General features: G+C 73.7%; 52 protein-coding genes and 1 pseudogene (1 of these 53 cut by a window edge). 18 read left to right on the plus strand and 35 right to left on the minus strand.

Annotated elements, in window-relative coordinates:
- Positions 1–125: 125 nt before the first annotated feature.
- From ACFYZF_RS05705 to rimP, 14 genes are all read right to left on the minus strand, one after another.
- Complete coding sequence (locus ACFYZF_RS05705; RefSeq protein WP_387016382.1) at positions 126–2,531, minus strand: polyribonucleotide nucleotidyltransferase; 2,406 nt, start codon at positions 2,529–2,531, stop codon at positions 126–128.
- Between the two features lie 233 nt (positions 2,532–2,764).
- Positions 2,765–3,034: a 30S ribosomal protein S15 gene (gene rpsO / locus ACFYZF_RS05710; protein ID WP_007075299.1), complete on the minus strand. Its 270-nt coding sequence runs from the start codon at positions 3,032–3,034 to the stop codon at positions 2,765–2,767.
- A 204-nt stretch (positions 3,035–3,238) separates the two neighbouring features.
- Positions 3,239–4,168: a bifunctional riboflavin kinase/FAD synthetase gene (locus ACFYZF_RS05715; RefSeq protein WP_387016384.1), complete on the minus strand. Its 930-nt coding sequence runs from the start codon at positions 4,166–4,168 to the stop codon at positions 3,239–3,241.
- A 59-nt stretch (positions 4,169–4,227) separates the two neighbouring features.
- Entirely contained in the window at positions 4,228–5,112 is an 885-nt protein-coding gene (gene truB / locus ACFYZF_RS05720; protein WP_387016386.1) for a tRNA pseudouridine(55) synthase TruB, read from the minus strand.
- Positions 5,113–5,215: 103 nt separating this feature from the next.
- Positions 5,216–6,544, minus strand: a complete 1,329-nt coding sequence (locus ACFYZF_RS05725; protein ID WP_387016388.1) for an MATE family efflux transporter — start codon at positions 6,542–6,544, stop codon at positions 5,216–5,218.
- A gap of 705 nt (positions 6,545–7,249) precedes the next feature.
- Positions 7,250–7,459 (minus strand): DUF6186 family protein, encoded by a 210-nt coding sequence (locus ACFYZF_RS05730; RefSeq protein WP_387017102.1) that lies wholly within the window; start codon positions 7,457–7,459, stop codon positions 7,250–7,252.
- Complete coding sequence (locus tag ACFYZF_RS05735; protein ID WP_387016390.1) at positions 7,459–7,866, minus strand: hypothetical protein; 408 nt, start codon at positions 7,864–7,866, stop codon at positions 7,459–7,461. The genes ACFYZF_RS05730 and ACFYZF_RS05735 overlap by 1 nt, the downstream gene beginning before the upstream one ends.
- Before the next feature lie 64 nt (positions 7,867–7,930).
- Positions 7,931–8,962, minus strand: coding sequence for a bifunctional oligoribonuclease/PAP phosphatase NrnA (locus ACFYZF_RS05740; RefSeq protein WP_387017104.1), 1,032 nt, complete (start codon positions 8,960–8,962; stop codon positions 7,931–7,933).
- A 26-nt stretch (positions 8,963–8,988) separates the two neighbouring features.
- Positions 8,989–9,480, minus strand: coding sequence for a 30S ribosome-binding factor RbfA (rbfA, locus tag ACFYZF_RS05745; RefSeq protein ID WP_387016392.1), 492 nt, complete (start codon positions 9,478–9,480; stop codon positions 8,989–8,991).
- Between the two features lie 138 nt (positions 9,481–9,618).
- Entirely contained in the window at positions 9,619–9,915 is a 297-nt protein-coding gene (locus tag ACFYZF_RS05750) for a DUF503 domain-containing protein (RefSeq protein WP_387016393.1), read from the minus strand.
- A 90-nt stretch (positions 9,916–10,005) separates the two neighbouring features.
- Complete coding sequence (gene infB, locus ACFYZF_RS05755; protein WP_387016395.1) at positions 10,006–13,053, minus strand: translation initiation factor IF-2; 3,048 nt, start codon at positions 13,051–13,053, stop codon at positions 10,006–10,008.
- Between the two features lie 93 nt (positions 13,054–13,146).
- Positions 13,147–13,479 (minus strand): YlxR family protein, encoded by a 333-nt coding sequence (locus ACFYZF_RS05760; RefSeq protein ID WP_387016397.1) that lies wholly within the window; start codon positions 13,477–13,479, stop codon positions 13,147–13,149.
- A gap of 16 nt (positions 13,480–13,495) precedes the next feature.
- The gene (gene nusA / locus ACFYZF_RS05765; RefSeq protein ID WP_387016398.1) at positions 13,496–14,539 is read right to left on the minus strand and encodes a transcription termination factor NusA; all 1,044 of its coding nucleotides are present in this window, start codon (positions 14,537–14,539) and stop codon (positions 13,496–13,498) included.
- Entirely contained in the window at positions 14,536–15,219 is a 684-nt protein-coding gene (gene rimP / locus ACFYZF_RS05770) for a ribosome maturation factor RimP (protein ID WP_387016400.1), read from the minus strand. Before rimP ends, nusA begins: the two co-directional genes overlap by 4 nt.
- 227 nt (positions 15,220–15,446) lie before the next feature.
- Between rimP and ACFYZF_RS05775 the strand changes: the two genes are divergently transcribed.
- The 7 genes from ACFYZF_RS05775 to ACFYZF_RS05805 all read left to right on the plus strand — a co-directional run bounded on the left by ACFYZF_RS05775 (position 15,447) and on the right by ACFYZF_RS05805 (position 22,011).
- Positions 15,447–15,905, plus strand: a complete 459-nt coding sequence (locus ACFYZF_RS05775) for a hypothetical protein (protein ID WP_387017105.1) — start codon at positions 15,447–15,449, stop codon at positions 15,903–15,905.
- Positions 15,902–16,351: a ferritin-like domain-containing protein gene (locus ACFYZF_RS05780; protein ID WP_387016401.1), complete on the plus strand. Its 450-nt coding sequence runs from the start codon at positions 15,902–15,904 to the stop codon at positions 16,349–16,351. The genes ACFYZF_RS05775 and ACFYZF_RS05780 overlap by 4 nt, the downstream gene beginning before the upstream one ends.
- A 90-nt stretch (positions 16,352–16,441) precedes the next feature.
- Positions 16,442–17,041: a PadR family transcriptional regulator gene (locus ACFYZF_RS05785; RefSeq protein WP_387016403.1), complete on the plus strand. Its 600-nt coding sequence runs from the start codon at positions 16,442–16,444 to the stop codon at positions 17,039–17,041.
- Positions 17,038–17,805: an ABC transporter ATP-binding protein gene (locus ACFYZF_RS05790; RefSeq protein WP_387016405.1), complete on the plus strand. Its 768-nt coding sequence runs from the start codon at positions 17,038–17,040 to the stop codon at positions 17,803–17,805. Before ACFYZF_RS05785 ends, ACFYZF_RS05790 begins: the two co-directional genes overlap by 4 nt.
- The gene (locus tag ACFYZF_RS05795; protein WP_387016407.1) at positions 17,802–20,627 is read left to right on the plus strand and encodes an FtsX-like permease family protein; all 2,826 of its coding nucleotides are present in this window, start codon (positions 17,802–17,804) and stop codon (positions 20,625–20,627) included. The genes ACFYZF_RS05790 and ACFYZF_RS05795 overlap by 4 nt, the downstream gene beginning before the upstream one ends.
- A gap of 100 nt (positions 20,628–20,727) precedes the next feature.
- Positions 20,728–21,225 carry a nitroreductase family deazaflavin-dependent oxidoreductase gene (locus ACFYZF_RS05800; protein WP_387016409.1) on the plus strand — a complete coding sequence of 166 codons (498 nt, stop codon included), beginning with the start codon at positions 20,728–20,730 and terminating at the stop codon, positions 21,223–21,225.
- Between the two features lie 75 nt (positions 21,226–21,300).
- On the plus strand, positions 21,301–22,011 hold the full coding sequence (locus tag ACFYZF_RS05805; protein WP_387016410.1) for a nucleotidyltransferase domain-containing protein: 711 nt from the start codon (positions 21,301–21,303) through the stop codon (positions 22,009–22,011).
- A 39-nt stretch (positions 22,012–22,050) separates the two neighbouring features.
- Here the strand turns inward: ACFYZF_RS05805 and ACFYZF_RS05810 are convergent, their stop codons facing one another.
- Together ACFYZF_RS05810 and map are read right to left on the minus strand one after the other, a co-directional pair.
- Positions 22,051–22,764, minus strand: a complete 714-nt coding sequence (locus tag ACFYZF_RS05810; RefSeq protein WP_387016411.1) for a VIT1/CCC1 transporter family protein — start codon at positions 22,762–22,764, stop codon at positions 22,051–22,053.
- Positions 22,761–23,618, minus strand: coding sequence for a type I methionyl aminopeptidase (map, locus tag ACFYZF_RS05815; protein ID WP_387016412.1), 858 nt, complete (start codon positions 23,616–23,618; stop codon positions 22,761–22,763). The genes ACFYZF_RS05810 and map overlap by 4 nt, the downstream gene beginning before the upstream one ends.
- 128 nt (positions 23,619–23,746) lie before the next feature.
- Between map and ACFYZF_RS05820 the strand changes: the two genes are divergently transcribed.
- Entirely contained in the window at positions 23,747–24,061 is a 315-nt protein-coding gene (locus ACFYZF_RS05820; RefSeq protein WP_387016414.1) for an STAS domain-containing protein, read from the plus strand.
- 41 nt (positions 24,062–24,102) lie between these two features.
- Here the strand turns inward: ACFYZF_RS05820 and ACFYZF_RS05825 are convergent, their stop codons facing one another.
- The 6 genes from ACFYZF_RS05825 to ACFYZF_RS05850 all read right to left on the minus strand — a co-directional run bounded on the left by ACFYZF_RS05825 (position 24,103) and on the right by ACFYZF_RS05850 (position 32,977).
- Positions 24,103–27,780 (minus strand): SpoIIE family protein phosphatase, encoded by a 3,678-nt coding sequence (locus ACFYZF_RS05825; RefSeq protein ID WP_387016415.1) that lies wholly within the window; start codon positions 27,778–27,780, stop codon positions 24,103–24,105.
- A gap of 246 nt (positions 27,781–28,026) precedes the next feature.
- Complete coding sequence (locus ACFYZF_RS05830) at positions 28,027–28,578, minus strand: pyridoxamine 5'-phosphate oxidase family protein (protein WP_387016417.1); 552 nt, start codon at positions 28,576–28,578, stop codon at positions 28,027–28,029.
- Between the two features lie 105 nt (positions 28,579–28,683).
- Positions 28,684–29,451, minus strand: coding sequence for a 3-oxoacyl-ACP reductase (locus ACFYZF_RS05835; RefSeq protein ID WP_387016418.1), 768 nt, complete (start codon positions 29,449–29,451; stop codon positions 28,684–28,686).
- Positions 29,452–29,455: 4 nt separating this feature from the next.
- Positions 29,456–30,802: an aldehyde dehydrogenase family protein gene (locus ACFYZF_RS05840; RefSeq protein WP_387017107.1), complete on the minus strand. Its 1,347-nt coding sequence runs from the start codon at positions 30,800–30,802 to the stop codon at positions 29,456–29,458.
- A gap of 241 nt (positions 30,803–31,043) precedes the next feature.
- Positions 31,044–32,408, minus strand: coding sequence for a glutamine synthetase family protein (locus ACFYZF_RS05845; RefSeq protein ID WP_387016420.1), 1,365 nt, complete (start codon positions 32,406–32,408; stop codon positions 31,044–31,046).
- Positions 32,409–32,494: 86 nt separating this feature from the next.
- Positions 32,495–32,977 (minus strand): MarR family winged helix-turn-helix transcriptional regulator, encoded by a 483-nt coding sequence (locus ACFYZF_RS05850; RefSeq protein WP_387016422.1) that lies wholly within the window; start codon positions 32,975–32,977, stop codon positions 32,495–32,497.
- Positions 32,978–33,069: 92 nt separating this feature from the next.
- Between ACFYZF_RS05850 and ACFYZF_RS05855 the strand changes: the two genes are divergently transcribed.
- Positions 33,070–33,939 (plus strand): haloalkane dehalogenase, encoded by an 870-nt coding sequence (locus ACFYZF_RS05855; protein ID WP_387016424.1) that lies wholly within the window; start codon positions 33,070–33,072, stop codon positions 33,937–33,939.
- Here the strand turns inward: ACFYZF_RS05855 and ACFYZF_RS05860 are convergent.
- The 3 genes and pseudogenes from ACFYZF_RS05860 to ACFYZF_RS05870 all read right to left on the minus strand — a co-directional run.
- Positions 33,939–34,214 (minus strand): annotated as a pseudogene (locus ACFYZF_RS05860) (hypothetical protein); the annotation flags it as partial. The gene ACFYZF_RS05855 and the pseudogene ACFYZF_RS05860 overlap by 1 nt on opposite strands.
- Positions 34,207–34,479 (minus strand): hypothetical protein, encoded by a 273-nt coding sequence (locus ACFYZF_RS05865; protein ID WP_387016426.1) that lies wholly within the window; start codon positions 34,477–34,479, stop codon positions 34,207–34,209. The gene ACFYZF_RS05865 and the pseudogene ACFYZF_RS05860, both read right to left, overlap by 8 nt.
- The gene (locus ACFYZF_RS05870) at positions 34,476–34,733 is read right to left on the minus strand and encodes a hypothetical protein (protein ID WP_387016427.1); all 258 of its coding nucleotides are present in this window, start codon (positions 34,731–34,733) and stop codon (positions 34,476–34,478) included. Before ACFYZF_RS05870 ends, ACFYZF_RS05865 begins: the two co-directional genes overlap by 4 nt.
- Before the next feature lie 411 nt (positions 34,734–35,144).
- On the opposite strand from ACFYZF_RS05870, the gene ACFYZF_RS05875 reads away from it, so the two are divergent.
- The 3 genes from ACFYZF_RS05875 (at position 35,145) to ACFYZF_RS05885 (ending at position 36,878) form a co-directional block, all read left to right on the plus strand.
- On the plus strand, positions 35,145–35,942 hold the full coding sequence (locus ACFYZF_RS05875; RefSeq protein WP_387016429.1) for a helix-turn-helix transcriptional regulator: 798 nt from the start codon (positions 35,145–35,147) through the stop codon (positions 35,940–35,942).
- Positions 35,933–36,133, plus strand: a complete 201-nt coding sequence (locus tag ACFYZF_RS05880) for a DUF397 domain-containing protein (protein WP_387016431.1) — start codon at positions 35,933–35,935, stop codon at positions 36,131–36,133. Before ACFYZF_RS05875 ends, ACFYZF_RS05880 begins: the two co-directional genes overlap by 10 nt.
- A 157-nt stretch (positions 36,134–36,290) precedes the next feature.
- The gene (locus tag ACFYZF_RS05885; RefSeq protein WP_387016433.1) at positions 36,291–36,878 is read left to right on the plus strand and encodes an AAA family ATPase; all 588 of its coding nucleotides are present in this window, start codon (positions 36,291–36,293) and stop codon (positions 36,876–36,878) included.
- A 144-nt stretch (positions 36,879–37,022) separates the two neighbouring features.
- Here ACFYZF_RS05885 and ACFYZF_RS05890 read toward each other — a convergent pair whose 3' ends face one another.
- A complete protein-coding gene (locus ACFYZF_RS05890) occupies positions 37,023–38,150 on the minus strand; it encodes an FAD-dependent oxidoreductase (protein WP_387016434.1) in 1,128 nt (375 codons plus the stop codon).
- 119 nt (positions 38,151–38,269) lie between these two features.
- On the opposite strand from ACFYZF_RS05890, the gene ACFYZF_RS05895 reads away from it, so the two are divergent.
- On the plus strand, positions 38,270–38,869 hold the full coding sequence (locus ACFYZF_RS05895; RefSeq protein ID WP_387016436.1) for a TetR/AcrR family transcriptional regulator: 600 nt from the start codon (positions 38,270–38,272) through the stop codon (positions 38,867–38,869).
- A gap of 241 nt (positions 38,870–39,110) precedes the next feature.
- Here ACFYZF_RS05895 and ACFYZF_RS05900 read toward each other — a convergent pair whose 3' ends face one another.
- The 4 genes from ACFYZF_RS05900 to pcaF form a co-directional block, all read right to left on the minus strand.
- Positions 39,111–39,611, minus strand: coding sequence for a DUF456 domain-containing protein (locus tag ACFYZF_RS05900; RefSeq protein WP_387016437.1), 501 nt, complete (start codon positions 39,609–39,611; stop codon positions 39,111–39,113).
- Positions 39,608–41,785, minus strand: a complete 2,178-nt coding sequence (locus tag ACFYZF_RS05905; protein ID WP_387016439.1) for a putative bifunctional diguanylate cyclase/phosphodiesterase — start codon at positions 41,783–41,785, stop codon at positions 39,608–39,610. Before ACFYZF_RS05905 ends, ACFYZF_RS05900 begins: the two co-directional genes overlap by 4 nt.
- A 6-nt stretch (positions 41,786–41,791) precedes the next feature.
- The gene (locus ACFYZF_RS05910; RefSeq protein ID WP_387016441.1) at positions 41,792–42,604 is read right to left on the minus strand and encodes an SAM-dependent methyltransferase; all 813 of its coding nucleotides are present in this window, start codon (positions 42,602–42,604) and stop codon (positions 41,792–41,794) included.
- A 162-nt stretch (positions 42,605–42,766) separates the two neighbouring features.
- The gene (pcaF, locus tag ACFYZF_RS05915; RefSeq protein WP_387016443.1) at positions 42,767–43,972 is read right to left on the minus strand and encodes a 3-oxoadipyl-CoA thiolase; all 1,206 of its coding nucleotides are present in this window, start codon (positions 43,970–43,972) and stop codon (positions 42,767–42,769) included.
- Positions 43,973–44,086: 114 nt separating this feature from the next.
- Between pcaF and ACFYZF_RS05920 the strand changes: the two genes are divergently transcribed.
- The 4 genes from ACFYZF_RS05920 to ACFYZF_RS05935 all read left to right on the plus strand — a co-directional run bounded on the left by ACFYZF_RS05920 (position 44,087) and on the right by ACFYZF_RS05935 (position 48,523).
- Positions 44,087–45,052 (plus strand): glutathione S-transferase family protein, encoded by a 966-nt coding sequence (locus ACFYZF_RS05920; protein WP_387016445.1) that lies wholly within the window; start codon positions 44,087–44,089, stop codon positions 45,050–45,052.
- Between the two features lie 130 nt (positions 45,053–45,182).
- Positions 45,183–45,725, plus strand: a complete 543-nt coding sequence (locus ACFYZF_RS05925; protein WP_387016447.1) for a DUF998 domain-containing protein — start codon at positions 45,183–45,185, stop codon at positions 45,723–45,725.
- 329 nt (positions 45,726–46,054) lie between these two features.
- Positions 46,055–47,347, plus strand: coding sequence for a dicarboxylate/amino acid:cation symporter (locus tag ACFYZF_RS05930; RefSeq protein ID WP_387017109.1), 1,293 nt, complete (start codon positions 46,055–46,057; stop codon positions 47,345–47,347).
- A 108-nt stretch (positions 47,348–47,455) separates the two neighbouring features.
- A complete protein-coding gene (locus ACFYZF_RS05935; RefSeq protein WP_387016449.1) occupies positions 47,456–48,523 on the plus strand; it encodes an NADH:flavin oxidoreductase/NADH oxidase in 1,068 nt (355 codons plus the stop codon).
- Positions 48,524–48,619: 96 nt separating this feature from the next.
- Here ACFYZF_RS05935 and ACFYZF_RS05940 read toward each other — a convergent pair whose 3' ends face one another.
- The gene (locus tag ACFYZF_RS05940) at positions 48,620–52,189 is read right to left on the minus strand and encodes an ATP-binding cassette domain-containing protein (RefSeq protein WP_387016450.1); all 3,570 of its coding nucleotides are present in this window, start codon (positions 52,187–52,189) and stop codon (positions 48,620–48,622) included.
- 193 nt (positions 52,190–52,382) lie between these two features.
- A complete protein-coding gene (locus ACFYZF_RS05945) occupies positions 52,383–53,222 on the minus strand; it encodes a GNAT family N-acetyltransferase (RefSeq protein WP_387016452.1) in 840 nt (279 codons plus the stop codon).
- Positions 53,223–53,407: 185 nt separating this feature from the next.
- Between ACFYZF_RS05945 and ACFYZF_RS05950 the strand changes: the two genes are divergently transcribed.
- Positions 53,408–54,010: a PadR family transcriptional regulator gene (locus ACFYZF_RS05950; protein ID WP_387016454.1), complete on the plus strand. Its 603-nt coding sequence runs from the start codon at positions 53,408–53,410 to the stop codon at positions 54,008–54,010.
- Positions 54,011–54,181: 171 nt separating this feature from the next.
- On the opposite strand, the gene ispG is transcribed toward ACFYZF_RS05950, so the two are convergent.
- The 3 genes in view from ispG to dxr are tightly spaced (at most 9 nt apart) and all read right to left on the minus strand, a layout consistent with a single transcriptional unit that may run on beyond the window.
- Positions 54,182–55,354 carry a flavodoxin-dependent (E)-4-hydroxy-3-methylbut-2-enyl-diphosphate synthase gene (ispG, locus tag ACFYZF_RS05955; RefSeq protein WP_387016456.1) on the minus strand — a complete coding sequence of 391 codons (1,173 nt, stop codon included), beginning with the start codon at positions 55,352–55,354 and terminating at the stop codon, positions 54,182–54,184.
- Positions 55,355–55,363: 9 nt separating this feature from the next.
- Positions 55,364–56,614 carry a M50 family metallopeptidase gene (locus tag ACFYZF_RS05960; RefSeq protein ID WP_387016458.1) on the minus strand — a complete coding sequence of 417 codons (1,251 nt, stop codon included), beginning with the start codon at positions 56,612–56,614 and terminating at the stop codon, positions 55,364–55,366.
- On the minus strand, positions 56,614–56,811 hold the final stretch of the coding sequence (gene dxr, locus ACFYZF_RS05965; RefSeq protein WP_387016460.1) for a 1-deoxy-D-xylulose-5-phosphate reductoisomerase. Its footprint extends 1,014 nt past the window's final position; the window shows 198 of its 1,212 coding nt (coding positions 1,015–1,212); the start codon falls outside the window, past its right edge; its stop codon occupies positions 56,614–56,616. The genes ACFYZF_RS05960 and dxr overlap by 1 nt, the downstream gene beginning before the upstream one ends.

The following is a 56,811-nucleotide window of genomic DNA, read 5'->3' on the forward strand; positions in this document are numbered from 1 at the left end:
ACCCCACCCGGGGGGCGGCGCCCCCCCCCCCCCCCCGCCCCGCGCCGGGGGGGGGGGGGGGGGGGGGGGGGGGGCCACCCCCCGGGGGGGGGGGGCCCGCCCCCCCCCCCCCCCCCGGACCGTGATCAGCTGTGCCGGGTCCGGCGGCGCGGACGCTCGCCGCCCTCGCCACCCTCGCCGCCGCCTTCGCCGCCCTCGCCGCCGCCCGGGGCGCGCTCGCCGCCGCCCGGGCCACGACCGCCCCGGTCGCCGCCACGCTCGCGGTCACCGCGGTCACGCGGGCCCCGGTCGCCGCCGCGGCTGGCCGGACGCTCGCCGCCGGCGACCTCGCCGGTGGCGGCCGGTGCCTCGGTGCCCTCCGGGCGGACCTTGTCGAGGTAGATCTTGCCGCGGGCGTCGATGTCCGCGATCTCCACCTCGACCCTGTCGCCGACGTTGAGGAAGTCCTCGACCCGCTCGACCCGCTTGCCGTCGCCCACCTTGGAGATGTGCAGCAGGCCGTCGCGGCCCGGCAGCAGCGAGACGAACGCGCCGAACGCGGCGGTCTTGACCACCGTGCCGAGGAACCGCTCCCCCGCCTTCGGCAGGGTCGGGTTGGCGATGCCGTTGATCCGGTCCACCGCCGCCTGGGCCGACGGGCCGTTGGTCGCGCCGACGTAGATGGTGCCGTCGTCCTCGATGGAGATCTCGGCGCCGGTCTCGTCCTGGATGGCGTTGATGGTCTGGCCCTTCGGGCCGATCACCATGCCGATCTTGTCGACCGGGATCTTCACGGTGGTGACCCGCGGGGCGTACTCCGACATCTCGGCCGGCCCCTCGATGGCCCGCTGCATCACGCCGAGGATGGTCTGCCGGGCCTCGTTCGCCTGCTGGAGCGCGGCGGCCAGCACATCCGACGGGATGCCGTTGAGCTTGGTGTCGAGCTGGAGCGCGGTGACGAACTCCGGCGTACCGGCGACCTTGAAGTCCATGTCGCCGAACGCGTCCTCGGCGCCGAGGATGTCGGTCAGCGTCACGTACCGGGTCTTGCCGTCCACCTCGTCCGAGATGAGGCCCATGGCGATGCCGGCGACCGGCGCCTTCAGCGGCACACCGGCCGACAGCAGGCCCAGCGTCGAGGCGCAGACCGAGCCCATCGAGGTGGAACCGTTGGAGCTGAGCGCCTCGGAGACCTGCCGGATGGCGTAGGGGAACTCCTCGCGCGACGGCAGCACCGGGATCAGGGCCCGCTCGGCGAGCGCGCCGTGGCCGATCTCGCGCCGCTTCGGCGAGCCGACCCGGCCGGTCTCACCGGTCGAGTACGGCGGGAAGTTGTAGTTGTGCATGTAGCGCTTGCGGTTCTCCGGCGAGAGGGTGTCCACCATCTGCTCCATGCGCAGCATGTTCAGGGTGGTCACGCCCAGGATCTGGGTCTCGCCCCGCTCGAACAGCGCCGAGCCGTGCACCCGGGGCAGCACGCCGACCTCGGCGGTCAGCGCGCGGATGTCGCGCGGGCCGCGGCCGTCGATGCGGACCTGCTCGCGGAGCACCCGGTTGCGCACCTCGGACTTGGTCAACGACCGGAAGGCAGCGGACAGCTCCTTCTCCCGGCCCTCGAAGCGACCGCCCAGCTCCTCGGCGACCTTGGCCTTGACCCGGTCCAGGGCCTCCTCGCGGTCGGCCTTGCCGGCGATCTTCAGGGCCTCGGCGACCTCGGCGCGGGCCAGGTCGGCCACCGCGTCGTACACGTCGGCCTGGTAGTCCAGGAAGACCGGGAACTCGGCGACCGGCTTGGCGGCCACCTCGGCCAGCTCGCTCTGGGCGCGGCACAGCTCGCGGATGGCCGGCTTGGCGGCCTCGAGGCCGCTGGCGACGATCTCCTCGGTCGGGGCGGTGGCACCGCCCGCGATCAGGGCCACGGCGTTCGGGGTGGCCTCGGCCTCGACCATCATGATCGCGACGTCGCCGTCTTCGAGGGTGCGGCCGGCCACGACCATGTCGAAGGTGGCCCTGGCCAGCTCCTCCAGGGTCGGGAAGGCGACCCACTGGCCGTCGATGTGCGCGACCCGGGTCGCCCCGATCGGGCCGGAGAACGGCAGGCCGGAGAGCTTGGTCGACATCGACGCGGCGTTGATCGCGACCACGTCGTACGGGTGCTGCGGGTCGAGCGCGAGGATGGTCTCGACGACCTGGACCTCGTTGCGCAGGCCCTTGACGAACGACGGGCGCAGCGGCCGGTCGATCAGCCGGCAGGTGAGGATCGCGTCCTCGCTGGGGCGACCCTCGCGGCGGAAGAACGAGCCGGGGATCCGACCCGCGGCGTACATCCGCTCCTCGACGTCGACGGTCAGCGGGAAGAAGTCGAACTGCTCCTTCGGCTGCTTGCCGGCGGTGGTGGCGGACAGGACGACCGTCTCGCCGAGCTGGGCGACGACGGAGCCGGCGGCCTGGCGGGCCAGCCGGCCGGTGGAGAAGGTGATCTCACGGGTGCCGAAGGACCCGTTGTCGATCACGGCTGTGCGGGATTCGGTGCCGAGGTTTTGCCCGGTCATGGTTCGGTGGTGCTCCTTCGCATCGGGGGGCCCACGACGCGGGGAGCTGCTCAGACGGCCGGTCTTCGATCGAAGCGCCCGGGGTGCCGGCGAGCTGCCGGGGCTCCCGGGGGCCACTACCGGAGACCGGTACGCTGACCGGCTCCCTGTCGGGTGGTCGCGCGGCCCCTGTTTTTCGTCAGGTGGTGGACGCCGATCGGGGGAGCGACCCGCTGGGTCGCTCCCCCGTCACGTCAACGGCGCAGGCCGAGCCGCTCGATGAGCGAGCGGTAACGGCTGATGTCCTTCTTCTGGACGTAGTTGAGCAGCCGGCGGCGACGGCCGACCAGCAGCAGCAGCCCACGACGGCTGTGGTGGTCGTGCTTGTGCACCTTCAGGTGCTCGGTGAGCTCGGCGATCCGCTTCGTGAGGACCGCGACCTGCACCTCCGGCGAACCGGTGTCACCCTCGGCGGTCGCGTACTCCGCGCGGATCTTGGCCTTGGCTTCCTGGTCGAGCGCCATGTTCTCCCTGTTTCGATGGGTTGATCACTAGATGTCCGTCGTGTCGGTCGGTGGACCGGAGACGGACCGGCACCTCGCACCCGCGGCGTCGTGCAGGCACGCGAGGCCCCACGTCGGTCAGTCGACGTCCCGGCCAGACTACCAGCCCTCGGCGGAACCGCCCGTCAAGGGCGTCCGACGTGGCGGCCCGGGGTGGCGGCCGGCTCAGCCGAGGGCGCGGCGGGTGCGCTCGACGTCCTCGGCGATCTGGGCGATCAGCGGCTCGACCGCGTCGTAGCGCACCTGACCGCGCAGGTGGGTGACGAAGTCCAGGGCCAGCCGCTCGCCGTACAGGTCCCCGGAGAAGTCCAGCGCGTACGCCTCGACCCGCCGCTCCAGGCCAGAGAACGTCGGGTTGGTGCCGACCGAGACGGCTGCGGCCAGCCACTTCCGGTGCCCCCGGCGGACCAGCCGGGCGGCGTAGACGCCGTCGGCGGGCACCGCCGCGTACCGGTGGCAGAGCAGGTTGGCGGTGGGGAAGCCCAGCTCCCGGCCACGCTGGTCGCCCCGGACCACCACCCCCTCGACCCGGTGCGGACGGCCCAGCGCCACGGCCGCCGCGCCGACGTCACCGGCGTCAACGCAGGCCCGGATGTAGGTCGAGGAGAACACGGTGCTGTCCTCGGCGACCAGCGGCGCCCCCTCGACCGAGAAACCGAAGGCCCGCCCGAGGCGCTCCAGCAGCGCCACGTCGCCGGCCGCCTTGTGCCCGAACCTGAAGTTCTCCCCCACCACCACCAGGGCGGCGTGCAGGTGCTGGACCAGGATGTCGTGCACGAACGCCTCGGCCGGCACCCGGGAGAACTCCGGGGTGAACGGCACCACGCAGAGCGCGTCGACGCCGAGCGCCTCGATCAGCTCGGCCTTGCGGGCGGGCTCGGTGAGCACCGCCGGGTGGGAACCGGGGCGCACCACCTCGGCCGGGTGCGGGTCGAAGGTCACCACCACCGACTGCACGCCCAGCTCCCGCGCCCGGGCCACGGCGTGCCCGATGGTCGCCTGATGCCCCTTGTGCACGCCGTCGAAGACGCCGATGGTGACGACCGAACGGCCCCAGCCGCCGGGCGCCGCGTCGTACCCCCGCCACCGCTGCATGACGATCCTCCCCTGCCTTCCGCGACCGGCCGCGCCGGCGGGCCGTACCCCGCCCACCGTCAGGCCGGGGCGAGCACGATCTCCGCGCGGGCCCGGCCGTCCCGCTCGCTGACGATAGCGATCAGGCCGCCCTCGGGGCCGAAGACGGCGTACGGCCCGGCGAGGCCGACCGGGTCGAGCGGGCCGCCGTGGGAGAGCACCTTCGCCTCGTCGGCGGTGGCCACCCGGCGCGGGAAGAACCGGTCGGCCGCGGCGTCGAGCGGCAGGTTCACCACCTCGGGCGCGCACTGCTCCAGCTCGTCGAGGGTCGCCGCCTCGGCCAGCGCGAAGCCGCCGACCGCGGTGCGGCGCAGCGCGGTCAGGTGGCCGCCGACCGAGAGCGCCAGGCCCGCGTCCCGGGCCAGCGCCCGGATGTACGTCCCGGACGAGCAGGTCACATCGATGTCCACGTCCACCACGTCGGGGGTGTCCCGGCGGATGGCCAGCACGTCGAGGCGGCTCACGGTGACCCGGCGGGCGGGCAGCTCGACGCTCTCCCCCTCGCGCACCCGCTTGTACGCCCGCTGGCCGTCGATCTTGATGGCGCTGACCGCGCTCGGCACCTGGTCGATCTCGCCGGTCAGCGCCGCGAACGCCGACCGGATCGCCTCGTCGGTGACCGTCCCGGCCGGGGTGGTGGCCAGCACGTCGCCCTCGGCGTCGTCGGTGACGGTGGCCTGCCCGAGCCGGACGGTGGCCGCGTAGCTCTTGCCGGCGCCGATGACGTACGTCAGCAGCCGGGTGGCCCGGCCGACCCCGATCACCAGCACGCCGGTGGCCATCGGGTCGAGCGTGCCACCGTGCCCGACCCGGCGGGTCCGGGCCAGCCGGCGGATCCGCGCCACCACGTCGTGCGACGTCATGCCGCCGGGCTTGTCGACCACGATCAGACCGTCTGCGCTCACGAGCGCCAAGCCTGCCAGACGGGCGCACGAGCCCTGTCGCCGGCACGACGCCGCCGGGCCCGGTGGGGAATGGCGGGCGGGCGACGGCGAGGACTGCTGAGCGTCAGCGGACGGCGCCGACCACGGCCCAGCCGCCGGAGCGCAGCCGCAGCAGCAGGGCCGCCAGCCGGAGCAGCACGAACAGGAACAGTCCGGCCCAGATGCCGCCGAGGCCCAGGTCGAACGCGTACGCCAGCCAGATCGCCGGCAGGAAGCCGCCGAACGCCGCGACGATCGTGAGGTTGCGCAGGTAGCGGACGTCACCCGCGCCGATCAGCACCCCGTCGAGGGCGAACACCACGCCGCCGACCGGCTGCAACGCCACCAGCCAGGGCCAGGCGACCATGGCCTGGTCGCGTACCTGCTCGTCGGAGCTGAACAGCCCCGGCACGACGCCGGACCCGACGGCGATGAGCACCGCGAACGCCACGCCGCAGCCGGCGCCGAGCAGCGCGACCCGCCGGGCCAGGGCGCGGGCGCCGGCGTCGTCGCCGGCCCCGAGCGCCGCGCCGATCAGCGCCTGCGCGGCGATCGCGAGGGCGTCGAGCACCAGGGCGGTGAAGAACCACAGTTGTACGGCGATCTGATGCGCGCCGACCGCAGCCGCCCCGAACCGGGCCGCGACGGCGGTGGCGGACAGGAAGCTGGCCTGGAAGGCGACGCCCCGGACCAGCAGGTCCCGGCTGAGCACGAGCTGCTGGCGGATCACCCCCGGGCGGGGGCGCAGGGCCACCCGTTCGTTCACCAACGCGGCGGCGAACAACCCGCCGGAGATGGTCTGGGCCACCACGTTGGCCACCGCCGAGCCGGTGAGCCCCCACCCGACGGGGTAGACCAGCAGCGGGCAGAGCAGCGCGGAGAGCAGGTTGGGCCCGAGCACGAACCACAGCGGCCGACGGGTGTCCTGCACGCCACGCAGCCAGCCGTTGCCCGCTGCGGCGAGCAGCAGCCCGGGGGCGCCGAGCGCCGCGACCCGCAGCCACCGCCCGGCCGCGTCGGCGACCTCGCCGGGCCCGGCGAGTGCGTCGACCAGCGGGCCGGCGCCGAACTGCATGACGAGCGCGACCAGCACCCCGACCCCGAGGGCCAACCAGGACGCCTGGACGCCCTCAGCCACGGCGGCGGCCCGGTCGCCGGAGCCGAACCGGCGGGCGGCCCGCCCGGTGATCCCGTACGCCAGCACGGTGCCCAGCCAGGCGATCAGGGTCATCACGGTGCCGGCGACGGCCAGCGCGGCGAGCGGCAGCCGGCCGAGGTGCCCGACCACGGCCGTGTCGACCAGGACGTAGAGCGGCTCGGCGGCGAGCACCACGAGGGCCGGCAGGGCCAGGGTGGCGATCCGTCGCGGCGACGCGACGGCGGATGGGGCGGGGGCGGAGGCGGGCTGAGTCATCGCCGCCGATCCTGGCACGGCGGGGTAAGGATCACAACCCGCGCTATTCCTTACCCTCCCTCGATGGCGAGACCTCCCGCCACCCGGCGGAGGATCCCCTCACGCGTGCCACCCCGACCCCCCGGGCACCCGACCGCGCCACGCCTCACCGAGCAGCCCCACGAACGCGCACTTTCCGAGAAAGAGTGGCCTCGTGAGCGGCCTGAGGCCCTCTTTCCCGGAAAGTGCACCGGCGTGGGCCCGGGGTGGGTGGAGTGGGGTGGGTGGGGTGGGTGGGGTGGCATCAGCGGCGGGTGGGGTGGGTCACTGGCGGGTGTCCATCGACGTCTGGAGAGCGCGGCGGGCCTGCTCGCGCGCCTCGTCGGTGTTCTCGGTCTTGGGCTTGGGCTTGTTCGACATGATTCGGTCCTTCCAGGGTGCGGGCCACGGCGACGCGGTGGCCCTGCGGCCGGTCGTGCTGGCGCCCGACGGGCGGTCCGGGATCACCGGAGTGGCCGGTCTGGGCGTGCGCCCGGGTCGGTCTGACCCTGGGGGGAGGCGACGCCGGGTGCGGCGCCACCACCGTTGACCAGCATCGCGAGACACGACACCGGTCGATTCCCAAGTTATCGTTCAGGTCCACATACTGCCCACTCTTCCCGCCATCTGGACAGGTGGAAATCCCGCGAGCGCCACGGGAGGGCCACGGACCGAGGCTGGCGACCCTCAGCGGGCCAGGAAGTGCCAGCCGAGCCACCACCAGAAACCGAACAGGCCGATCCGGCCGACCGGCACCGGCCCCACCTCGTAGCGCATCACGTAGGCGCAGACGTCGGCCAGCGACGGGATCCGGGAGCCCGGGCGGCGGGCGGCCCACTCGACGGCGGCGAAGAGCACCAGGGCGGTGACGAAGCCGCCGATGGCGAGTACCCGCATCATCGCCGCACCAGCCCCCAGAACGCGGCGAGCCAGGCGAACCAGGCCGCCGAGCGGGCCAGTTCGTCCTCCAGCAACGGGTCGGCCAGCCGGGAGAAGGTGGGAAACTCGTCACCGGCGTGCAGGACGAAGGTGGCGCCCTCGAAGACGCCGAACACGGCCACCGGGAGCAGCCACCAGACCGTGCCCATGCCGAGCCGGCGGGGCGCCGGCCGCCGGGACACCCGGGCACCCAGGCCCAGCCAGATCAACGCGCCCCCGGTGCCGAGCGTGTAGAGGTTCGCCGAGGCGGAGAACGAGGGCAGTTGCCCGCCGACGAGGGAGAGGCAGATCAGCACCGGAACGGAGACCACGGGACGGTCCCAGACCCGGGGCTCCGTGACGATGAGCTCGCGCGGGTGATCCATCCCGCAATTCTCCCCGCCGCGACGGAGCGCGGGAAGACCAACACCCCCCGGAGTCGTCCCTGATCTACGCCTCGATCAACGCCTTGTCCAGCTCGGTGCGGATGCCGGCCATCACGTCCTCGGCGGTGCCGCGACCGGTGAAGCCGGCCGCGAGGCGGTGGCCACCGCCGCCGAGGGCGACCGCGACGTGGCTCACGTCCACCGCGCCCTTGCTGCGCATCGACACCGCCCACTCCGCCGCGCGGACCTGCTTGACCACGCAGCTCACGTCGGCCTCAGCGGTGCACCGCACCGAGTCGATCAGGGCCTCCAGCACGTACGGTCGCTGGTCGTGCCGGGCCAGGTCGTCGAGCGTGGCGTACGTCCAGACGAGGCCGTGGCCACCGGCAGCCGCCGGCTCCAGGCGGGCCCGGCAGAGCACCTCGCCGAACAGCCGCACCGCGCCGAAGGGCCGGGTGTCGAAGACCCGGCGGGAGATGTCACCGGGCCGGATGCCGGTGGCCAGCAACCGGGCCGCCAGCTCGTGCACCGCCGGCGTGGTCGCCTCGAACCGGAACGACCCGGTGTCGGTGGTCAACGCGACGTAGAGGCATTCGGCGATCGCGGCGTCCAGGGTCGCCCCGAGCCGGGTCAGCAGTTCCTCGGCCACCACCGAGGTGGCCGCCGCCCGGGGATCGACCAGGTTGATCCCGCCGAACCTGGTGTTGGAGGCGTGGTGGTCGAGCACCAGCGCGGCCCCGGCGGTCTCCAGCCGGTCGACCAGCCCGCCGAGCCGCGACTCGCTCGCCGCGTCGAAGCAGACGACCAGCTCCGGCGCCGGGTCCGCGTCGACCTCCGGGACCAGCAGATCCAGCCCCGGCAGGGCACGGAACGGCTCGGGCACCTCCGGCGGGCCGGGGAAGGTCGCCTGCAACCGGCGTACGCCGAGCTGACGCAGCCCCAGACCGAAGCCGAGCATGCTGCCCAGCGCGTCCCCGTCGGGGTTGACGTGGCAGATCAGCAGGACCCGGGCGTCGTCCGGCAGGCGACGCACCGCCGCGACGGCGGCGGCCCAGTCGGCCTCGGCCGGGCCGGACCCGGCGGCGGGCCCGGCCACGGCCGGGGCGGTGTCGGCGGGCCCTGTCACGGCCGGTCCGCGCCGCGGGGGGTGTGCTCGTCGTCGGCCCCCTCGTCGGCGGAATCCCCGTCCTCGTCCTCCTCGTCCACCCGGTACGGCTGGGCCTCGCCCGCGTACCGGGCGCCGGCGGCGAGTCGCTGCACCTCGGCGTCGGCGGTGCGGGCCTGGACCAGCAGGTCGTCGATCTGCTTGACCTGGTCCTGCACGTTGTCGAGGACGAAGGTCAGCGACGGCGAGTGGCGCAGCCCGAGAGCCTTGCCGACCGTGCTGCGCAGCATCCCCTTGGCGCTCTCCAGCGCCGCCGCCGTGCTGGACTGCTCCGCCGTGTCGCCGAGGACGGTGTAGAAGACCGTCGCTTCGCGCAGATCGGCGGTGATCCGGGCGTCTGTGATAGTGATCATGCCGAGCCGGGGGTCCTTGATCTGGCTCCGCACCACCGACGCGACCAGTTCGCGAACCCGCTCCGCGTGCCGGCGTACCTTGGCCGGATCCGTCATCTTGCCCACCTCCACGGCGTCCCGCTCCCGGTCGGTCCAGGGGCGCGGTACGCCGCCGGATCCGACCAGCCAACAATTCGAACACTACCTTCGCCGCCGGGTCGACCGCCGGGCACGGGCATCACCGCCCGACGCCGGTCAGTCGTCGCCGTCGCCGTACAGGTGGCGACGCACCGACAGCAGCTCGATCTCGGGACGGCCCGCGACCAGGCGCTCGCACGAGTCGAGCACCTCGCGCACGTGCGCGCCCTCCGCGGCCACCACGGCCACGGCTATCTCCGCCCGACCGTGCAGGTCGAGCGATCCCACCTCGGCGGCCGACACCTCGAAGCGGCGCAGCGCCGCCACGATCGGCCGAACATATGATCTCTTGGCTTTGAGCGACCGGGAGTCGCCCGGCAGCAGCAGGTCGAAGACCGCGGTTCCGGTGAACATCGCCCCGGACGATACCCGCAGTGACCCCCACATGATCAAGGGGTTTACGCCGTTGCCGGCGTAAACCCCTTGATCAATGTGTCGAACGGGTCAGGCGCGCGGCTTCTCCCGCATCTCGAAGGTCTCGATGATGTCGCCGACCTGGACGTTGTTGTACCCGGCCAGGGTCAGACCACACTCGAAGCCCTCGCGGACCTCCGTCGCGTCATCCTTGAACCGCTTGAGCGAGCTGATGGTGAGGCTGTCCGCCACCACCTGCCCGTCCCGAAGCAGCCGCGCCTTGGCGTTGCGGCGCAGGATCCCGGATCGGACGATACAGCCGGAGATGTTGCCGACCTTGGACGAGCGGAAGACGTCGCGGATCTCCGCGCTGCCCAGCTCGACCTCCTCGTACTCCGGCTTGAGCAGCCCCTTGAGCGCGGCGTCGATCTCCTCGATGGCCTGGTAGATGACCGTGTAGTACCGGATCTCCACGCCCTCGCGGTCGGCGATCTCGCGGACCTTGTTGGCGGCCCGCACGTTGAAGCCGATGATCGTGACCGCCTCGGACGAGGCGCTCGCGAGCATGACGTCGCTCTCGGTGATCGCACCCACGCCCCGGTGGATGATCCTGAGCTGGACCTCCTCCGGGATGTCCAGGTTGAACAGGGCGTCCTCGAGGGCCTCCACGGAACCGGAGACATCGCCCTTGAGCACCAGGTTGAGCGAGGTCTTCTCGCCCTCCTTGAGCTGCTCCATGAGCGTCTCGAGGGTGGCCCGGCCACGGGAGTTGGCGAAGGACGCCGCCCGCCGCCGTGCCTGCCGCTGCTCGGCGATCTGACGCACCGTGCGGTCGTCCGCGGCGGCGAGGAAGGTGTCGCCCGCCCCGGGGACCGCGGTGAGACCGAGCACCAGCACCGGACGGGCCGGACCCGCCTCGGCGACCTGGTTGCCGTTCTCGTCGAGCATCGCCCGGACCCGGCCGTGCGCCCCGCCGGCGACGATGGAGTCGCCCGCCCGCAGGGTGCCCTTCTGCACCAGCACCGTCGCCACCGCACCGCGGCCCTTGTCCAGGTGCGCCTCGATGGCCACACCCTGCGCCGGCCCGTCGATCGGAGCGGTCAGCTCCAGCGACGCGTCGGCGGTGAGCAGGACGGCCTCGAGGAGTTCCTCGATGCCGATGCCCGGCTTCGCGGCCACGTTGACGAACATCGTCTCGCCGCCGTACTCCTCGGCGACCAGTCCGTACTCGGTCAGCTGCTGGCGGACCTTGTCCGGGTTGGCGTCCGGCTTGTCGATCTTGTTGACCGCGACCACGATCGGCACGTCCGCCGCCTTGGCGTGGTTCAACGCCTCGATCGTCTGCGGCATCACGCCGTCGTCGGCCGCGACCACCAGCACCACGATGTCGGTGACCTGGGCGCCACGGGCACGCATGGCGGTGAACGCCTCGTGGCCCGGGGTGTCGATGAAGGTCACCGCCCGGTCGATCCCCTCGTGCGGGACGTGGACCTGGTAGGCACCGATGTGCTGGGTGATGCCACCCGCCTCGCCGGCCACGACGTTCGCCTTGCGGATCGCGTCGAGCAGCTTGGTCTTACCGTGGTCGACGTGGCCCATGACGGTCACGACCGGCGCACGGCTGACCAGGCGGTCCTCCGCGACCTCGGCGTCGAGGTCGATGTTGAACTGCGCGAGCAGCTCGCGGTCCTCGTCCTCCGGGCTGACGATCTGCACGTCGAAGCCGAGGTGCTCACCCAGCAACAGCAGGGTCTCGTCGGAGCACGACTGGGTCGCCGTGACCATCTCGCCCAGGTTGAACATCTCCTGGACCAGCGAACCCGGGTTGGCGTTGATCCTGTCGGCGAAGTCCGACAGCGAGGCGCCACGGGAGAGCCTGACGGCCTGACCCTGACCCCGGGGAGCACCCGAGCTCATGGTCGGGGCCGACAGGTTGTCGAACTCCTGTCTGCGCTGCTTCTTGGACTTGCGGCCACGGGTCGGCCTACCGCCCGGACGCCCGAAGGCACCCGCGGCGCCGCCGCCACGGCCACGGCCGCCACCACCTGGACGACCGCCGCCACCGGCCGGTGCACCCGGGCGGAAACCGCCGCCGGGAGCACCGCCGCCGCCACCGGGACCGCCACGGTAGCCGCCGCCACCGGCACCGGCACCGCCGCCACCGCCGGGACCGCCGCGGAAGCCACCGCCGCCGCCACCACCGGGACCGCCGCGGAAGCCGCCGCCACCGGCGCCGCCGCCGGGACGACCCGCGCCACCGCCGCCACCGGGACGACCCGCGCCGGGGCCGCCACCTGGACGACCGGGGCGCTGGCTCGGCATGGAGGCCGGGCTGGGCCGGGGCGGCATGGAGGCCGGACTCGGCCGGGGCGGCATCCCCGCCGGGCTCGGGCGGGGACCGCCACCACCGGCGGCCGGGGGCCGCTGCTGACCGCCCTGGATACCGAACGGGTTGTTACCAGCGCTGCGCGCCGGCGGACGACCGCCCGGACGGGCACCCGGGCCCGGGGCCGGGGCCGGGGCCGGGGCACCGGGGCGACCGGCGGCCGGGGAACCCGGCCGGGGCGGCATCGCACCCGGACCCGTGCCCGGACCCGTGTTCGGGCGCGGGCCGGGACGGGGACCACCCTCGGTGGGTGGCTCCCGACGGACGTTCTCTCGCTGCTGCTGCCGGGCGGCCTGGGCGGCCTTGACCGCGGCCTCCTGCTCGGCCTTCAGCGCGGCGGCACGCACCTCGGCGGCCGCCACCTCGATGTCGTGGGCACTCGCCGGCTTGGCGACCGGGGCCACCGGCTGCGACAGGCCGGGAACTGGCCCCTTGGGCTTCGGGCCGGGGGTCGGCGGACCGGGCCGCCGCGGCGGCATCGGCTTCGCCGCGACCCGGGGGGCACCCGGGGACGGGGACGGGGACGGAGTCGGGGTCGGCGTCGCACTCGGGGCCGCCGCCGGAGGGGCGGACGGCGCCGGCGAACCGGCGGAGGCGACGAATGCGTTACGCAGCCGCCGGGCGACGGGCGCCTCGACGGTGCTGGACGCGGACTTCACGAACTCGCCCATTTCCTTCAACTTGGCGAGAACGGTCTTGCTTTCGACCCCGAGCTCCTTAGCAAGCTCGTGTACGCGGGCCTTACCTGCCACTGCACTCCTCACTCCGAGGTCGTGCGGGCAGCACCCGCAACAACCTCACTCGTGCACTTGAAGCCTGGTCATCTCAGGGACTTCATCGTGTGCTCATGTCGGTCGTCCTACCTTGCTAGCGACCCTCGCCCGGTCGGGATGACCTGACGTAGTGGTTGGCGCATCGAGATGCTCGGCCAGCTCACCGTGATCGACGACCCCGGTGACCCGCAGCGCACGCCCGAAGGCACGCCGCCGCACCGCCAGCGCGAAGCAAGCCGGATCCGGGTGCATGTTCGCTCCCCGACCCGGCAGCCTGCGAGCCGGATCGGGGCGGAGGCTGTGACCAGCCTCGTTGCCGACCGCGACCATTCGCAGCAATTCGTTGGCCGGCACACGTCGCCGGCAACCCACACAGGTGCGCTCCGGCAGCGCGTGTCGTACCACCGGAAGAAGTCTACCCCTAGCTGCCCGAGATCGCTCCGCCCGGCTCCCTGACGTGATCAGCCCCGCCCCGCGCGGGCGTGGTGGCCTGCTCCGCATCCGACCGGATGTCGATTCGCCAACCGGTCATCCGGGCAGCAAGTCGGGCGTTCTGCCCCTCCCGGCCGATCGCCAGCGAGAGCTGGAAGTCCGGCACGGTCACCCGGGCGGTACGGGTGGCCAGGTCGACCACCTCGACCCGCAGCGCCTTGGCCGGCGACAGCGCGTTGCCGACGAAGGTGGCGGGGTCGTCCGACCAGTCGATGATGTCGATCTTCTCACCGTGCAGCTCGCTCATCACCGCGCGAACACGCTGGCCCATCGGGCCGATGCAGGCGCCCTTGGCGTTCACGCCCGGCGTGGTGGAACGCACCGCGATCTTCGTACGGTAGCCGGCCTCGCGGGCGATGGCGCCGATCTCCACGGTGCCGTCGGCGATCTCCGGAACCTCCAGCGCGAACAGCTTCTTCACCAGCGCCGGGTGGGACCGGGAGAGGGTGATCTGCGGGCCGCGCATCCCCTTGGCGACGTGCACCACGACGCAGCGGATCCGCTCGCCGTGCGTGTACCGCTCGCCGGGGACCTGCTCGGACTGCGGCAGCACGCCCTCCAGCTTGCCGAGGTCGACGCTCACGATGCCCTTCTCGGACCGCGCCTCGTGCGCCTGCACCACGCCGGTGACCAGGTCACCGTCGCGGCCGACGTACTCGCCGAAGTGCACCTCGTCGGTGGCCTCCCGCAACCGCTGGAGGATCACCTGCTTGGCGGTCATGGCCGCGATCCGGCCGAAGTCGTGCGGGGTGTCGTCCCACTCCCGCACCACACTGCCGTCCTCGTCCGTCTCCTGGGCGTAGACCAGGGCCCCGCCGGACTTCCGGTCGATCTCCACCCGGGCGTGCGATTCGGCCCCGTCGGTGTGCCGGTAGGCGGTCAGCAGCGCGGTCTCGATCGCCGCGAGGATCGTGTCGAACGGGATCTCCCGCTCGCGCTCGAGTGCGCGCAGCGCCGCGAGGTCGATGTTCACCTCTCCTCGTCCTCCACATCATCTTCGTCGTCGATGTCGTCAATGTCCTCGATGTCGCCGAGCTCGTCGTCGCCCACCTCGTCGAGGCGGTTGAACTCGACCTGAACCCGGCCGGGGCCGAGCTCGGCGTGGCGGAACTCCGCGTGGCCCGAATCGGTCTCCAGCACCACGCGCTCGTCGTCGGCCTCGACCACCCGGCCGGTGACCTGGCGGTCGCCGCCGGACTGCTCGGGCACCGCGCCCCGGGCGGTCACCTTCACCAGTCGGCCGACGTTACGCCGCCAGTGCCGGGGCAGGGTGAGCGGACGGTCCACCCCGGGGGAGCTGACCTCCAGCTGGTACTCGCCGGCCAGGATGTCGCCGCCGGCCTCCTCGGCCGCGTCGAGCGCGGCGGAGACGGCCCGGGAGACGTCCGCCACCGCGTCCAGGCTGATCCCGCCGTCGGCGTCCACGATCACCCGCACCACGTGCCGGCGGCCGGCCGGGGAAACGGAGAGGTCCTCCAGGTCGCACCCGGCCTCGTTGACGACCGGCTCGATCACCGCGCGCAACCGGGCTCGCCGGGCCGCGAGGTCGCCCCGGGGAGGGCTGCCGACGCGGTCACCGCTCCGGGGGCCGTCGGCGCGCCGGGGTCTCCCCGTCGGCCCCGTCGGCCTGGTGGCACGGCCACGCTGCGTCATCTGGCGCACCCTCTCGTGATCGACGGTGCCCGGTCGGGCACCATGCCGGCGCACCACCGGAGCGGAGCCCCGGTGGTGCGCAGAGCGTAACGCGCCCGCCGCGCGGCGGGCCGGGCGGCGCACCGACGCCGGTCGCCCACCTCCGTGCTCGAATGGTGTTGACTTGCCCGGTGGCGAAGGGCAGAACGACACGGCACGACCCGACACAGGGACATTCCCGGCGAAAGCTGCTGCGGGTCGGCGCGCTGCTGGCACTCGGTGGCACCACCGCACCGCTGACCGGCTGTGACCTTTTCGACGGCGACGAGCCGGACCCGGCCCCCGACCCGCTCGAACCCCTCGCCGCCGAGGCACGCGAGCTGGCCGCCCGGCACCGCGCCGCGCTGGCCGCCGACCCCGGCCTGGCCAAGAGGCTCACCCCGATCGCCGAGGCACACGAGGCACACGCCGCCGAGCTGGCGAAGCTGTTCGGCCGCCCGGCGTCCGCGTCCCCGGGCACACCGTCGACCGGGGCCAGCGCCAGCGCCGGCAGCGGCCGGACGGCCACGCTGGCCGGCCTGCGTCAGGCGGAGCAGAACGGGCGCGAGTCGGCCGCGAAGCTCTGCGCCGGGGCGCCGGCCGAGCGGGCCGCGCTGCTCGGCTCGATCGCCGCCGCCCGGGCCACCCACGTGGAGGCGCTGAGGTGACCCGTCGACAGACACCGTCCGGGCCGGCGCAGGCGCTGGCCGACGCGCTCGCCGCCGAGTACGCCGCGGTCTACGCGTACGCGCCGATCGGGGTCCGGCTCACCGACGCCGCCCGCACGGCCGCCCGCCGGGCCGAGGGGGCGCACCGGGACCGGCGCGACGCGCTGGTGCTCCAGCTCAGCGCGGCCGGCGACCCGGTCCCCGCCGACAAGGCCGGGTACGCGCTGCCCTTCCCGGTCACCGACGCGGCCAGCGCGCTGCGGCTGGCGGTCGAGGTGGAGGAGCGCACCGCCGCGTTCTGGCGGGCGGCGCTGCCGCACACCACCGGGGCGGACCGCAACCGGGCCCTCGCGGCGCTGACCGACTGCGCGGTGCGGGCCACCCGCTGGCGGCGTACCGCGGGGGTGACTCCGGTCACCGTCGCGTTCCCCGGTCGGCCCGACTGACCGGCCCCGGACCGGTTCGCCGCTCGCCGGGCAGCCGCCGCCCACCGCCCCCGGTTGCGGGTGACATACCAGGTATGCATACTCCGGACCATGTCCATCCGTCACGGCCTGCTCGCGCTGCTCGAACGCGGCCAGATGTACGGCTACCAACTCCGGGCCGCGTTCGAGGAATCGACCGGCTCGACGTGGCCGCTGAACATCGGGCAGGTCTACACCACCCTGTCCCGGCTGGAACGGGACGGTCTGGTGCGCCCGCTGCCGGAACACGAGGGCGGGCAGCGGCCGTACGAGATCACCGACGCCGGGCGGGCGGACCTGGCGCTGTGGTTCGCGACCCCGCTCAGCCGGGCCGACCGCCCCCGCGACGAGCTGGCCATCAAGCTGGCCCTCGCGCTGACCACCCCGGGCGTGGACGTGCGATCGGTGGTGCAGACCCAACGCACCGCCACCATGCGGACCTTGCAGGAGTTGACCCGGTTGAAGTACGCCAGCGACCGCCCCGAGGATCTGCCCTGGCGGCTGGTGCTGGACGCGATGGTGTTCCAGGCCGAGGCGGAGGTCCGCTGGCTGGACCACTGCGAGACGAGCCTCGTGCGGTACCGGCCGGCACCTCGGCCCGACGGCCGGGCGGGGGAGGTCGGTCGGCCGACGGGCACGGCTGGTCGGGACAGCGAGGAGGCACGGCGGTGAGCGGACCGGACGACGCGCCGGGGACCGGCCCCACCGCGCCCGGAGCGGCGGTGCTCGACCTGCGCGACGTCCACCGCACCCACGGCAGCGGCGAGGCCACCGTGCACGCCCTGCGCGGGGTCACCCTCACCGTCGGCCCCGGCGAGTTGGTCGCGGTGATGGGGCCCTCCGGCTCCGGCAAGTCCACCCTGCTCGCCCTGGCCGGCGGGCTCGACGGGCCGACCTCGGGCGAGATCCTCGTCGAGGGGCAGCCGCTGGGCGCGCTCGACCGCCGCGCGCTGGCCCGGGTGCGCCGCCGGCGGATCGGGTACATCTTCCAGAACCTCAACCTGCTGGGCAGCCTCACCGCCGCCGAGAACGTCGCGCTCCCCCTCGAACTGGACGGCGTCGGCGTACGCCAGGCGCGGCGGGCTGCCCGGGTCGCGCTCGACGAGGTGGGGCTGACCGAGCTGGGCGGGCGCTTCCCGGACCAGTTGTCCGGCGGGCAGCAGCAGCGGGTGGCCATCGCCCGGGCGCTGGTCGGCGAGCGACGGCTCGTCCTCGCCGACGAGCCGACCGGCGCGCTCGACTCGCAGACCGGCGAGGCGGTGCTGCGCCTGCTGCGCCGCCGGGTCGACGCGGGCGCCGCCGCCGTGCTGGTCACCCACGAGGCCCGGCACGCCGCCTGGGCCGACCGGGTGGTGTTCCTGCGCGACGGGGTCATGGTGGACTCGACGGCGCCGCTGGGCGGCGTCGAGCAACTCCTGGCCGGCAGCGGTCGGTGAGCCGGAAGCGGGCGGCCGTCGTCCCGTCGCGGCGGGACCGACGCCCGGCCGACGTGCCGCCGCCGGCCCCGGCGGGCGAGATCGACGGCGGTGCCCGGCAGCGGCGGATCGTGGCGGCGCTGCGCTCCTGGCGGGCCGCGCTGCGCATCGCGCGGCGGGAAGCCGGGCGGGCCCGGGGTCGCAACGCGCTGGTGCTCGCGATGATCGCCCTGCCCGTGCTGGCGCTGGCCTTCGCCGCCGTCAGCTACGACATGTCCCGGCTGACCCGGGCCGAGCGGATCGACCGTCAGCTCGGCACCGCCGACGCGGAGTTGTTCTGGCTGGCGGACGGCCCGCTGGTGCAGGACGCCTGGGGCGACACCGGCTATCCCCGCGAGGGCGTCCGGCACCGGAACCGGCCGGTCACCGCCGCCGAACTGACCGCCCAACTCCCGGCCGGCAGCAGGGTCGGCGAGGTGCGGTGGTGGGCGACGTTCGAGGCGCGTGTCGGCAACCGTCGCGTGTCGTTCGACGGCCGGCAGCTCGACCTCACCGACCCGCTGCTGCGCGGTCAGGCCCGGCAGCTCGCCGGCCGCCCGCCGACGGCCGCCGACGAGATCGGGCTGAACCGGGCGGCGCTGCGCCGGCTGCACGTCCGGCCCGGCGACAGGGTCACCCCGGCCGACGGCTCGGGCGACCGGACCGTGGTCGGGGTGGTGGAGTTCCCCGACAGACTGGGCCCCATGGTGACCCTGCCACCGACGGCCCCCATGCCGGTCGAGTCGCAGGCCGAGACGAGGTGGCTCGCCGACCTGCCGGACGGCGTCGACCCCGGACTGACCGACCGGCTCAACACGCGCGGGATCACGGTGGTCGCCCGCACCCCGGCGCCCCACCCCGGCGTCGACGCCGGGATGCTCAACGCATCGGTGAGCGCCGAGGACGCCAGCAACGCGGTGCTGATCGGCGGCCTCGGCCTGCTGGAGGTCGTGCTCCTGGTGGGGCCGGCGTTCGCCGTCGGGGTGCGCCGCCGACGCCGGGATCTCGCCCTGGTCGCCGTGGCCGGCGGGGACGCCGCCCACCTGCGCCGCATCGTGCTGGCCGACGGGGTGGTGCTGGGCTGCGCCGGGGCCGCCGCCGGGCTGGCACTGGGCGTCGTCGCCGCGATCGCCGCCCGGCCCCTGACGGAGGAGTACGTCTTCCAGGCGCGCTTCGGGGCGTACCGCGTCTTTCCGGCCGCGCTGGTGGCGATCGCCGCGGTCGCGGTGCTGGCCGGGGTGCTCGCGGCGCTGGCCCCGGCCTGGACCGCCGCCCGCCAGGACGTGGTGGCCGGGCTGGCGGGGCGGCGCACCTCGCCCCCGCACCGGCGGCGCTGGCCGCTGCTCGGGGCGGCGCTGACCGCCGGCGGCGCGGCGGTGGCCGCGCTGGGTGCCGCCCGCAGCGTCACGCCGGTGCTCTTCGCCGGCCTGGTCCTCGGCGAGCTGGGGCTGGTCTTCGCCACCCCGACGCTGGTCGGGTTGCTCGCCCGGGCCGGCCGGTGGCTGCCGTTGGCCCCCCGCGTCGCGCTGCGGGACGCGAGCCGCAACCGCGCCTCGGCCGCCCCGGCCATCTCGGCGGTGATGGCCGCGGTCGCCGGCAGCGTCGCCCTCGGCGTGTACGTGGCCAGCGACGACGCGCGGACGAGGGCCGCCTACCGGCCGGGCCTGCCGTACGGCCACGTTCTGGTCGTCGGCTCCGACACCGCGACCGGGACGCTGCCGCCGGTGGCCCGGGTCGCCGAGGTCGCAGCCGCCGAGCTGCCGCCCAGCGCGGTGACCCGGATCGACGCCCCGGCCTGCTCCGCGCCCGCCACCCCCGCCGCCAGCACCGTCGAGGACTGGTGCGATGTCCAGGCGGAGCTGCCACCCGGACAGACCTGCCCGTACGAGGTGGGGCAGGTCCGGGACGCCGCCGTCCGGCTGCGCGTCCGGGCCGACCCACGCTGTGTCGACTGGTTGTCGGGCGGACCCAGCGGCTACTCGCTGTCGTCGGTGGTGGACGAGGGCGACGCGTTGGCCGCGCTCACCGGCGCCGCCCCGCAGGAGATCGCCGCCGCCCGCCGGGTGCTGCGGGCCGGCGGCGCCGTGGTGACCGACCCGCGCTACGTCCTCGACGGCCGGGTCACCCTGGCGGCGACGCGGACACGCGACGAATCGGGGTCGACGGGGACCGTCCGGGCCACCGTGCCCGGGTACGTGCTGCGCGGCGGGACCGGGGCGGACCAGCTCGTGCTGTCCCACGCCGCCGCCGCCCGGGTCGGGCTGGCCGCGTACCAGGTCGGCTTTGTCCTGGCCACCGACGCGGTGCCGACCCCCGACCAGCAGGACCGCTTCGACGCCGAGCTGCGGCGCCTCGCCCCGCTGCGGGTGGTCGTCGAGCGCGGGCGCCCGGACACCGACCAGCGGCCGATCCTGCTGCTGCTGGCCATCGTCTCCGGTCTGGTCACCGTCGGCGCGGCGGCCGTCGCCACCGGCCTCGCCGCGGCCGAGGGACGGGCCGACCTGTCCACCCTGGCGGCCGTGGGCGCCAGCCCCCGGGTACGCCGGGTGCTGTCGCTCTGCCAGGCCGGGGTGATCGCCGGGCTCGGCTCGGCCCTGGGCATCGCGGCCGGGCTGGGCACCGCCGTGATCGTCCTGGCCGCCACGAACCGCCGGTACGCCGGGGCCTGGCCGGTGGAGGAGCCGTACCCGGTCGTGGTGCCCTGGCTCACCCTGGGGGTGCTGGTGGTGGTGCCGCTGGTGGCGATGCTCGGCGCGGGCCTGTTCACCCGGTCCCGGCTGGCCGTCGAGCGCCGCCTCGACTGACGCCCGGGGCGGCGTTCGGACTGACGGCCGGGATGTTCCCCGCGCCCACCTCGGGCCTCGGGGGGTGCCGCCCCCGGACCGGGGGCGGCAGACTGGTCGCGTGTCCGCTCTCGGAACCCTCACCCGTCGCTTCGGCCACCACCGCTGGTTCGGCGCGGCGGCCCGGCTGCTCGTCCCCGCCGACCGGGTGGTCGGCCGGCTCACCCGGGGCCGGATGGTCGCGCTCGGCCTGATCCCCTCACTCGTCATCACCACCACCGGCCGCCGCTCCGGCCTGCCGCGCAGCAACCCCCTGCTGTACGTCCCGGACGGCGACGCCTACGTGGTGATCGGCTCCAACTGGGGGCAGCAGCACCAGCCCGGCTGGGCGATGAACCTGCTCACGCACCCCGAGGCGGAGGTGGACGTCAAGGGCCGGCGGATGGCGGTCCGGGCCGAGGCGGCCACCGGCGCGGAACGCGACCGGCTCTGGACACTGCTGGTCACCGAGTGGCCGGCGTACCGGACGTACGTCGAGCGGGCCGGCGGGCGGGAGATCCGCATCTTCCGGCTGGTGCCGGCCGGGCGCGGCGGTCCGGGCGGCGTCGGCGACCGGTGACTAGGGTGGAGCCGGTGTCCCGGCGGCTCTCCCGGCGGCCGGTCCGGCGGGCAGTCGGCGAGGCAGAGGTGATTCGTGGACCCGTACCAGGACGATCCCCGGTGGTCGGTGGCGGAGCGGGTCGCGGACGCGGCGAGGCGGCGCTTCCCGGCCGACGTCCTCGCGGTCGCGGTGCACGGCCCGCTGGCCCACGGTGACGACGACGGCGGCGGGGACGGCGAGGTCGGGCTGCTGATCGCCACGTACCGGGCCGACGTGGGCCCGGCCCCGGCGACCCGCCGGGTGGACGGCGTCCTGGTCGACCTGAGCGTCGCCGCCGCCGACGAGCACCTCCGCCGGGCTCGGGCGATCACCGCGCTGTGGCCGCTCACCGCGGACCGGTACGTCACCACCCGGCCGGTGCACGACCCGACCGGCTGGCTGCCGGGACTGCGCGACGAGCACCTGGCCCGGCTGGCCCGGGCCCGGCCGGCGGAGTTCACCGATCCCGCCCGGCAGGCGTGGTACCGGGGCTGCGCCGCGCACTCCCGGGCCGCCCGGCTGGCCGGGCGGTACGAGACGGACCAGGCGCTGCTGATGCTCGGCGAGGCCCGGCTGGCTGCGGCCACCGTGAACGGGCTGCTCAGCCGCACCTACTTCCGCGACCCGGGGGACGCGGTCCGGCGTACCGGCCTGGCCGGGGCGGACATGACCGAGGTCGGCGCGGTGCTGGCCCGGCAGGCCGAGGAGCTGACCGCCCGGGGCCGGCCCGTCGACGGCACCATCGACGACCTGTTCGCCCGCTGACCCGCGCCCTCACCCCCGCCCGCGCGGGTGGGGGGCGGCCTACAGGCCGCCCTGGACGCCGATCAGGGTGCCGATCAGGTACGTCGCGCCGGCCGCCGCCGCGCCGAGCAGGAGTTGCCGCAGGCCGCTGGACCACCAGGGGCGCTTGGTGAACCGGGCCACGACCGCCCCGGCCACGAACAGCCCGACCCCGCCGACGGCCAGCGCCAGCCACAGGCTGGTCGCGCCGAACAGGTACGTCAGCAGCGGAACCAGCGCCCCGACCGAGAAGAACAGGAACGACGAGATCGCCGCCGTCCACGGGCTCGGCTGTTCGTCCGGGTCGACGCCCAACTCCTCCCGGACGTGCACCCGCAGCGCCTCCTCCGGGTTGCGCCGCACCGCCTCGGCGACCTGGGTGGCCAGGTCGCGGGACAGGCCCCGGGCCACCCACGCGTCGGCCAGCTCGCGGGCCTCCGCCTCCGGGTGCCGTTCCAGCTCCCGGCGTTCCTTGGCCACCTCGGCCGCCACCTGCTCGTTGGCCGACCGGACGCTGGTGTACTCGCCGAGGCCCATCGAGATGGCCCCGGCGACCAGGCCGGCCGCGCCGGTGAGCACGATGCTGCTCGGCGACACCCCGCCGCCGCCGACGCCCGCGATCAGGGCGATGTTGGTGACCAGGCCGTCCATCGCGCCGAAGACGGCCGGCCGCAGCCAGCCGCCGGACACGTCCGCATGGTGCGCCTCGCGCAGCGCCGCGGGTGTATCGGTCACGGCAGGGTCAGGATCTCGTGACCGTCCTCCGTCACGAGGATGGTGTGCTCGAACTGGGCCGTCCACCTGCGGTCCTTGGTGACCACCGTCCAGCCGTCGTCCCACATGTCGTACTGGTAGGTGCCGAGGGTGATCATCGGCTCGATGGTGAACGTCATCCCCGGCTCCATCACGTCCGTGGGGCGGGGGCTGTCGTAGTGCGGCACGTAGAGACCGCTGTGGAAGGACTCGCCGATGCCGTGGCCGGTGAAGTCGCGGACCACGCCGTAGCCGAACCGCTTGGCGTACGACTCGATGACCCGGCCGATCACGTTGATCTGCCGGCCCGGGACGACCGCCTTGATCCCCCGCATCATCGCCTGGTGGGTCCGCTCGACCAGCAGCCGGGCCTCCTCGCTGACCTCCCCCACGCAGAAGGTCGCGTCGGTGTCGCCGTGCACCCCGTCGAGGTACGCCGTGACGTCGACGTTGATGATGTCGCCGTCGGCCAGGACCGTCGAGTCCGGGATGCCGTGGCAGATCACCTCGTTCAGGCTGGTGCAGCAGGACTTCGGGAAGCCCTTGTAGCCGAGCGTCGACGGGTAGGCCCCGTGGTCGCAGAGGAAGTCGTGCACCACCCGGTCGATCTCGTCGGTGGTGACGCCGGGCTTGCAGTGTTCCCCGGCGAGTTGGGTGGCCTGGGCGGCGAGCCGGCCGGCGACCCGCATCTTCTCGATGGTCTCCGGGGTCTGCACGTGCGAGCCGCGCCACTCCTGGGGGCGCTTCTTGCCCACGTACTCCGGTCGGACGATGTGACCCGGCACCGGTCGCATCGGGGAGAGAGTGCCGGGGGTCAGCGGCGCACGGACGGTCATGGCGCAAGCCTATCGCCGGCCCGACTCGCGGCCCGTCGGCGCGGTGCCCGGCGGCGGTGGTGACCTCCACCACGGCGCCGACCGGGTGGTTGTTGCCGGGCAATCTCCGCTGTGCCATCGTATTCTGCGTGGATCAAGGGGGAGCGGCGCCCGTCTTCGCCGCCCGGGTGGAGACCGACGGCGACCACGTCCGCGTGGTGGTCTCCGGCGAGGTGGACATGGCCACGGCCGACACGATGCTCCAGACCGTCCTGCGCGAGCCGGCCGGGCGGCTCACCCTCGACCTGCGGGCGGTCACCTTCTTCGACTCCGCCGCGATCTACGCCACGGTCCAGCTCTCCCAGCGGTACCCGGACGCGCTGACCGTGCTGCCGTCCCGTCAGGTCCGGCGGGTGCTGGAGATCTCCGGCCTGGCCGACCAGGCCTGGGTCGCGCCGGCCTGAGCCCCCCGCCCCGCCCCGCCCCGCCCGACGGGCCGGCGCGATCAGGTCTTGAGCCGCCGACGCAGCGTCACCTCGGTCCCCTCGGGCGTCCGGCGCACCGTCAGGTCGCCCAGCGCCTTGATCAGCTCCAGCCCTCGGCCACGGAAGCCCGCGCCGGTCGACTCCCGCCACTGGCCGCTGTCCAGGATGGTGGCCACCACGGTGCGATCGGCGATCGTCACCTCCACGCCGATGGTCGGCTCGGCCGGCTCGACCGGGTGCTCGATGGCGTTGGCGGCGGCCTCCGAGACCGCCACTGTCAGGTCGAACAGGTCGATCTCATCGACCCGGTGGGCGACGAGGAAGTCCTCCAGCCGACGACGCAGCACGCTGAGTCGGGCCGGGTCTGCCGGCAGCCGCAGCGCGAACCGGTTCGGCTCGGTCACCTCCAGCGCGAGGACCGCGACGTCGTCGCGGCGCGGCTGGGAGGCCACCCGCTCGATGACCGCGTCGACCAGGTCGGCGACGTGCCCGACGGGCCGGGTGGCGTCGTCGCGCAACTGCCCGAGGGCGGCGTCGATGCCGAGCTGACGGTCCTCGATCAGGCCGTCGGTGTAGAGCAGCAGCCGGGCTCCGGGGGGCAACTCGTCCTCCACCGTCCGGTACGACGCGGCGGGAATGGCGCCGACCGGTGGCCCGAGCGCGCGGTCGTGCAGGAATCCCACGTCGTCGCCCTGGATCAGCAGGGGGGACGGATGCCCGGCGCTGGCGTAGCGCAGCCGCCCGGTGCGGGGGGAGAACTGGAGACAGACCACCGTCGCGAAGGAGGACTGCTCGGTCGAGCCGACCAGCCGGTTGAGCCGGGTCAGCGACTTGCCCGGGTCGTAGCCCTCCAGGACGTACGCCCGCAGCGCGTTGCGGAGCTGGCCCATCGCGGCGGCGGCCCGGACGCCCTTGCCGACCACGTCGCCGATGACCAGGACGAGTTCGTCGTCGTCGAGCTCGACGACGTCGTACCAGTCGCCACCGACCTCGACGTCGGCGCTGCCGGGCAGGTAGCGGCTGGCCAGCACCGCGCCGGGCAGCCGGGGCAGGGTGCGGGGCAGCAGGCTGTGCTGGAGGGTGGTGGCGATGCGGTGCTCGGCCTCGTAGAGCTGGGCGTTCTCCAGCCGTACGCCGATCAGCCGGGCGAGCTGGGTCAACGCGGCCTGGGCGGTGTCGGTGGTGTCCTCCCCGCGCCCCCAGACCCGCAGCTCGCCGAGCTGCTCCCCGGCGGTGCCGGTCAGCGGCAGCACGATGGACGGTTCGGCGGCGGCCGTGCCGCCGCCGTCGGCCTCGGAGCGGGCCCCGGTCGCGGTGACCACCACCCGGGCGGCCTCGGCGAGGCCGAGCGCGTGCCGGGCGGCCACCTGGAGCACCTCGGCGGTGGTCCGGGCGGTGTTCACCGCGACGGCGGCGTCGGCCAGCGCGCGCAGTCGCCGGATGACCTGCCCGCGTAGCTGTCCCAGCTCGACGTTCGCCCGGACCCGGGCAATCAGCTCCTCGCTGGAGAACGGCTTGGTCAGGTAGTCGTCCGCGCCGACCGACAGGCCGGCGACCGCCTCGGCCGAGCCGGCCCGGGCGGAGAGCAACACGATCGGCACATGCCGGGTACGCGGTTCCGCGCGCAGCGCGGTGACCAGGCCGAACCCGTCCAGCCGGGGCATCATCACATCGGTCAACACCAGGTCGAAGGGGGTCTGCACGGCCTGGCGCAGCGCCTCGACGCCGTCCGGCACGGCCACCACCTCCCAGGACGGGGAGAGCAGCCGGGCGACGTGCTCACGCAGGTCGGCGTTGTCGTCGGCGAACAGGATGCGGCCGGCCGGCGGCCGGCCGGCGGGCGCGGCCGACGAGGTGACCGGGGCCGCATCGGCCCACAGTGCGTTCTCGGCGGCGAAGAGCCGGGCCTGTGCCAGCTCGGCGGGGACGGAGGAGGCCGCCGGGACGTCGGTCTGGACCCGGTCGGCGGGCAGGTGGGCGGAGCCGAACGGGAGGGTCACGGTGAAGGTGCTGCCCGCACCGACCCGGCTGTGTGCCTCGACCCGCCCGCCGTGCATCTCCACCAGCTCGCGAACCAGCGCGAGCCCGATCCCGGTGCCCTCGTGGGTGCGGGAGCGGACGCCGGGAACCCGGTGGAACCGCTCGAAGACACGCGACAGCTCCTCGGGGGGAATCCCGACGCCGGTGTCGGTGACCTCCAGCCGGGCCGCGCCGTCGACCGCCCGGATCCGGACCCGGATCTCACCGTGGAAGGTGAACTTCACCGCGTTGGCGACCAGGTTGAGGACGATCTTCTCCCACATGTCCCGGTCGACGAAGACCGGCCCGGGCAGCGGCGGGCAGTCGACCGTCAGGCGCAGGCTGACGCGTTCGGCGGCCGAACGGAAGGTGCTGGCCAGCCGGGAGGTGTAGTCGGCCAGGTCGGTGGGCTCGTAGTGGGCGGCCAGCCGGCCGGACTCCAGCCGGGAGAAGTCCAGCACCGTGTTGACCAGCTTGAGCAGGCGCAGCGCGTTGCGGTGCATCATGGTGAGCTGGTCGGTGTAGGGCAGCGCCGGGTCGGCGAGCAGGTCCTCCAGGGGCCCCAGCACCAGGGTCAGCGGGGTGCGGAACTCGTGGCTGATGTTGGCGAAGAAGCTGGTCTTTGCCCGGTCCAGCGCGGCCAGCTCGGCGGCCCGGGCCTGTTCCTGCTCGTACGCCCGCTGCCGGCCCACCGTGCGGGAGAGCTGGGCGGCGATCAGGTCGAAGAACGTGCGGTACTCGTCGGTGAACGGCAGCCGGGCGGACACCCCCACCACCAAGGCCCCTGCGGGCTCGTTGGTGGCGGTGAGCGGCAGCACCAGCGCCTGGCCGGCGACCCCGTCGGGCACCTCCGCGAGCAGGTCGGCGACGTCGACCGTGGCGGCGGCCCCGCCGTCGGCGACCCGGCTCAGCACGGTCGTGGCGGTCCCGCCCAGCGGCGGCGCGGCGACCGCCGAGGAGCCGCTGCGCCCGGCGAGGGTGAGCCGGCCGGCGTCGTCACGCAGGTAGACCAGGCCGAACGGGACGTCGGCCCGGTACCGGTCCAGCACCCGGGCGGCGGCCGTCGCCAGCTCGCCGGACTGCTCCGCCTCGGCCAGGCCGGCACCCAGCTCGGCCAGGGCCCGCAGCCGGCGCTCGCCGAGCACCCGGCCGGTGGTTTCGCTCACGATGCAGAAGATCCCGCTGATGCCGCCGTCCGCGTCCCGGATCGGGTCGTAGGAGACGTCGAAGTAGACGTCCTCCAGGAACCCGTGCCGGTCGAGCACGAAGGGGTGGTCTTCGCCCCGGTAGGGCTCACCGGTCTCCCGGACCGAGGCGAGCAGCGGCCCGAGCACGTCCCAGGTCTCCACCCAGTGCTCCCGGGCGGGCTGGCCGATCACGTGCGGGTGCTTGCCGCCGATGGTCGGCAGGTAGGCGTCGTTGTAGAAGGTGCGGTGCTCCGGCCCCCAGAACATCGCGATCTGCGCCCGGGAGGAGAGCATCGTGGCGACCGCGTGGCACAGCGCCGCCGGCCAGCCGGCCGGGAAGCCGAGCGGACTGGTCGCCCAGTCGAACCCGCCCAGCCGCTCGCCCATCTCGCCGCCGCTGGCGAACGCGGCCGTGAGCAGCGCCGGGATCGTCTCATCGACGTTCCCGGCGGACGGGCGTAGCCCGTCCGCGCCCCCCTGGGACGAGCTCATACACCCTCCCGCACCGGCTGTTTCCCCCCGACGACCGCACGGTCGTCGTCCCCTGCCGACCACATGATCGCCGCCGTGCCCGCCTTCTACCCAGACGGACCAGCAACGTAACGCATCCGCCCGGCGCGACGCTGGTAACCCGGGTCTCACCACACATCACCGCCGGCTGCCGGCGGAGGTCGGTGCGGAGGGCAGCCACCGCCGGCCGGCGGGACAGGGGGTACGGCCGGCGTCAGCCGGCCGGCGTCAGAAGACCGGGAGGCCGTCGATGCTCGCGGCGTTCTTCGTGGCCCGATAGGTGACCAGGTCATCGGTGGTGCGCCGAGAGTGTGACCTAACTAATAGATCCCGGTCGCCCTGGTAGTCCATGAGGGGCACCGCGTACCCGCAGGAGTCGCTGACCCGGTCGACGTCGACGGTGATCACCGCGCGGGCGGAGTGCAGGTCCGGCGGGTCGGGGAAGTCGCCGAGCCGATCGGCGAAGCCGGCGTCCTCCACCGTCACCGCTGTGCCCCGCCCGTGCAGCCGGACGATGTTCGGCGGGCCGGCGAAAGCGCAGAACATCAGCGTGATCCGGCCGTTCTGCCGCAGGTGGGCGATGGTCTCCGCGCCGCTGCCGTGGAAGTCGAGCCAGGCCACCCGGTGCGGGCCGAGGATGACGAAGGTGCCGCGCATCCCCTTCGGCGAGAGGTTGACGTGCCCGTCGGCGCCGGAGGGCGCGGTGGCCACGAAGAAGACGGACTGCTGCTCGATGAAGTCGCGCAGCCGCCCGTCGATGGCCGGATAGACCTTCCCCATGCCGCCATCCTCGCACCACCTACCGAAAAGTGGGATGGCCCTCCCGTCAGTCGGAACGCGCGGCGGCCCGGACCAGGGCGGTCACCGACGCCGGTCAGCGGCCGGTCACAGCGGGGTGACGTACGCGCCGGTGATCCCGCCGTCGACGACGAACTGCGCGGCGGTCATGAACGACGAGTCGTCGCTGGCCAGGAAGGCCACCGCGGCGGCGATCTCCTCCGGCTGGCCGAACCGCCCCATCGGCACGTGCACCAGCCGGCGGGCGGCCCGCTCCGGGTCGGCGGCGAACAGCTCCAACAGCAGCGGGGTGGCCACCGGGCCGGGGCACAGCGCGTTGACCCGGATGCCCTCCCGGGCGAACTGCACGCCCAGCTCCCGGGTCATCGCCAGCACCCCGCCCTTGCTCGCCGTGTACGCGATCTGCGAGGTGGCCGCCCCCATCAGCGCCACGAACGACGCCGTGTTGATGATCGACCCCTTGCCCTGCCGGCGCATGTGCGGGATGACGTGCTTGCAGCACAGGTAGACGCTGGTCGTGTTGACCCGCAGCACCCGCTCCCAGGCGTCCAGGCCGGTCTCCAGGATCGAGTCGTCCTCGGGCGGGGAGATGCCGGCGTTGTTGAACGCCACGTCCACCCGGCCGTGCCGGTCGACCACCCCGTCGAACAGCTCCCGCACCGCCGCCTCGTCGGCCACGTCGCAGGCGACGAACTCCCCGCCGACCTCCTCGGCGGCCTTCCCGCCCGCCGCCGCGTCGATGTCGACGCAGACCACCCGCGCCCCCTCGGCGGCGAACCGCCGCACGGTGGCCAACCCGATCCCGCTGCCCGCCCCGGTGACCACCGCGACGCGCCCCTCCAACCGACCCTGCACCTTGTCACTCCTCCGTGGCGATGAAGACGTTCTTGACGTCGGTGAAGGCGTGCAGCGCGTCCGGGCCCAGCTCGCGGCCGAGCCCGGAACGCTTCATCCCACCGAACGGGGTCCAGTACCGCACCGAGGAGTGCGAGTTGACGCTCAGGTTGCCCGCCTCCACCGCCCGGGCCACCCGGATCGCCCGGCCCACGTCCCGGGTCCAGACCGAGCCGGACAGGCCGTACTCCGTGTCGTTGGCCAGCCGCACCGCGTCCGCCTCGTCGTCGAACGGGAGCACCGACACCACCGGGCCGAAGACCTCCTCCCGCCAGTGCCGGTCGGCCGGCGAGTCGGCGAGCAGCACCGTCGGGGCGTACCAGAAGCCGGGGCCCTCCGGGCAGGAGCCGGTGAAGGCGACCTTCGCCCCGTCGACGTACCCGGCGACCCGGTCGCGCTGGGCGGCGGAGATCAGCGGGCCCATCTCGGCGGTGTCCAGCGCCGGGTCCTCCACCCGGAAGCTCTTGACCGCCGGCTCCAGCAGCTCCAGGAACCGGTCGTACACCGGGCGCTGGACCAGGATCCGGGACCGGGCGCAGCAGTCCTGGCCGGCGTTGTCGAAGACGGCGTACGGCGCGGTGGCCGCAGCCTTTTCCAGGTCGGCGTCGGCGAAGACCACGTTCGCGCTCTTGCCGCCCAGCTCCAGGGTCACCCGTTTCACCTGGGCGGCGCAGCCGGCCATGATCCGGGTGCCGACCTCGGTGGAGCCGGTGAAGCACACCTTGCGTACGGCCGGGTGGGTGACGAACCGCTCCCCCACCACCGGCCCTTCGCCGGGCAGCACGGTGAACACGTCTTCGGGCAGCCCGGCCTCGCGGCCCAGCTCGGCCAGGCGCAGCGCGGTCAGCGGGGTCAGCTCGGCCGGCTTGAGCAGCACCGTGTTGCCGGCGGCGAGCGCCGGAGCGAAGCCCCACGCGGCGATCGGCATCGGGAAGTTCCACGGCACGATCACCCCGACCACGCCCAGCGGCTCGTGGAAGGTGACGTCCAACCCGCCCGGCACGGGGATCTGCCGTCCGGTCAGCCGCTCGGGCGCGCCCGCGTAGTAGTCGAGCACGTCCCGGACGTTGCCCGCCTCCCACCGCGCGTTGCCGATGGTGTGCCCGGAGTTGCGCACCTCCAGCGAGGCCAACTCCTCCAGGTGCGCGTCCACGAGGCCGGCGAACCGACGCAACACCCGCGCCCGATCCCCCGGCCCCACCCTCCGCCACACCTCGAAGGCCCGCTGCGCCCGCCCGACGGCCGCGTCGACCGCTACGAGTGAGGTGGCCGCCACCTCCCCCACGACCACCCCACTAGCGGGATTAACCACCTGCGTCACGCCACCCACCCTTCCTCTCCCGTTCCTTCCCACTCCCACTCAACTCCCTGCGCCACCCCGCCTCCGCCCCCGCTCCCCCGCGCCCTCCGCCCTCCGCCCTCCGCCCGGCGATCATGGACTTTCGGCCCCGACGAATGCCATATAAGGCCCACATCAAGGGCCCAAAGTGCAAGATCGCGGAGGGGACGGGGGACGGGGGGCGGGGGCGGAGGCGGGGGTGGGGGCGCGGGGGTCAGAGGCGTTCGAAGCCACGGGTCAGTTCCCAGTCCGTGACTGCGGCGTCGAAGGCTTTCAGCTCCACGCGTGCCTGGTTGGCGTAGTGGGCGTGGACCTCGTCGCCGAAGACGGCTCTCGCGATCGTGGAGGACTCCCACAGGGACAGGGCGTCGCGCAGGGTGGCCGGAACCCGCTCGGCGGCCGGGTCGTCGTACGCGTTGCCGGTGCACTCCGCGCCCAACTCCAGCTCGCGTTCGATGCCGTGCACCGCGCCGGCCACCAGCGCGGCGATCGCCAGGTACGGGTTGACGTCCGCCCCGGGCACCCGGTTCTCCACCCGCATCCCCTCGCCGTGGCCGACCAGCCGCAGCGCGCAGGTGCGGTTGTCGGTGCCCCAGCGCAGCGCGGTCGGGGCGAACGAGCCGGGCTGGTACCGCTTGTACGAGTTGATGTTCGGGGCGAACAGCAGGCTGAACTCGCGCATGGTGTCCAGCAGCCCGGCCAGCACCCGCTGCCCGGTGACGCTGAGGTGCGCCGGGCCCTCGCCGAGCATCGCGGAGCGGCCGTCGGCGTCGCGCAGGGAGAAGTGGATGTGGCAGGAGTTGCCCTCCCGGGCGTTCGGCTTCGCCATGAAGGTGATCGACATGCCCTCCTGGGCGGCGATCTCCTTCGCCCCGTTCTTGTAGATCACGTGATGGTCGGCGCAGGCCACCGCCTCGTCGTAGCGGAAGGCGATCTCGTGCTGGCCGAGGTTGCACTCGCCCTTGGCGCTCTCCGGGGTCAGGCCCGCGCCGGCCATCTCGGTGCGGATACGGCGCAGCAGCGGCTCGACCCGGGCGGTGCCGAGCAGCGAATAATCCACGTTGTACTGGTTCGCCGGGGTCAGCTCGCGGTAACCGCGCCGCCAGGCGTCCTCGTACGACTCGCGGTAGAGGACGAACTCCAGCTCGGTGCCGGCGTACGCGGTCAGCCCGTGCGCGGCGAGCCGGTCGAGCTGGCGGCGCAGGATCTGCCGGGGCGAGGCGACCACCGGCCCGGACCCGTCCGGCCACGCCAGGTCGGCCAGCAGCATCGCCGTGCCCGGTTGCCATGGCACCCGGCGCAGCGTGTCCATGTCGGGCACCATGGCGAGGTCGCCGTAACCGCGCTCCCAGCTCGACATCGCGTACCCGTCGACGGTGTTCATGTCGACGTCCACGGCGAGCAGGTAGTCGCAGCCCTCGCTGCCGTTCTCGACCACCTGGTCGAGGAAGAACGGCGCGTGGAACCGCTTGCCCTGCAACCGGCCCTGCATGTCGACCAGCGCCAGCACCACCGTGTCGAGCTTGCCGGCGGCGACGGCGGCCCGTAACTCTTCGAGGGACAGGGGAGCTCTGCTCATGCGCGGGCCTCCATCACCAAGGTCTACTGCCTGACCGGATCACCGTCAATGCCCCGCCGCGACGCGCCGGCAAACACCGCGGCTGTTCACCCGTTGCGGCTTCGGCCGTACACCAGGGCGTCGAGCAACCGGGTGAGTTGCTCGCGTTCCGGCCGGGTCAGGGGCGCGAGCACCTCGTCCTCCACCTCGGCGAGCAACCCGTCCAGCTTGCGGAGCTGACGGCGGCCCGGCCCGGTGAGGGCGACGACGTTGCGGCGGCGGTCGGCGGGATCGGGCGCGCGTTCCACCAGTCCCCGGTCGGCCAGCTCGTTGAGCACCGCGACCAGGTCGCTGCGGTAGATGCCGGTGCGACTGCTCAGCTCCGACTGGCTCGCGGGGCCGGCCTCGTCCAGGGCGGCGAGCACCGCATAGTGCCACTTGCGGGCGTCCACGCGGGCCAGTTCCTCGTTCACCCGACGATCGGAGTGGATCGCCGCCAGGGACAGCAGCCGCGTCGGCAGGTTGCGTAGCCGCGCGGGGGCGGCCCGCCGGTCGGCGGCACGCGTCGGATCGGACCCGCTGTCGCTCATGCCACGAGCATACCCATTGCGTTAGTCGGACTAACGAATTAGCTTCGGTGGGCAGAACCGTTAGTGAGACAAACGATTGTGAGGGCCCCGCCATGCCGGTGACGACCGTCCTGGACTCGACGATGTACCACGAGGAGGCCGGCAGCGGCCCGGCCTTCGTGTTCCTGCACGGCAACCCCGGCTCGTCCCGGCTGTGGCGCAACGTGCTGCCCGCGCTCGACCTGCCCGCCCGGCTCCTCGCCCCCGACCTGATCGGGATGGGCCGCTCCGGCAAGCCCGACCTGCCGTACCGCTTCGCCGACCACGCCCGCTACCTCGACGCCTGGTTCGACCGGCTGGGCCTGGACGAGGTGGTGCTCGTCGGCCACGACTGGGGCGGCGCGCTCGCCTTCGACCGGGCGGCCCGGCACCCCGACCGGGTGCGCGGCGTGGCCTTCCTGGAGACGATCGTGCGGCCGATGTCCTGGGCCGAGCTGAGCGAGGGGCCCCGGGCACGCGCCGAGGCCATGCGGGGGCCGCAGGGCGAGGCCCTGGTGCTCGACAGCGACTTCTTCCTGGACTCGGCCTACACCGGCGGCGTGCTGCACCCGCTGGCCGAGGCGGACAGGGACGCCTACCGTGCGCCGTACCCGACCCGGGAGAGCCGCCGCCCGTTGCTGGAGTGGGCCCGCTCGCTGCCGCTCGACGGCGAGCCGGCCGACGTCGCCGAGCGGGTGGCCGGGTACGGGAACTGGCTGGCCACGAGCGACGTGCCGAAGCTGCTGCTCACCTTCGACTCCTCGCCCACCCTGCTCATCGGCCCCGAGCAGGCCGACTGGTGCGCGGCGCACCTGGCGGCCCTGGAGACGGAGCACTGCGGCCCGGCCGGCCACCACGCGCCCGAGGACCGGCCCGACGCCATCGCCTCGGCGATCGCCCGATGGGCACGACGGCACGCCCTGGGGGGCGGCCTGGCCCGCTGACCACGTCCCGCCGGCTGCCGGACGACCGGCCGCCGCCCGGCGGGCGGGCTCAGCCGCCGCAGCCCCGCCAGCATGACGAAGATCGACCGCTGGGCGACCGCGTCCCCCGCCGCGTTCACCTGGTAGCCGTCGAGCCACACCCACCCGTCGTACGTGGGCCAGTCGTGGACCCGGATCACCCGGAACATGATCGGCTGGACGAACTGGACGCTGGCGGCGCGCGTGACGTGCAACAGGTCTCCCGCGCGCAGGGCTGGGGACTCGCCGCTACCCATCGGCCGCCGCCCGGCCACCCGGTAGCTGACGGAGCAGGACGGTCCAGCTCAGGTGCCGGGATGCCATCCCCGGGTCCGGGGGCAGGCCGCGCAGCTCGCGCTCGGCGACGCCCGCCCGGAGCCAGTCGCACAGGTACGCGACCGCCTCACCCGGACAGCCGGCGAACTCCCGCAGCAGCTCCGCCCGGCGCGACACGCACGGCCACGGCTCGCCGCACTCGTGGCACGGGCCACCGGCGTACGCGGGTGGATGGCTGCCGGTCACCGCTCCCGCACCCCTGGCTCCAGCCGGGCCGGCGGGTCGTCGATGATCGCCTGCACCCGGACCATGACGACGCGCTCCCGCCACGGCGTGCCGTCGGGGCGCAGTTCCAGTCCTTCCAGCCGCACCCACCGGGACGCCAGGAAGTTCGCGTACCGGGGGACGTACGTGACCCTCAGCCACAGCACCGTCTGCCCGATGCAGTAGTCGCACGGCTGAAGGGTCAGCACGTCGCCCGTGACAACAAGCGGGTTCACTGCCGACCCCCGCCGATCCTCGGAAAGATCGGGGGCGGCACCAACGGCCCGATGGGGCCGGGGATGTACGGGGCGGGCTCGGATGGCTGCGCCGGCTTCGGCTTCGTGTCCGGCTTCGGCTTCGGTTCCGGCTTCGGTCGGCGGGACTGTCGCCAACCTCCGTGGTGTCCGCTCATTCTCTCCCCCTCCTCACGGCACAGGTGGGGGGTCGCCAGCTCGTGGAAGGACCGGGCGACCCCCCGGCGCAGAACCCGCCCCCGCCGTAGGGCCAAAAGCGGGTCCGCGTAGTGACAGTCTGGTGAGGACACCGTTACCGTCGATACGCGCTCGCCCGGTCCGCGCAGGTCAGAGGACTGGTCGAGCGACCAGGCGAGACACACCCGACGAGGCTGAGCAAAAATTGGGGGATCGATGGGTACGGCCACAAACTATGTGCTCGGAGAGCTACGGCTGTTCCGCGCGTCGCTCGGAACCAGCCAGGAGGAGTTCGGCCGGGCCATCGGCTACTCCGGCTCCCATGTCAGCTCGGTCGAGACGGGCGGTCGCCCGCCGACCAAGGAGTACATGAAGACGATCGACGACCAGTACAACCTCGGTGACCGGTTCGGTCGGATGCTCCGCGAGCTGGCCAAGCTTGACGCCGAGCCGGTCTGGCTGCGCGAGTGGATCGAGTTCGAGCGCGAGGCGACCACGCTGCGGTGGTTCGAGTTGTCCTACCTTCCCGGCCTGCTCCAGACGGAGCGGTACGCGCGGGCGACGCTGGCCGGCGGCCGGTTCACCGCCGACGAGGTCGAGCGGATCGTCGCGTCCAGGTTGGCGCGGCAGGAGGTCCTGGAGCGCGACCGCCCGCCGCAGCTCATCGCCGTCGTGGACGAGAGCGTGCTGCGCCGGCCGGTCCTCGATCAGCCGGGGCTCATGGCGGAACAGCTCGACCACCTGGCCGGGCAGGCGCTGCGGGAACACATTCAGGTGCATGTCGTGCCGGTGGACGCCGGGATGTACCTGGGGCTGGCCGGTCAGTTCATCATCGCCGAGCTGCCCGACGGCACACGGGTGGCCCACGCCGACAACCAGCTCAACGCGCAGATCGTCGATGCGCCCGCCGATGTTGCTAGGCTGGCGAAGACGTGGGAGATCGTGCGGAACGAGGCGCTCCCCCGCCGGCAGTCCATCGAGCTGATCAAGGAAGTGGCGAAGTCATGGACGTGATGACCCCACAGTGGCGGAAGTCGACCCGGTCCGGCGGCAACGGCGGGTCCTGCGTCGAGGTGGCCGACAACATGCCGGGCGTCGTGCTGGTGCGCGACACCAAGGATCGCGACGGCGGCACCCTCCACTTCAACCCCCGGACCTGGCAGTCGTTCGTCGACCTGGCCAAGCAGATCGGCCCCGTCGCCTGACCCGGAAGTGTCGAAGAGGCCCCCGGCACGACGCTGAGGGCCTTTCTTCGTACCCGCCCGCCTCACGCCACTCGACGGGAAGCGATCTGATCGTGCACGGCTATCGACCGTCGAGCGTGACCGGCGTACGACGCCCCGTGCCGCCGCGAGCGCGGCCATGAACGACCTGTTGCCGAGAAAACCCACTCTTGTCGTGGTCAGCGGTCCGCCCGGCGCGGGCAAGACCACGCTCGCGCATCGACTCGCCCGGCGGATCGGCTGTCCGGCGATCTGCCGGGACGAGATCAAGGAGGGCATGGTCCACGCGGCTGGTGACTTCATCGCCGCGCCGAGCGACGTGTTGGCCCTGCGCACGCTGCCGACGTTCTTCCAGGTGCTGGAACTGCTCCTGAGGTCAGGTGTCACGACGGTGGCCGAGGCGGCCTTCCAGGACCGGCTCTGGCGTCCCCACCTGCGGCCCCTGGCCGGCCTTGCCGACATCCGGGTCGTGCATTGCCAGATCGCGGCCGGGATCGCGTGGGACCGCATCCGGCAGCGGCAGAACGAGAACCCCACGCGGCGCGCACACGCCGACGCGTCCCTCGGCGAGCAACAGGTGCACGCGGTCGGCCACGACAGCTTCGACCGCGTCCGACTCGACGTACCCGAGCTTGAGGTGGACACCAGCGACGGCTACCGACCCGGCCTCGACGAAATCGTTGACTTCGTGCAGTTGGGCAGTGACCCCACGGTCGCGCTTCCGTGATCGTGTGACCGGCCGTCCCGGGGATGTTCGACCGGTCTACACGCGCGAGGCGTACCCGAATCGATCGTCCCCTCCCCCTCCTCGCCGCACGTGGCCGTCAGAGTGCGCCGCCGCCACCGGCTCGTCGGGGCGGCGGCCGGGCGGTCAGGGCCGGGCGTCGTCGTCGCTGAAGTCGGGCACCTCGTCGGAGACCAGGTCCTCGGCGTGACCCTCAAGCATCTTCGCGAGGTCGGCGGAGCGGGGAAGCATGACGTTCTCGTAGGCGCGGACCGCCTCGTCGACGGTAGCGGAGTTGGCGAGGGCGACGGCGAGGTCGCTGGCGTCGAGCATGGCCGTGTTGACGCCGAGGCCGAGCGGGGGCATGAGGTGGGCGGCGTCACCGAGCAGGGTCACGGTCGGGTTGTGCTCCCAGGTATGCGGAACCGGGAGGGCGTGGATCGGCCGGCCGATGTAAGGGCCGTCGTTGTCGCTGATCATCTGCCGCATGCGGGGGGACCAGGCGGCAAACCGGTCGAGCAGGTGGGCGCGGATGCCAGCCGTGTCCTCGATGGTCAGGCCGGTCGTGGCGATCCAGTCGGCCGGCACCCTCTGGATGATGTAGACCCGGATGTGGCCGCCGCTGTTGCGCTGGGCAAAGAGACCACGTTCACCGTCGCCCGCGCGAGCGCCGCCCTGACCGACCAGCGCGGAGAGGTCAGCGTGCCGGTTCTCCACATCGTCAAACCAGGCCTCCAGGAAGCTCACGCCGGTGTATTGCGGTACGGCCGGCGAGACTGCCCGGCGGACCCGGGAGAACGCGCCATCAGCACCGATGACCAGGTCCGCTTCGACCCTCGTGCCGTCGGCGAAGCGCAGAAGCCGCCCGTCGGTCGACTCCAGGGCGCGGCCCCACCGCACGGTTCCGGGCTCCAGCGAATCGAGCAGCAGGCCACGCAGTTGACCGCGGTCGATCTCGGGTTTGAACAGGTCGCCCGCGTCCGGAACCAGGTGCGCCCGGATCGCGCCGGTGATGTCCAGCTCGCGCATCTCCTGACCTTCGGGACGGGCCAGCGCGAAGAACTCGTCGAGCAGACCGGCCTCGCGCAGGGCGAGCTGGCCGTCGTCGGCGCGCAGATCCAGGCTGCCGCCCTGGTTACGCGAGTGGCCGTGGGCATCACGGTCGTGGACGGTGACCGTGATGCCGTGCCGCTGGAGGATGCGCGCGCAGGTGAGGCCGCCGGGCCCCGCGCCGACAATGCTGATCCTGGCGTTCGCGGGTGCTGGTGACGTCATGGTCTTCTCCTTCGGTTTCGGCGGGCGGCCCCGCCTCCATGACCCAGAAAAGCAGACTCGATAAAAAAGTGCAACGAGTCAACTTATTGTGTGATGCCACAATCGGGTACGCTTCAGCCATGACCGAGGGCCCCACTGGACGGCGTGAACGCAAGAAGGCGGCCACCCGTCAGGCGATCGCCGACGCCGCCCTGCAACTCTTCCTGGAACGCGGCTACGACCAGGTGAGCATCCGGGACATCGCCGAAGCGGCCGACGTGTCGACCACCACGCTGTTCAAGCACTTCACCGGCAAGGAAGCCCTGGTGTTCGACCAGGACCAGGACCGGGAGTCAGACCTGATCGCAGCGGTGCGCGACCGGGCCGCCGGCCAGAGCATCCTCGACGCCCTCCGGCAGCACGTCCTGAGCACCTGGCTTCCGATCTCGACGCATCCCCAACGGGCCCAGTTCACTGACCTGGTGGACTCCACGCCGGCGCTGCGCGGGTACGCCGAACGCATGTGGACCCGGCACACCGACAGCCTCAGCACAGCCATCGCCGACGAACTCGGCGTGGAACACGACGACCTCTCCTGTGCGGCGCTTGCCCGATTCGTACTCGAGATCCCGGCCCTCACCCGCAGTCGGCGGGACCGCCAGGCAGCCGTCGAGGCAATCTTCGACATCCTCACCCACGGGTGGAAACCACCCGGATCACCCCGGACAACCGGGGGGTAGGCCAGGATCGTGCCCGGTTGTAGGCGGTTGGCCGGTTCAGGACCGGAAGCAACCGCAGGGACGCGCGAGGCGTACCCAAAATGCCTTGCCCACCGCGACCGGCGGCCGCATCCTTGAGCCTGTGACCAGGCCCGATCCGGACGGGCCCCGCCGGGCGCTCGGCAACGCCCGGCACGCGGCGGCGCGGGGCGTTCACCTCTCTCTCACCGTACGGCGATCCGCCCCCGCCGCCGCACCACGCTCACGCGAACAGCAGGCCGGCGACCCAGAGCACACCGATCACCAGGCCGGCGAGGAACTCCACCAGCATGGACAGCCCGGCGGCCTTGAGCGCCTGCACCGTCGACGGCCAGGCGAGCTGGTTGCTGCCCAGCCGCAGCCGCTCGGCACCCCACACCCCACCGACGAAGCCGACCACCAGCCCCACCACCGGGATCACGAAGAACCCCACCAGTCCCAGCACGCCGCCGGCCAGCAGGGACGACGTCGGCACCCCGGCGCTCTTGAGGTTGCGCCCCGGCCACAGGTACTTGACCACGGCACCGCCGACGGCGACCACGGTGGCGGCGGCGAGCACCAGCCAGCGGCCCGCCCCGGTGTCGCCGAACAGCGCCCACACCAGCACCCCGCCCCAGCACAGTGGCAGCGCGGGCAGCCCCGGCACCACCACCCCGGCCAGCCCGGCCACGATGGCCAGCGCGGCCACCACCGAGACGACCGTTTGCGAGTCCGTCAGGCTCATGCCACTCCCTCTGGGGGATCGTCGCCCCGCAGCCGGGCGGTGATCACACCGGCCGGGGCCGGGGCGCCGAACCAGCACCCCTGCCCGGTGTCGCAGTGCAGCGCGCGTAGCCGCTCGGCCTGCGCCTGGGTCTCCACCGCCTCGGCGGTGACCCACAGCTCCAGAGCGTGCGCCAGCCGGACCAGCGCGTCCACGATCCGCTCGTCCCGGTGGTCGGCCGGGTCCAGCGGGTCGTCCGCCCGGATCCCCTCCACGAACGGCCCCGCCAGCTTGAGGCAGTGGATGGGCAGCCGCCGCAGGTACGCCAGGTTCGAGTATCCGGTGCCGAAGTCGTCGATCGCCAGCCGTACGCCGAGGTCGGCGAGCTGGCGCAGCGACCGCAGCGGCTCCCCCGGGGTGCCCATCACGGCGCTCTCGGTCAGCTCCAACTGGAGCAGGGCGGCGGGCAGCCGGGTGTGGCTCAGCGCGCTCGCCACCGTGTCGACGATGCCCGGGTCGTCGGCCTGCCGCGCGGCCAGGTTGACGCTGACCACCAGCTTCGCCTCCGGGAACTCCCGGTGCCACGCCTCGGCGTCGCGGCACGCCTGCCGGAGCACCCATTCGCCGAGCCGGACGATCAGGCCGGTCTCCTCGGCCAGCCCGATGAACCGGTCCGGCCCGACCAGCCCCAACTCCGGGTGCTGCCAGCGGACCAGCGCCTCGACGGCCACCATCGAGGAGTCCCGCAGCGACACGATCGGCTGGTAATGGACGACGAACTCGCCCCGGTCCAGCGCCGCGGGCAGACCGGCGACGAGCGCCGAACGGGCGATGTCCCGGGCGCTGCGCTCGGGGTCGTAGACCGCCCACCGGCCGCGCCCCTCCGCCTTCGCCCAGTACAGGGTGGTGTCGGCGGCCTTCATCAGCTCCGACGCGCTGGTCTCGGCGCACAGGCAGTCCACGATGCCGATGCTGGCCGACACCGCGAGCTGCTGGTCACCGACGTGCACCGGGGCCGAGACCGCCGCGAGGGCCATCTCCGCGACGCCCACCGCGTCGTCGATGCCGTCGCCGCCGTCGACGAGGATGACGAACTCGTCGCCGCCCATCCGGGCGACCAGGTGGCCGTGCCCGGCGACGCACTCGGCCAGCCGGCGGGCGATCACGACCAGCAGCCGGTCGCCGAGGTCGTGCCCGAGGCTGTCGTTGACCGCCTTGAAGCCGTCCAGGTCGAGGAAGCAGACCCCGATCCGGTGGTCCGGGCCGGCGTCGCCGAGCATCTGGCCGAGGGTCTCGAAGAACAGCGTCCGGTTGGGCAGGCCGGTGAGCGGGTCGTGCAGCGCCTGGAAGCGCAGCCGCTGCTGTAGCTCGTACCGCTCGGTGATGTCCTCGATCATCGCCACGGTGAAGCGCGGCCGTCCGTCGTCGTACCGGATCAGCGAGACGGCCAGGTCCGTCCACACCACGCTGCCGTCCTTGCGGTGGTAGCGCTTCTCCATCCGGGCCGAGTCGTGCTTACCCCCGATCAGCTCCTGGTACAGCTCCCACATCCCGGCCGCGTCGTCGGCGTGGAACAGCCCCGCCACGTTGGTGTGCCGCAGTTCCTCGGCGGAGTAGCCGAGCATGTCGGCGAAGGACTGGTTGACCTCGATGATCTGCCCGTCCGTGCCGGCGATGCCGATCCCGATCGCCGCTCCGGTGAAGAGCGCCCGGAACCGCGCCTCGCTGTCCCGCAGGGCCTGCTCGACGGAGTCCCGGGCCTGCCAGGCGCTGCGGGCGATGCGTTCCTGCTGGGCGAAGGTGCGGGCGCGCAGCGCCCGGGCGAACCCGCCCGCGAGAGCGCCCTGGAGGGCGGCCACCCGGTCGGCCGTGCCGGGCCGGGCCTCGTGGCCCGGCAGCACCTGGGCCGCGAACCGCTCCCCGAGCGCGGTGACCGACCAGTCCAGGAGCCCGGGCTCGGTCAGGTGCGCCTCGACCAGCGCCCGGCCGACGTCCTCGGCGGGCTGGGCGGAGAACGCCTCGGCGAGCAGCGCCTGGGCCAGCCGTACCGTGTGCACGAACAGGAGCCGCTCGGTCTCGTCGGCGCTCAGCGGCACGAACCCGACACGGCGGGCCGCGCGGGTCCACCCGGCGGCGTACGCCTGAGCGCCGGCCCGGCTGAGCTGCTCGCCACCGGGCTCCGGCACGGCTGTCATGTCCGCCTAGCCGGCTGGCTGGTCGTACCGGGCGACACCGCCGAACGCGCCGAACCGCTCGGGATGGTCGTCCACGTCGGACGGAGTGTCGGGTCGCCACAGCGGCATGTGCACCACGCCCGGCTCCAGGATCGTCCAGTCGCCGAAGAAGCCGGTGACCTCGGCCCGGGAGCGCAGGGTGATCTCGGTGTCGGTGCGCGCCGACAGCCGCTGCGCGTCCAGCATCTCCTGCGGCTGGTCCTCGAACGTGGAGTGGGAGACGACCAGGAAGCTGCCGGGGACGGCGGCGGCCCGCAGGGTGGCCAGGACGTCGGCGGGACGGTCGGCGTCCGGGACGAAGTGCACCACCCCGGCGAGCAGGATGCCGACCGGGCGGCCGAAGTCGAGCAGGCCCGAGGCCCGGCAGTCGGCGAGGATGCGCTCCGGCTCCCGCAGGTCGGCGTGGATCACACCGGTCAGGTCGTTGCCGGCCAGCAGCTCCCGGCTGTGCGCCACGGCCACCGGGTCGATGTCGACGTAGACCACCCGGGCCTTCGGGTTCGCGCCCTGGGCCACCTCGTGGACATTGCCCACGGTGGGAATCCCCGAGCCGATGTCGAGAAACTGGTCGATGCCGGCGTCGAGCAGCACCCGGACCGCGCGGCGCAGGAACTCCCGGCCGGCGCGCATCGTGGCGGGCAGGTTCGGCGTCATGCCGGCGATCTGCTCGGCCAGCCTCCGGTCGATCTCGAAGTTGTGCGCGCCGCCGAGGAAGTAGTCGTAGACCCGGGCCGCGCTCGGCCGGCTCAGGTCGATCTCGGTGGGAAGTCCGTCCGGCATGTGTCGCTCCCGCCAATCGTCGCCGCGCCACGGGCCGCGCCGGCCGCCGGGTGCGCCGCACCCGGACGGTGGCCGGCCGACCCGCAGGTCTGTGGTGGTGGTCCACACTCTAAGCCGCAGACTCCACGGTAGGCGAGATCCGATTCGGCCGCCCGGTACCGGTCAGCCGACTGACTCCAGCATCAGCGAGATGCCCTGCCCCACCCCGACGCACATGGTGGCGAGCGCCCGCCGGCCGTCCCGGCGGCGCAGCTCCAGCGCGGCGGTGAGCGCCAGCCGGGCGCCGCTGGCCCCCAGCGGGTGCCCCAGGGCGATCGCGCCGCCGTTGGGGTTGACGTGCTCGGCGTCCTCGGGCAGGCCCAGCTCGCGCAGCACCGCCACCGACTGGGCGGCGAACGCCTCGTTCAGCTCGACCACGTCGACCTGGTCGAGACCGACGCCGAGCCGGTCGAGCAGCCGGCGGGTGGCCGGCACCGGCCCGATGCCCATCACCCGGGGCGGCACCCCGGCGGCGGCGGCGCCGGTGACCCGGGCCAGCGGGGTCAGCCCGTACCGGGCCACCGCCGCCTCGCTCGCCACCAGCAGGGCGACCGCGCCGTCGTTGACACCGGAGGAGTTGCCGGCGGTCACCGTGCCGCCCGACCGGAACGGGGTGGGCAGCGCGGCCAGCTTCTCCAGCGAGGTCTCCCGGGGATGCTCGTCCACCTCGATGAGCCTCGTCTCGCGCCGCCCGGCCGGCACGGTCACCGGCACGATCTCCTCGGCGAACCGGCCGGCGGCCTGCGCCCTGGCGGCCCGCCGCTGCGACCGGTACGCGAACGCGTCCTGCGCGGCGCGGTCGACGCCGCACTCGGCGGCCACGTTCTCGGCGGTCTCGGGCATCGAGTCGATGCCCCACTCCTTCTCCATCAGCGGGTTGACCAGCCGCCAGCCGATCGTGGTGTCGTACACCTCGGGGGACCGGGAGAACGCCGAGGTGGCCTTCGGCATGACGAACGGGGCGCGGCTCATGCTCTCCACCCCGCCGGCCACGACCAGCTCCGCCTCCCCGGCGACGACCTGCCGGGCGGCGATGGCAAGCGCGTCCAGGCCGGAGCCGCAGAGCCGGTTCACGGTGCTGCCGGGCACCGCGCCGGGCAGCCCGGCCAGCAGCGCGGCCATCCGGGCCACGTTGCGGTTGTCCTCGCCGGCCTGGTTGGCGCAGCCGAGCACCACGTCGTCGACCCGGGCCCAGTCGACCGACGGGTGCCGGGCGACCAACTCGCGGATCACGTGCGCGGCGAGGTCGTCGGGGCGCACCCCGGACAGTGCGCCGGCGTACCGGCCGATCGGGGTGCGGACACCGGCCACGAGATATGCCACGGTCATCGACGTAGTCCTTCGGGGGTGGGAAGGCCGGCGCGAAGCCGCCGGGTCACGGGGCCGCCGGGTCACGGCGACGCGGGCCAGGATATCCGCGCCGAGAGCCGATAGGTTGTCGGCATGGCCCGGGCCCAGTTCAGCGCAGAGACCTCCGGCAGCGGGGAGTTCGTCCGCCAACCCAACCGGTTCACCGGGCGGGTCGCCCCCGACTCCGACTCCCCGCCCGGCGGCGGACCGGACGCCCACGGCCGGTGGCCCCTCGAAGCCGGCCGGTACCGCCTCGTCTGGTGCCGGGCCTGCCCGTGGGCGCACCGGGCCCGGATCGTGCTCGGCCTGCTCGGCCTGGACGACGCGATCTCGCTCGCCACGGTCGACCCGATCCGCGACGAGCGGGGCTGGCGGTTCACCCTCGACCCCGGCGGGCGGGACCCGGCGCTCGGCATCTCGTACCTGGCGGAGGCGTACCTCGCGACCGACCCGGGCTACACCGGCCGGGTGACCGTGCCGGCCCTGATCGACACGCTCACCGGGCGGGTGGTCAGCAACGACTACCCGCAGCTCACCCTGGACCTGTCCACGCAGTGGCGGAGCCTGCACCGCCCCGGCGCGCCGGACCTCTACCCGGTCGGGCTGCGCGACGAGTTGGACGCGCTGATGGCCGAGATCCACCGCGACGTCAACAACGGCGTCTACCGGTGCGGCTTCGCCACCTCCCAGGTCGCGTACGACGAGGCGTTCACCGCGCTGTTCGGCCGGCTCGACGCGTTGTCGGAGCGGCTGGCGGGTCGGCGCTACCTGATGGGTGACGCGATCACGGAGGCCGACGTGCGGCTCTTCACCACGCTGGTCCGCTTCGACGCGGCGTACCACGGGCACTTCAAGTGCAACCGGCACAAGCTGACCGAACTGCCGGTGCTGTGGGCGTACGCCCGGGACCTCTTCCAGACCCCCGGGTTCGGCGACACGGTCGACTTCGACCACATCAAGCGGCACTACTACGGCACCCACCCGGCGATCAACCCGACCGGGATCGTGCCGCTGGGTCCGGACACCTCCGGCTGGACCGCGCCGCACGGGCGTGGCTGACCGGCGCCGGCCGGCACCGGCCGGGCCGGCCGGCGCCGAACCCCGACCCGGCCGGCCCGCCCCGGCTCGGCCCGCGCCCCGGGCCGCCGCGTCGGCCGCCGCCGGCTGCCTCCTGGCGGGTGCGGTCGCGGTGACCGTCGCCGTGGTCGCCGGTCCGGGCCCCGGCCTGACCGGGTACGTCAGCGAGGCGGGCGTCACCGACAGCGGGTACGCCGCGACGTACCGGATCGGGGTGTTCGCCCTGGCCGGCGCGCTGCTGCTGCTCGCCGCGGCGCTGCCGGCGGCGGCGCGGGTCGCGGCCGTCCTGCTCGCCGCCGGCGGCGTGTGCACGGCGCTCTCCGGCGTGGTGACGTGCAGCGCCGGCTGCCCGCTGCCGCCGTTCGAGCGGGCCACCGTGGCCGACCTGGTGCACGGCGGGGCGAGCATCGCGGCGACCGCGGCCGTGGTGTTCGCGATGCTGGCGGTGCTGTTCACCCCGGCTGCGGCAGCCCGGCTGCGGCAGCTCGCCGCCTGCGGCGCTGCGGTGTCGCTGCCGCTGGCCGGGGCGGTGGGGCTGGCGATGCTCGTCGTCGGCCGGGGCACCCTGGTCGGCGTGCTGGAGCGGGTGCTGCTCGCGGTCTGCGCCGTCTGGGGCCTGGCCACCGCCGCCACCCTCGCCCGGCGCAGCCGCTGAGGGCCTCCGGGCCTGTGCTCCGTCCGATGCGTCGACCTCGACAACTGACGGTGAGGCCGAGGGCTGGCCACCGCCCTCGCCCGGCGTCTCCGGTCGTCACCGGGCCCCGCCGACGCCCCCGTAAGGAGCCTCACCACCGACGCTCCTTCCACCTGCGGCGGAGGCGGCGTATCGTCGGCAGGCGATGACCAACGTCTGGCACCTCACCGTGCGCCTGTACGTCGACCTCCGACGGCAGGCCAGCGGCATCTGTCCGGCGCGGCCCGTCTCCTGACGCCCGCCCGACCGACCGCCCCCGGACCCCTGGACTCATCCTCATGGCTTCCGCCCTGCGCAAGTTCCCCTTCTCCCTACAGATCCTGCTCGGCCTCGTCCTCGGCGTGGCGCTGGGCTTCCTCGCCCGCGCCAACGACCTGAGCTGGCTGGCCAGCACCCTCGACACCGTCGGCGGCCTCTTCGTCCAACTGCTCAAGCTGGCCGTGCCGCCGCTGGTCTTCACCGCCATCGTGGTCAGCGTGGTCAGCCTGCGCGGCGTGGCCAACGCCGCCCGGCTGGCGCTGAAGACGCTGCTCTGGTTCGGCGTCACCGCCCTGATCGCGGTGGGCATCGGCATCGGCCTCGGCCTGCTCACCGACCCGGGCCGGGGCGTCACCCTGGACGTCGGCGGGGCCGCCCCGCCGAAGGCCACCGGCTCGTGGACGGACTTCCTGACCGGAATCGTGCCGACCAACCCGGTCGGCGCGTTCGTCGAGGGCAACGTGCTCCAGATCGTCTTCCTGGCCCTGGTGGTGGGCGCCGCCGCGCTGCTGGTCGGCGAGGCCGCCGAGCCGTTCGTGGCGCTCAACCGGTCGCTGCTGGCCATCGTGCAGAAGGCGCTGTGGTGGGTGATCCGGCTCGCCCCGATCGGCACCCTCGGCCTGATCGGCCACGCCGTCGCCTCGTACGGCTGGGACCTGGTGGCCCCGCTGGCGAAGTTCACCACCGCCGTGTACGTCGGCTGCGCGATCGTGCTGTTCGTGGTCTACCCGCTGCTGCTGGCCGTCGCCGGTCGACTCAACCCGCTGCGCTTCTTCGCCGGCGCCTGGCCGGCCATCGAGCTGGCCTTCGTCTCCCGCTCCTCGGTCGGGACGATGCCGGTGACCCAGCGTTCCGTCGAACGCCTCGGCGTCCCCCGCGAGTACGCCTCGTTCGCGGTGCCGTTCGGCGCCACCACGAAGATGGACGGCTGCGCGGCGATCTACCCGGCCCTCGCGGCGATCTTCGTGGCGCAGGTCTTCGGGGTGGACCTCGGCGTCGGCGACTACCTGCTGATCGCGTTCGTCTCCGTGGTCGGCTCGGCGGCCACCGCCGGCCTGACCGGCGCGATCGTGATGCTCACGCTGACCCTGAGCACGCTGGGCCTGCCGCTGGCCGGTGCCGGCCTGCTGCTGGCCATCGACCCGATCCTGGACATGATCCGCACCGCCACCAACGTCGCCGGTCAGGCCGTCGTCCCGACCATCGTCGCCGCCCGCGAGGGCACCCTGGACCGCGCCGCGTACGACTCGGCCGGCCGCCGCGACCTGACCGAACCGGACGCTCCCCTCAGCCGCACCGACGACCCGAGCCCCGTACCCGCCTGACACCCGTGTTGATCAAGAGGTTTGCGTCACTGCGGAGATCGTTCCTGACGTAGACCCTCTTGATCATGCGTCCCTGAAGCCCGGGCCTGGGCCGGAGAGGATTTCTTGATGAGCAGTCTGTTCACGCCGTTGGCTTTGCGGGCCGTCACCCTGCCCAACCGGGTCGCCCTGGCCCCGATGTGTCAGTACAGCGCCGGCCCGGACGGCCTGCCGACCGACTGGCACCGGGTGCACCTCGGCTCCCGCGCGGTCGGCGGGGCGGGCCTGGTGATCACCGAAGCGACCGCCGTGGTGCCCGAGGGCCGGATCAGCCCCCAGGACACCGGCCTCTGGTCCGACGCCCACGTCGACGCGTGGCGGCCCGTCACCGCCTTCGTCGCCGCGCAGGGCGCGGTGCCGGCCGTCCAGCTCGCGCACGCCGGGTTCAAGGCGTCGACGTACCAGCCGTGGGCGGCACGGCGCGGCGGGGTGCCGGACGCCGAGGGCGGCTGGACCCCGGTCGGCCCCGGCGCGGAGCCGTTCGTGCCCGAGTACCGGGTGCCGACCGCGCTCGACGAGGCCGGGCTCGCGGGCGTGGTCGAGGCGTTCGCCACGGCCGCCGGGCGGGCGGTGGACGCCGGGTTCGCCGCCGTGGAGATCCACGCCGCGCACGGCTACCTGCTGCACGAGTTCCTGTCCCCGCTGACCAACCACCGCGCCGACGGCTGGGGCGGCGACCGGGCCAACCGGATGCGACTGACCCTGGCGGTGGCCCGCGCGGTCCGCGCGGCGATCGGCGAGAACGTGCCGGTGCTGGCCCGGATCTCCGCCACCGACTGGACCGAGGACGGCTGGACCGTCGAGGACAGCGTGGTGCTCGCCGGGGAGCTGGCGGCGGCCGGCGTCGACCTGGTGGATGTCTCCTCCGGCGGTGCCTCCGCCCGGGCCGCCATCCCGGTCGGCCCCGGCTACCAGGTGCCGCTGGCCGCGCGGATCCGCCGGGAGGCCGGGGTGCCGACCGGCGCGGTCGGCCTGATCGTCGAGCCCGGGCAGGCCGAGCAGATCGTCGCCGGCGGGGAGGCGGACCTGGTTTTGCTCGGCCGGGAACTGCTGCGCGACCCGTACTGGCCCCGCCGGGCGGCGGCCAAGCTCGGCGCCGAGCCGGCCTGGCCGGACCAGTACGCCCGCGCCCTCTGAGCACACCGCAGGCGGGCGAATCCTGGACGGTTACCGTCGCGTGCGAACGGTAACCGTCCAGGATTCGGCGCGGGAGACGCGCGCGGCTGCGCGGGGTCAGCCTGCCAGGTGGCCCCAGTCGTCCTCCAGGTCCCGCCACGGGCCCTTGGCCGCCACCGTCCCGCCGATCAGCACCACCACCTGGTCGGCCCGGACCAGCGCCGCCCGCTTCGACGTCGAGCCGACCACCGTCACCCCGTTCTCCCGCAGCGCCGCCCACAGCTCCAGCTCCGTGGTGACATCCAGCGCCGACGACACGTCGTCTGCGACCAGCAGCTCCGTACGCGGAGCCAGCGCCCGGGCCAGCGCCAGCCGCTGAAGCTGCCCGCCGGAGAGCCTGGTCCCCTTGTGCCCGATGAGCAGCCCGAGCCCGCCCCCGGCGGCGGCCAGGTCATGGTCGAGCTGGGCGGTCGACACCGCGCCGGCCGCGTCCACGTCGTGGCCGAGCGCGACGTTGTCGCAGACCGTGCCAGAGAGCACCCGGGGGAGCTGGCCCACGTAGCCGACCTGCTGGGGGCGCAGGAACAGCTCCGGTGAGGTGACCGGCTCCGAGTTCCAGCGCAGCTCGCCGGTGTGGTGCACGATCCCGGCCAGGGCGCGCAGCAGCGAGGACTTGCCGGAGCCGACCGGCCCGACGACGAGCACGAGCTGGCCGCGTTCGACGGTCAGGTCGACGTCCCGGACGGCCAGCGTCCCGTCGGTGTGCAGCGCGCCGAAGCCGACCAGGTCCAGCCGGCGCAGCGGGTGCCGGGGCGGGGGCTCGGGCGCGGACGCGGTCCCGGCGGCCAGGTCCACCCCGTCCACCGGCGCCGAGTACTCCCCCACCCCGGCCATCGCCACCGTCCGGCGCGTCCACACCCGGGCCGACGGGAGCTGCGAGACCAGGGACGCCGTGGTCCACGCGAACCAGCGGGCCGCGCCGAGGGTGGACACCGCGACCAGGGTGGCCCCGGCGGACAGCCCGCCGCTGAGGTAGAGCGCCCAGGCGCCGATCGGCAGCAGGCCGCTGACCAGGGCCGGCGTGGAACGGGACCAGACCTGCACGGAGATCTCCCGGCGCTGCCGCTCGCTGCGGGTGGCGTCGAGGTCGGCGAGGTGGCCCAGCACCGGACGGGTGGCGCCGGCGAGCTTCACCGTGCGGGCGGCCGACAGGGACGACACCAGCGAGGTGGCGAACGCCGCCCGGGCCGCGACGGTGGCCCGGGCGGACCGTTCCAGGCGCGGCCCGAACAGCGTCGCCGCCAGCCCGGAGACGACCACCGTCCCGGCGAAGAACGCGGCCGGCACCAGGCTGCCGGAGACCAGCGTCATGGCGACCACGATGAGCAGGGCGATGGCCTGGTCGAGCAGGTTGTCGGCGAGGATCACCACCCGTTCGGTGTCGCCGCCCTGGGCGACCACCTCGGCCGGGGTGTGTCCGCTGATCCGGCGCGGGCCGGTCTGCCCGTGCACCAGCCGCAGGCTGATCCGCAGCATCTGGCGCACCCACCAGTTGGGGAACCAGAAGCTGGTGAGGTAGGGCACCGGCGTGGTCACCAGCAGCGCGGTCACGATCCCGACCGCCGGCCACCACGGCCCGCCGGAGCCGTCCACCAGGTCGGCCCACAGCCAGGGCAGCACCGAGCCGTCCAGGCCGAGCAGCCCCCCGAACCCGAACAGCGCGATCGCGGTCAGGCCGTACCGGGGGTCGTTGGTGGTCAGGCGCAGGATCTCCCGCATCGTCCGGGCGGGCGGCGTCGGCGGCAGCGGGGGCGGCTCGACCTTCGTCCGGGCCGCGCCGACCGGCCCGCCCGCCCCGCCGGGACCGGCACCCGACGCGCTCGGCCCGGCCCGACCGGCACCCGACGCGCTCGCCCCGGCGGGACCGGGACCGGCACCCGGGGCCGGCGGCGGATCGGTCAGCAGCGCCGTGCCGCCGCCGCTCCGCCCGGCCGCTCCCGCCTCGGCGTACGCGGAAGCGTGGCTGACGGCCAACAGCTCGGCGAACCGCTCCGAGGAGCGCAGCGGGCCGGCCTCGACCACCACCCCGTCGGCCAGCACCACCACCTCGTCGCAGCCGCGGACCGAGGAGAGCCGGTGGGCGATGACGATGCCGATCCGGTCGGTGAGCAGCCGCTCGGTGGCCCGCTGCACCAGCGTCTCGGTGACCGGGTCCAGCCGGGCGGTGGCCTCGTCGAGGATCACCACGTGTGGGTCGCGGACCAGGATCCGGGCGAACGCGACGAGTTGCTCCTGCCCGGCGGACAGCACGTGCCCGCCCTCACCGAGCCGGGTGTCCAGGCCCTCTGGCAGCTCGGCGACCCAACCGGTCAGGCCAAGCTCGCACAGCGCCCGGGCGGCGTCGTCGAGCAGGGCCGGGTCGAACAGGGCGACGTTCTCGGCGAGCGTGCCGGCCAGGATCTCGGTGCGCTGCGGCACCACGGCCACCCACCGACGCAGCCGCTCGACGTCCAGGTCGAGCAGGTCCGCCCCGCCGAGCAGCACGGTGCCGCGCGGCAGGTCCACCGCCCGGGTGAGCACCTTGGCCAGGGTGGACTTACCGGAACCGGTCCGCCCGACCAGGGCGTACGACCGGCCCCGGACGAAGTCCAGCGAGACGTCACGCAGCGCCGGCGCGCGGTCGTCCTCCGTTCCGCCCTCCGGGTAGCGGAAGGTGAGGTTCCGCACGACCAGGTCGCCCTCGACGGGCTCCCGGCCGCCGGCCGGTTCCTGCCGGGAGTCCTGGAGAAGCTGCACCCGCCCCCAGGCGCCGAGCGCGTACTGCAACTCGGGCACCATCCGGCTGATGTGCTCGACGGTCGCGCCGAAGGCGAGCACCAGCAGCCAGACGGCGGTCAGCCGGGCCGCGTCGATCCGGCCGGAGGCCAGCGCCCAGGCCCCGCCGAGGACCACCCCGACGATGCCGACCCGGATGATCCCGGCGCCGATGGCGGTGACCTCCGCCGACATCCGCCACACCAGCCGCCCCCGGGTCAGCACCTCGGCCGCCCGCCGGGCGTAGAGCCGCAGCACGTACGGCCGGGCCAGGCTGGTGCGCACGTCGTCCTGGCCGTGGACGGCCTCCTCCATCACGGCGGCGAGGTCCGTCCAGGCCTCCTCCTCGGCCATCCGGGCCGGGGCGATCCGCCGGGTCGGCCGGCGCAGCACGACCACGAGCAACGCCGTCAACGTGAGCATGCTCACCCCGGCCGGCCACCAGACCACCAGCGCGACGACGGTGGAGAGCAGGCCCGTGGCGGACATCTGGGCGATCCGTACGCCGTGCCCGCGCACCTCGGAGGCCACCTGGTAGACGTCCCCGTCGATCCGGTCCAGCAGTTCCCCGACCGGGGTTCCCTCCAGGGTGGGCAGATCCTGCCCGAACGCCACCCGGCACAGCCGCCGCCGGACGTCGGCGGACCAGTCCGCGGTCAGCCCGGCCATCACCAGCCCGATGGCGAGGTCGGTGACGACCGCGGCGCAGAGCGCCACCGCGAGGACGGCGAACAGCACCCCCGAGCGGTGCACCAGCACCGGGCCGGCGAGCGCCGCTGCGGCGGCCTGGCCGGCGGCGCCGAGGACGATCAGCACGGCGACGATCGTCATCCGGCGAGCCGAGGTAGCCCACAGGTCACGGAAAAGGCGCATGTCGGTCCCTCCGGACTCCGGGGCGGCGGTACCCCCACCCTGCGCGATCCGGCCGGGCCGTTCAACGCATTTACCCCATCGGGGTACGCCGCCGGGGCCATGCCCGGGAGGCCGGGACCGCCGGAGGGCCGGGGACCGCCGGAGGGAGCACGGTCAGGCGCGGGTGTCAGCGAGGGGAGCTTCCCCCGCACCCTCAGAACAGCACGGTGGCGAGGGTGCCGACCGGGCGGAAGCCGCACCGCTCGTAGACGCGGCGGGCGGGCAGGTTGAAGTCGTTGACGTACAGGCTGACCGTCGGGGCGACCCGCAGCAGCGCGTCCCGGGTCACCGCCGCCATCGCCGCCGTGGCGAGCCCCCGGCCGCGCCACTCCGGCGACACCCAGACCCCCTGGACCTGCGCGGTACGCCGGGTCACCACCGCCAGCTCGGCCTTGAACACCACCTGGCCGTCGACGAACCGGGCGTACGCCCGACCGGCCCGGACCAGGTCGGTGACCCGCCGCCGGTAGCCGTGCCCGCCGTCCTCGGCCAACGGCGAGACGCCCACCTCCTCGGTGTACATGGCCACGGCCGCCGGGAAGAGCCGGTCGATCTCGTTGGCGCGTACCAGTCGCACCTCGGGGTCGACGACCACCGCCGGCAGCGCGTCGGCGGCCAGCAGCGGCTGGTTGGGCCGGACGTCCCGGGCCGGCCCCCAGTGCCCGCAGAGCCGGTCCCACAGCCCGAGCACCGCGTCCGCCCGGCCGACGATCGACGTGCAGAGCCGATCCTCGGCGGCGAGCAGTTCGGCGTAGGCGGCGACGGCGGGTTCCGAGGCGAGCACCGGTGTGAGGTTGCCGCCGAGCCAGCAGATCGACTCCAGGCTACGGCGCGCGCCGTACCCCAGGATCCGCCCCTCGGCCCGCCACCAGGCCAGCCCTCGCGCGGCGACCCGCTCGGCGACCTGCGCTCCCGCGAACGGGTCGAGGTCGAGCAGCCGCTCGACCGCGCGGCGCTCCGACTCCCCCAATTGCCGTACCGGCACCGTCAGCACGGCTACCAGCCTGCCAGATCACCCCGCCGCCTCGCCGGCCGAGTGCCGAGCCCACCGGGACGGGTACGCCGGACGTCGAGCCGTGCCGGCTTCGACGCACGTCCGACAGCACGGAACCTTGTCGCTGACATGTTGGCGATATATCGTTGATGCATCAGCGACAGGACATGGAAGGGAGAACCCTGATGGGTTTCCACCACCGAATGCACGTACATGAGCACGAGGCCCGGATGCGCGGCTTCGGCTTCCCGCCGGTCCCGCCCGGTCCCCCCGGGCCGCCGTTCCCACCCGGCCCGCACGGGCACGGCGGCGGCCGGGGCGGTCACCGGGGGCGCGGCCGGGGGCGCCGGCCCAACGTGCGGGCCGCCGTGCTGGCCCTGCTCACCGAGCGCCCGATGCACGGGTACGAGATGATCCAGGAGATCGACTCCCGCACCGGCGGGGCCTGGCGGCCCAGCCCCGGGTCGATCTACCCGACGCTCCAACTCCTGGAGGACGAGGGCGTCGTCACCGTCGCGACCGAGGAGGCCGGCGGCGGCCGGAAGCGGTTCACGGTCACCGAAGCGGGCCGCGCCGAGGCCGACGAGGCGGCACAGGCCCCGCCGTGGGGCGAGTTCGCCGAGGACACGGTCAACAGCTGGCACGACATCCGCGACGCCGGCAACCAGGCGATGCAGGCGCTACGCCAGGTGATGACGACCGGCACCGACGACCAGCGGGAACGGGCCGCCCAGGTGCTCGCCGAGACCCGCCGCAAGCTCTACGCCATCCTCGCCGAACCCGAGTAGCCCCAAGGCCCCACACCCCACCGCAACACCCCATGCACACCGCCCTACCCACACGGCAATTCAGAGAAAGAGTGGCTACTCCGCGTGGAGTGGCCACTCTTCTCTGAATTTGCGCGCGTTCTCTGAATTTGCGGGCGTGCCCGGGCGGGGGCGCGCCCCAGGGTGGGTGGGTCAGTGGACCGTGACCGTGGCTCCTGGGACCAGGTTCCGGAGCTCTTCGGGGAGTTCCGCTCCCATTTCGTCGGCGATTCGGAGCGCCTCGAAGATCAGGGTCTCCACGATCTGCGCCTCCGGGACGGTCTTGACGACCTTGCCCTTGACGAAGATCTGCCCCTTGCCGTTGCCGGAGGCGACGCCGAGGTCGGCCTCGCGGGCCTCGCCCGGGCCGTTGACGACGCAGCCCATCACGGCCACCCGCAGCGGCACCGGCAGCCCTTCCAGGCCGGCCGTGACCTCCTCGGCCAGCTTGTAGACGTCGACCTGCGCCCGGCCACAGGACGGGCAGGAAACGATCTCCAGGCCCCGCTCACGCAGGCCCAGCGACTCCAGGATCTGGTTGCCGACCTTGATCTCCTCCACCGGCGGGGCCGACAGCGAGACCCGGATCGTGTCGCCGATCCCCTCGGCCAGCAGCGCGCCGAAGGCGACCGCCGACTTGATGGTTCCCTGGAACGCCGGCCCGGCCTCGGTCACGCCGAGGTGCAGCGGGTAGTCGCACTTCTCGGCGAGCTGCCGGTACGCCCGGATCATCACCACCGGGTCGTTGTGCTTCACCGAGATCTTGATGTCCCGGAAGCCGTGCTCCTCGAACAGCGAGCACTCCCACAGCGCCGACTCGACCAGCGCCTCTGCGGTGGCCTTGCCATACTTGGCGAGCAGCCGCTTGTCCAGCGAGCCGGCGTTCACCCCGATCCGGATCGGCACCCCGGCGTCGCCGGCCGCCCTGGCGATCTCCTTGACCTTGTCGTCGAACTGCCGGATGTTGCCCGGGTTCACCCGCACGGCGGCGCAGCCGGCGTCGATCGCGGCGAAGACGTACTTGGGCTGGAAGTGGATGTCGGCGATGACCGGGATCTGCGACTTGCGGGCGATCGCCGGCAGCGCCTCGACGTCGTCCTGGCTCGGCACGGCCACCCGGACGATCTGGCACCCGGACGCGGTGAGCTCGGCGATCTGCTGGAGGGTGGCGTTGACGTCGGAGGTGAGGGTGGTGGTCATCGACTGCACCGACACGGGCGCACCCCCACCGACCGGCACGGAGCCGACCATGATCTGGCGGCTGAGCCGCCGGGGGGCGAGCGCCGGGGGCGGCGCGGCGGGCATACCGAGACTGACAGCGGTCACTTCAGGCACTCACCTTGAGAAGAGCGTGATGGGGTTGACGACGTCCGCGGTGATGGTCAGCAGCGTGAACGCGCCGCCGATCAGGATCACCGCGTACGTGATGGGCATGAGTTTCAGGTAGTCGACGCGGCCCGGGTCCGGCTTGCCGAAGCGGGCGAAGACCCAGGACCGGGCCCGCTCGAACCAGGCGATCGCGATGTGCCCGCCGTCGAGCGGGAGCAGCGGCAGCAGGTTGAACACGCCGATGAAGAAGTTCAGCGAGATGAACAGCATGAAGAAGATCAGCCAGGCGTTGTTCTCCACCGCCTCGCCGCCGAGCCGGCTCGCGCCGACCACGCTGATCGGGGTGTCCATGTCCCGCTCGCCGCCGGTGATCGCCGTCCAGAGGGCGGGCACCTTCTGCGGGATGCGCTTCATCGCCTCGTACGTGCCGACGGCCATGTCGCCGGTGAGCCGGGCAGTCCCGCCGAGCGCGGAGACCGGCCCGTACTCGACCCGGTTCGGGGTGCTGTACCGCAGGCCGATACCGAGCGCGGACACCGGGCCGACCTGGCCCTTCGGGTCGTCCAGCGGGGGGCGCTGGGTCTGGCCGAGCACGGTGCTCGTGGTGCCCGGCTGGCCGTCACGGACGTACGAGATGGCGACCTTGTCGCCGGGCTTGGCGGCCCGCAGCCCGGTCAGCAGGTCGCCGTAGTTGTTGATCGGGGCGCCGTTGAACGAGGTGATCCGGTCGCCGTCGCGCAGGTTGGCCTGGGCGGCGGGGCTGACCGGGTCGCCGGCCGTGCACGCCCGGTTGACGATTTCCGGCACCACGCAGTCGGACAGCGCGATCACCGCCGGCTCCTGGCGGACCTCGGCGTCGGTGGTCGGGAAGTCGGGGTTGGGCAGTCCGGCGGAGATCGCCATGATCCAGGTCGCCACGAGGGCGAGCGCGAAGTGGGTGATGGAGCCGGCGGACATCACGATCGTCCGCTTCCAGACCGGGTAACGCCACATCGCCCGGGGCTCGTCGGCCGGGTCGACGTCGTCGTCGTGCGGCGTCATGCCGACGATCTTGCAGAAGCCGCCGAGCGGGATGCCCTTGACGCCGTACTCGGTCTCGCCGCGCTTGACCGACCAGAGGGTGGGGCCGAAGCCGACGAAGTAGCGGGTGACCTTCATCCCGAACGCCTTGGCGGTGAGCATGTGCCCCGCCTCGTGCAGGCTGACCGAGACGAGGATGGCCAGGGCGAAGAGCACCACCCCGAGCAGGTACGCCATCAAGATCCTTCCACCGACGCCACAATGATCTCCTGCGCGTGAGCGCGTGCCCACGACTCGGCGGCGAGCACGTCCTCGACGGTACCTGGTTCGGCGAAATCGGGAGTGTCCTCCAACACCCGCCGGAGGGTGTCCACGATGCCGAGGAAGGGCAACCGGCCGGCGACGAACGCCGCCACGCACTCCTCGTTGGCCGC

This window comes from Micromonospora sp. NPDC001898 (assembly GCF_042891255.1).
In the GTDB taxonomy this organism is placed as follows: Bacteria; Actinomycetota; Actinomycetes; order Mycobacteriales; family Micromonosporaceae; genus Micromonospora.

Coding starts and splice junctions, on each gene's coding strand:
- ACFYZF_RS05705 (WP_387016382.1), bottom strand. CDS start 2,531: ATGACCGGGCAAAACCTCGGCACCGAATCCCGCACAGCCGTGATCGAC.
- rpsO (WP_007075299.1), bottom strand. CDS start 3,034: ATGGCGCTCGACCAGGAAGCCAAGGCCAAGATCCGCGCGGAGTACGCG.
- ACFYZF_RS05715 (WP_387016384.1), bottom strand. CDS start 4,168: ATGCAGCGGTGGCGGGGGTACGACGCGGCGCCCGGCGGCTGGGGCCGT.
- ACFYZF_RS05725 (WP_387016388.1), bottom strand. CDS start 6,544: ATGACTCAGCCCGCCTCCGCCCCCGCCCCATCCGCCGTCGCGTCGCCG.
- ACFYZF_RS05730 (WP_387017102.1), bottom strand. CDS start 7,459: ATGCGGGTACTCGCCATCGGCGGCTTCGTCACCGCCCTGGTGCTCTTC.
- ACFYZF_RS05735 (WP_387016390.1), bottom strand. CDS start 7,866: ATGGATCACCCGCGCGAGCTCATCGTCACGGAGCCCCGGGTCTGGGAC.
- rbfA (WP_387016392.1), bottom strand. CDS start 9,480: ATGACGGATCCGGCCAAGGTACGCCGGCACGCGGAGCGGGTTCGCGAA.
- ACFYZF_RS05750 (WP_387016393.1), bottom strand. CDS start 9,915: ATGTTCACCGGAACCGCGGTCTTCGACCTGCTGCTGCCGGGCGACTCC.
- rimP (WP_387016400.1), bottom strand. CDS start 15,219: ATGACGCAGCGTGGCCGTGCCACCAGGCCGACGGGGCCGACGGGGAGA.
- ACFYZF_RS05785 (WP_387016403.1), top strand. CDS start 16,442: ATGTCCATCCGTCACGGCCTGCTCGCGCTGCTCGAACGCGGCCAGATG.
- map (WP_387016412.1), bottom strand. CDS start 23,618: ATGACCGTCCGTGCGCCGCTGACCCCCGGCACTCTCTCCCCGATGCGA.
- ACFYZF_RS05825 (WP_387016415.1), bottom strand. CDS start 27,780: ATGAGCTCGTCCCAGGGGGGCGCGGACGGGCTACGCCCGTCCGCCGGG.
- ACFYZF_RS05830 (WP_387016417.1), bottom strand. CDS start 28,578: ATGGGGAAGGTCTATCCGGCCATCGACGGGCGGCTGCGCGACTTCATC.
- ACFYZF_RS05845 (WP_387016420.1), bottom strand. CDS start 32,408: ATGAGCAGAGCTCCCCTGTCCCTCGAAGAGTTACGGGCCGCCGTCGCC.
- ACFYZF_RS05850 (WP_387016422.1), bottom strand. CDS start 32,977: ATGAGCGACAGCGGGTCCGATCCGACGCGTGCCGCCGACCGGCGGGCC.
- ACFYZF_RS05855 (WP_387016424.1), top strand. CDS start 33,070: ATGCCGGTGACGACCGTCCTGGACTCGACGATGTACCACGAGGAGGCC.
- ACFYZF_RS05875 (WP_387016429.1), top strand. CDS start 35,145: ATGGGTACGGCCACAAACTATGTGCTCGGAGAGCTACGGCTGTTCCGC.
- ACFYZF_RS05880 (WP_387016431.1), top strand. CDS start 35,933: ATGGACGTGATGACCCCACAGTGGCGGAAGTCGACCCGGTCCGGCGGC.
- ACFYZF_RS05885 (WP_387016433.1), top strand. CDS start 36,291: ATGAACGACCTGTTGCCGAGAAAACCCACTCTTGTCGTGGTCAGCGGT.
- ACFYZF_RS05890 (WP_387016434.1), bottom strand. CDS start 38,150: ATGACGTCACCAGCACCCGCGAACGCCAGGATCAGCATTGTCGGCGCG.
- ACFYZF_RS05895 (WP_387016436.1), top strand. CDS start 38,270: ATGACCGAGGGCCCCACTGGACGGCGTGAACGCAAGAAGGCGGCCACC.
- ACFYZF_RS05900 (WP_387016437.1), bottom strand. CDS start 39,611: ATGAGCCTGACGGACTCGCAAACGGTCGTCTCGGTGGTGGCCGCGCTG.
- ACFYZF_RS05905 (WP_387016439.1), bottom strand. CDS start 41,785: ATGACAGCCGTGCCGGAGCCCGGTGGCGAGCAGCTCAGCCGGGCCGGC.
- ACFYZF_RS05910 (WP_387016441.1), bottom strand. CDS start 42,604: ATGCCGGACGGACTTCCCACCGAGATCGACCTGAGCCGGCCGAGCGCG.
- pcaF (WP_387016443.1), bottom strand. CDS start 43,972: ATGACCGTGGCATATCTCGTGGCCGGTGTCCGCACCCCGATCGGCCGG.
- ACFYZF_RS05920 (WP_387016445.1), top strand. CDS start 44,087: ATGGCCCGGGCCCAGTTCAGCGCAGAGACCTCCGGCAGCGGGGAGTTC.
- ACFYZF_RS05935 (WP_387016449.1), top strand. CDS start 47,456: ATGAGCAGTCTGTTCACGCCGTTGGCTTTGCGGGCCGTCACCCTGCCC.
- ACFYZF_RS05940 (WP_387016450.1), bottom strand. CDS start 52,189: ATGCGCCTTTTCCGTGACCTGTGGGCTACCTCGGCTCGCCGGATGACG.
- ACFYZF_RS05950 (WP_387016454.1), top strand. CDS start 53,408: ATGGGTTTCCACCACCGAATGCACGTACATGAGCACGAGGCCCGGATG.
- ACFYZF_RS05960 (WP_387016458.1), bottom strand. CDS start 56,614: ATGGCGTACCTGCTCGGGGTGGTGCTCTTCGCCCTGGCCATCCTCGTC.